51 protein-coding genes (2 of these 51 cut by a window edge) are annotated in these 57,671 nt (G+C 57.0%); 31 read left to right on the top strand and 20 right to left on the bottom strand.

All coding sequences use genetic code 11. The annotated features are described in order from the left end of the window. The 10 genes from rlmN to L3068_RS16675 all read left to right on the top strand — a co-directional run. Positions 1-35 carry the final stretch of a dual-specificity RNA methyltransferase RlmN gene (rlmN, locus tag L3068_RS16720; protein WP_014884812.1) on the top strand. 1,132 nt of this gene lie to the left of the window's left edge, so only the last 35 of its 1,167 coding nucleotides appear in the window; its start codon lies beyond the left edge, outside the window; the stop codon is at positions 33-35. 292 nt (positions 36-327) lie between these two features. Beyond that, a complete protein-coding gene (gene rodZ / locus L3068_RS16715) occupies positions 328-1,335 on the top strand; it encodes a cytoskeleton protein RodZ (protein WP_014884811.1) in 1,008 nt (335 codons plus the stop codon). 26 nt (positions 1,336-1,361) lie between these two features. Further along, a complete protein-coding gene (gene ispG, locus L3068_RS16710) occupies positions 1,362-2,480 on the top strand; it encodes a flavodoxin-dependent (E)-4-hydroxy-3-methylbut-2-enyl-diphosphate synthase (protein ID WP_023337626.1) in 1,119 nt (372 codons plus the stop codon). 80 nt (positions 2,481-2,560) lie between these two features. Beyond that, positions 2,561-3,835, top strand: coding sequence for a histidine--tRNA ligase (hisS, locus tag L3068_RS16705; protein WP_023337625.1), 1,275 nt, complete (start codon positions 2,561-2,563; stop codon positions 3,833-3,835). Between the two features lie 13 nt (positions 3,836-3,848). After that, entirely contained in the window at positions 3,849-4,469 is a 621-nt protein-coding gene (locus L3068_RS16700) for a YfgM family protein (RefSeq protein ID WP_014884808.1), read from the top strand. Between the two features lie 10 nt (positions 4,470-4,479). Then, positions 4,480-5,658 (top strand): outer membrane protein assembly factor BamB, encoded by a 1,179-nt coding sequence (bamB, locus tag L3068_RS16695; protein ID WP_014884807.1) that lies wholly within the window; start codon positions 4,480-4,482, stop codon positions 5,656-5,658. Between the two features lie 112 nt (positions 5,659-5,770). Beyond that, complete coding sequence (gene der, locus L3068_RS16690) at positions 5,771-7,243, top strand: ribosome biogenesis GTPase Der (protein ID WP_014884806.1); 1,473 nt, start codon at positions 5,771-5,773, stop codon at positions 7,241-7,243. Between the two features lie 299 nt (positions 7,244-7,542). Then, entirely contained in the window at positions 7,543-9,087 is a 1,545-nt protein-coding gene (locus tag L3068_RS16685; RefSeq protein WP_023331072.1) for a peptide MFS transporter, read from the top strand. Between the two features lie 58 nt (positions 9,088-9,145). Further along, a complete protein-coding gene (locus tag L3068_RS16680; protein ID WP_047026867.1) occupies positions 9,146-10,180 on the top strand; it encodes a Gfo/Idh/MocA family oxidoreductase in 1,035 nt (344 codons plus the stop codon). Positions 10,181-10,230: 50 nt separating this feature from the next. Next, positions 10,231-10,452, top strand: a complete 222-nt coding sequence (locus L3068_RS16675) for a zinc ribbon domain-containing protein (protein WP_014884803.1) — start codon at positions 10,231-10,233, stop codon at positions 10,450-10,452. On the opposite strand, the gene L3068_RS16670 is transcribed toward L3068_RS16675, so the two are convergent. From L3068_RS16670 to xseA, 3 genes are read right to left on the bottom strand one after another with little or no spacing between them, the layout of a single operon-like run. Beyond that, a complete protein-coding gene (locus L3068_RS16670; protein ID WP_014884802.1) occupies positions 10,449-10,799 on the bottom strand; it encodes a protealysin inhibitor emfourin in 351 nt (116 codons plus the stop codon). The two genes, L3068_RS16675 and L3068_RS16670, sit on opposite strands and share 4 nt — an antisense overlap. Continuing rightward, a complete protein-coding gene (locus L3068_RS16665; RefSeq protein WP_117580729.1) occupies positions 10,800-11,819 on the bottom strand; it encodes a M4 family metallopeptidase in 1,020 nt (339 codons plus the stop codon). It abuts the gene before it with no gap. A 58-nt stretch (positions 11,820-11,877) separates the two neighbouring features. After that, complete coding sequence (xseA, locus tag L3068_RS16660) at positions 11,878-13,251, bottom strand: exodeoxyribonuclease VII large subunit (RefSeq protein WP_063862013.1); 1,374 nt, start codon at positions 13,249-13,251, stop codon at positions 11,878-11,880. A gap of 159 nt (positions 13,252-13,410) precedes the next feature. Between xseA and guaB the strand changes: the two genes are divergently transcribed. Next, on the top strand, positions 13,411-14,877 hold the full coding sequence (gene guaB / locus L3068_RS16655) for an IMP dehydrogenase (protein WP_014884799.1): 1,467 nt from the start codon (positions 13,411-13,413) through the stop codon (positions 14,875-14,877). Between the two features lie 69 nt (positions 14,878-14,946). Continuing rightward, positions 14,947-16,524 (top strand): glutamine-hydrolyzing GMP synthase, encoded by a 1,578-nt coding sequence (gene guaA / locus L3068_RS16650; RefSeq protein WP_006811514.1) that lies wholly within the window; start codon positions 14,947-14,949, stop codon positions 16,522-16,524. 349 nt (positions 16,525-16,873) lie between these two features. Here guaA and L3068_RS16645 read toward each other — a convergent pair whose 3' ends face one another. Together L3068_RS16645 and L3068_RS16640 are read right to left on the bottom strand one after the other, a co-directional pair. After that, positions 16,874-17,572: an HNH endonuclease gene (locus tag L3068_RS16645; protein WP_099458936.1), complete on the bottom strand. Its 699-nt coding sequence runs from the start codon at positions 17,570-17,572 to the stop codon at positions 16,874-16,876. Between the two features lie 110 nt (positions 17,573-17,682). Continuing rightward, positions 17,683-18,513 (bottom strand): MurR/RpiR family transcriptional regulator, encoded by an 831-nt coding sequence (locus tag L3068_RS16640; protein ID WP_008502123.1) that lies wholly within the window; start codon positions 18,511-18,513, stop codon positions 17,683-17,685. A 292-nt stretch (positions 18,514-18,805) separates the two neighbouring features. Here L3068_RS16640 and L3068_RS16635 point away from each other — a divergent pair, with 292 nt between their 5' ends. The 10 genes from L3068_RS16635 (at position 18,806) to iolB (ending at position 31,935) form a co-directional block, all read left to right on the top strand. Continuing rightward, a complete protein-coding gene (locus L3068_RS16635) occupies positions 18,806-20,311 on the top strand; it encodes a CoA-acylating methylmalonate-semialdehyde dehydrogenase (protein ID WP_117580731.1) in 1,506 nt (501 codons plus the stop codon). A gap of 11 nt (positions 20,312-20,322) precedes the next feature. Then, a complete protein-coding gene (iolD, locus tag L3068_RS16630) occupies positions 20,323-22,248 on the top strand; it encodes a 3D-(3,5/4)-trihydroxycyclohexane-1,2-dione acylhydrolase (decyclizing) (protein WP_117580733.1) in 1,926 nt (641 codons plus the stop codon). Positions 22,249-22,550: 302 nt separating this feature from the next. Continuing rightward, entirely contained in the window at positions 22,551-23,537 is a 987-nt protein-coding gene (gene iolG / locus L3068_RS16625; RefSeq protein WP_023294280.1) for an inositol 2-dehydrogenase, read from the top strand. 31 nt (positions 23,538-23,568) lie between these two features. Then, positions 23,569-24,498 (top strand): sugar ABC transporter substrate-binding protein, encoded by a 930-nt coding sequence (locus L3068_RS16620; protein ID WP_008502118.1) that lies wholly within the window; start codon positions 23,569-23,571, stop codon positions 24,496-24,498. Positions 24,499-24,552: 54 nt separating this feature from the next. Next, complete coding sequence (locus L3068_RS16615) at positions 24,553-26,100, top strand: sugar ABC transporter ATP-binding protein (RefSeq protein WP_014884793.1); 1,548 nt, start codon at positions 24,553-24,555, stop codon at positions 26,098-26,100. Between the two features lie 11 nt (positions 26,101-26,111). Further along, complete coding sequence (locus L3068_RS16610) at positions 26,112-27,140, top strand: ABC transporter permease (protein ID WP_014884792.1); 1,029 nt, start codon at positions 26,112-26,114, stop codon at positions 27,138-27,140. An 8-nt stretch (positions 27,141-27,148) separates the two neighbouring features. After that, positions 27,149-28,282: a Gfo/Idh/MocA family protein gene (locus L3068_RS16605; protein ID WP_117580736.1), complete on the top strand. Its 1,134-nt coding sequence runs from the start codon at positions 27,149-27,151 to the stop codon at positions 28,280-28,282. Between the two features lie 12 nt (positions 28,283-28,294). After that, entirely contained in the window at positions 28,295-30,199 is a 1,905-nt protein-coding gene (locus tag L3068_RS16600; protein ID WP_023337601.1) for a bifunctional 5-dehydro-2-deoxygluconokinase/5-dehydro-2-deoxyphosphogluconate aldolase, read from the top strand. Positions 30,200-30,210: 11 nt separating this feature from the next. Then, on the top strand, positions 30,211-31,101 hold the full coding sequence (gene iolE / locus L3068_RS16595; protein ID WP_023337600.1) for a myo-inosose-2 dehydratase: 891 nt from the start codon (positions 30,211-30,213) through the stop codon (positions 31,099-31,101). 9 nt (positions 31,102-31,110) lie between these two features. After that, positions 31,111-31,935 (top strand): 5-deoxy-glucuronate isomerase, encoded by an 825-nt coding sequence (gene iolB, locus L3068_RS16590; RefSeq protein ID WP_023337599.1) that lies wholly within the window; start codon positions 31,111-31,113, stop codon positions 31,933-31,935. A 49-nt stretch (positions 31,936-31,984) separates the two neighbouring features. On the opposite strand, the gene L3068_RS16585 is transcribed toward iolB, so the two are convergent. The 3 genes from L3068_RS16585 to L3068_RS16575 are packed head-to-tail and all read right to left on the bottom strand — an operon-like array spanning position 31,985 to position 34,486. After that, positions 31,985-32,728: an alpha/beta fold hydrolase gene (locus tag L3068_RS16585; protein WP_023337598.1), complete on the bottom strand. Its 744-nt coding sequence runs from the start codon at positions 32,726-32,728 to the stop codon at positions 31,985-31,987. 11 nt (positions 32,729-32,739) lie between these two features. Further along, the gene (locus L3068_RS16580) at positions 32,740-33,207 is read right to left on the bottom strand and encodes a DUF6130 family protein (RefSeq protein ID WP_014884786.1); all 468 of its coding nucleotides are present in this window, start codon (positions 33,205-33,207) and stop codon (positions 32,740-32,742) included. 49 nt (positions 33,208-33,256) lie between these two features. Continuing rightward, positions 33,257-34,486 (bottom strand): MFS transporter, encoded by a 1,230-nt coding sequence (locus L3068_RS16575; RefSeq protein WP_023337597.1) that lies wholly within the window; start codon positions 34,484-34,486, stop codon positions 33,257-33,259. A 95-nt stretch (positions 34,487-34,581) separates the two neighbouring features. Between L3068_RS16575 and L3068_RS16570 the strand changes: the two genes are divergently transcribed. Next, positions 34,582-35,472, top strand: coding sequence for a LysR family transcriptional regulator (locus L3068_RS16570; RefSeq protein ID WP_023337596.1), 891 nt, complete (start codon positions 34,582-34,584; stop codon positions 35,470-35,472). Here L3068_RS16570 and L3068_RS16565 read toward each other — a convergent pair. Next, positions 35,469-35,657, bottom strand: a complete 189-nt coding sequence (locus L3068_RS16565) for a YfgG family protein (RefSeq protein WP_028014036.1) — start codon at positions 35,655-35,657, stop codon at positions 35,469-35,471. The two genes, L3068_RS16570 and L3068_RS16565, sit on opposite strands and share 4 nt — an antisense overlap. A gap of 353 nt (positions 35,658-36,010) precedes the next feature. On the opposite strand from L3068_RS16565, the gene L3068_RS16560 reads away from it, so the two are divergent. Next, positions 36,011-38,251: an EAL domain-containing protein gene (locus L3068_RS16560; RefSeq protein ID WP_023337594.1), complete on the top strand. Its 2,241-nt coding sequence runs from the start codon at positions 36,011-36,013 to the stop codon at positions 38,249-38,251. A gap of 4 nt (positions 38,252-38,255) precedes the next feature. Here the strand turns inward: L3068_RS16560 and ppx are convergent, their stop codons facing one another. From ppx to purM, 4 genes are all read right to left on the bottom strand, one after another. Then, complete coding sequence (ppx, locus tag L3068_RS16555) at positions 38,256-39,794, bottom strand: exopolyphosphatase (protein WP_014884781.1); 1,539 nt, start codon at positions 39,792-39,794, stop codon at positions 38,256-38,258. A gap of 3 nt (positions 39,795-39,797) precedes the next feature. Further along, entirely contained in the window at positions 39,798-41,858 is a 2,061-nt protein-coding gene (gene ppk1 / locus L3068_RS16550) for a polyphosphate kinase 1 (RefSeq protein ID WP_117580738.1), read from the bottom strand. A gap of 200 nt (positions 41,859-42,058) precedes the next feature. Continuing rightward, positions 42,059-42,700 carry a phosphoribosylglycinamide formyltransferase gene (gene purN / locus L3068_RS16545; protein WP_014884779.1) on the bottom strand — a complete coding sequence of 214 codons (642 nt, stop codon included), beginning with the start codon at positions 42,698-42,700 and terminating at the stop codon, positions 42,059-42,061. Next, the gene (purM, locus tag L3068_RS16540; RefSeq protein WP_023331057.1) at positions 42,697-43,734 is read right to left on the bottom strand and encodes a phosphoribosylformylglycinamidine cyclo-ligase; all 1,038 of its coding nucleotides are present in this window, start codon (positions 43,732-43,734) and stop codon (positions 42,697-42,699) included. Before purM ends, purN begins: the two co-directional genes overlap by 4 nt. A 266-nt stretch (positions 43,735-44,000) precedes the next feature. On the opposite strand from purM, the gene L3068_RS16535 reads away from it, so the two are divergent. The 4 genes from L3068_RS16535 to L3068_RS16520 all read left to right on the top strand — a co-directional run bounded on the left by L3068_RS16535 (position 44,001) and on the right by L3068_RS16520 (position 48,444). Further along, complete coding sequence (locus L3068_RS16535; RefSeq protein WP_014884777.1) at positions 44,001-45,431, top strand: 6-phospho-beta-glucosidase; 1,431 nt, start codon at positions 44,001-44,003, stop codon at positions 45,429-45,431. A gap of 216 nt (positions 45,432-45,647) precedes the next feature. Then, complete coding sequence (gene upp, locus L3068_RS16530) at positions 45,648-46,274, top strand: uracil phosphoribosyltransferase (protein ID WP_008501641.1); 627 nt, start codon at positions 45,648-45,650, stop codon at positions 46,272-46,274. A gap of 83 nt (positions 46,275-46,357) precedes the next feature. Beyond that, positions 46,358-47,647 carry a uracil permease gene (gene uraA, locus L3068_RS16525; RefSeq protein ID WP_023337593.1) on the top strand — a complete coding sequence of 430 codons (1,290 nt, stop codon included), beginning with the start codon at positions 46,358-46,360 and terminating at the stop codon, positions 47,645-47,647. 95 nt (positions 47,648-47,742) lie between these two features. Further along, a complete protein-coding gene (locus tag L3068_RS16520) occupies positions 47,743-48,444 on the top strand; it encodes a DnaA inactivator Hda (protein WP_213014348.1) in 702 nt (233 codons plus the stop codon). Positions 48,445-48,524: 80 nt separating this feature from the next. Here L3068_RS16520 and L3068_RS16515 read toward each other — a convergent pair whose 3' ends face one another. From L3068_RS16515 to celB, 3 genes are read right to left on the bottom strand one after another with little or no spacing between them, the layout of a single operon-like run. After that, entirely contained in the window at positions 48,525-49,943 is a 1,419-nt protein-coding gene (locus L3068_RS16515; RefSeq protein WP_023337592.1) for a leucyl aminopeptidase family protein, read from the bottom strand. Continuing rightward, on the bottom strand, positions 49,943-50,899 hold the full coding sequence (locus L3068_RS16510) for a glycosylasparaginase (protein WP_023337591.1): 957 nt from the start codon (positions 50,897-50,899) through the stop codon (positions 49,943-49,945). Before L3068_RS16510 ends, L3068_RS16515 begins: the two co-directional genes overlap by 1 nt. A gap of 3 nt (positions 50,900-50,902) precedes the next feature. Then, entirely contained in the window at positions 50,903-52,222 is a 1,320-nt protein-coding gene (gene celB / locus L3068_RS16505; protein ID WP_023337590.1) for a PTS cellobiose transporter subunit IIC, read from the bottom strand. Positions 52,223-52,368: 146 nt separating this feature from the next. On the opposite strand from celB, the gene L3068_RS16500 reads away from it, so the two are divergent. Continuing rightward, positions 52,369-53,193: a transcriptional regulator gene (locus tag L3068_RS16500; RefSeq protein ID WP_023337589.1), complete on the top strand. Its 825-nt coding sequence runs from the start codon at positions 52,369-52,371 to the stop codon at positions 53,191-53,193. On the opposite strand, the gene arsC is transcribed toward L3068_RS16500, so the two are convergent. Together arsC and bepA are read right to left on the bottom strand one after the other, a co-directional pair. Further along, positions 53,190-53,546, bottom strand: coding sequence for an arsenate reductase (glutaredoxin) (arsC, locus tag L3068_RS16495; protein WP_023337588.1), 357 nt, complete (start codon positions 53,544-53,546; stop codon positions 53,190-53,192). The two genes, L3068_RS16500 and arsC, sit on opposite strands and share 4 nt — an antisense overlap. A 13-nt stretch (positions 53,547-53,559) precedes the next feature. Next, complete coding sequence (gene bepA / locus L3068_RS16490) at positions 53,560-55,023, bottom strand: beta-barrel assembly-enhancing protease (RefSeq protein ID WP_023337587.1); 1,464 nt, start codon at positions 55,021-55,023, stop codon at positions 53,560-53,562. Positions 55,024-55,244: 221 nt separating this feature from the next. Here bepA and L3068_RS16485 point away from each other — a divergent pair, with 221 nt between their 5' ends. Continuing rightward, positions 55,245-56,309 (top strand): AI-2E family transporter, encoded by a 1,065-nt coding sequence (locus L3068_RS16485; RefSeq protein WP_023337586.1) that lies wholly within the window; start codon positions 55,245-55,247, stop codon positions 56,307-56,309. Positions 56,310-56,404: 95 nt separating this feature from the next. Here the strand turns inward: L3068_RS16485 and bcp are convergent, their stop codons facing one another. Further along, positions 56,405-56,875 (bottom strand): thioredoxin-dependent thiol peroxidase, encoded by a 471-nt coding sequence (bcp, locus tag L3068_RS16480; protein WP_014884768.1) that lies wholly within the window; start codon positions 56,873-56,875, stop codon positions 56,405-56,407. Next, on the bottom strand, positions 56,875-57,444 hold the full coding sequence (locus L3068_RS16475; protein ID WP_014884767.1) for a glycine cleavage system transcriptional repressor: 570 nt from the start codon (positions 57,442-57,444) through the stop codon (positions 56,875-56,877). Before L3068_RS16475 ends, bcp begins: the two co-directional genes overlap by 1 nt. Before the next feature lie 145 nt (positions 57,445-57,589). Between L3068_RS16475 and dapA the strand changes: the two genes are divergently transcribed. Next, positions 57,590-57,671, top strand: partial view of a 4-hydroxy-tetrahydrodipicolinate synthase gene (gene dapA / locus L3068_RS16470; RefSeq protein WP_014884766.1) — the 5' portion only. Its footprint extends 797 nt past the window's final position; only the first 82 of its 879 coding nucleotides appear in the window; its start codon is at positions 57,590-57,592; the stop codon falls past the right edge of the window.

Genomic DNA, 57,671 nt, shown 5'->3' with positions numbered 1-57,671 from the left:
TGCAGGGTGAGACGATTGCGGTCAAAGCTGTTTGATTATTATGCACTCACGGCGCATTATCTGCGCCGTGATGCATAATCTTACTGAATAATCAGTCAGATTCGTGAAGACTGATCAATAATTACGGTGCGTTTCATCCGACTTTCGGGCAGTATGTAACGACGTAACAACAGTTTAGCCGTTCGGGCAGGGCTGTACTGTCATCTCCGGGCTGACAGTCTTATACTGTCTGTTCAAGGTTAACTGACCTGAAGTTTCGCGGTGCGGGTGGCATTGTGACTCACCGGCACCTGAACCCTTTTTTTCACGTACCAGTAGTTGTAGCGAATGAATACTGAAGCCACTCACGACCAACATGAAGCACTCTCCACTGGCGTTCGTCTTCGCAACGCCCGTGAACAACTCGGACTCAGCCAGCAAGCCGTTGCAGAACGCTTGTGCCTGAAGGTTTCCACGGTTCGCGATATTGAAGAAGATAAGGCGCCTGCCGATCTGGCTTCAACATTTCTGCGCGGTTATATCCGCTCTTACGCAAAACTGGTGCACATCCCCGAAAACGAATTACTGCCAATGATGGAGAAGCAGGCACCGGTTCGCGCAGCGAAAGTGGCGCCGATGCAAACTTTCTCCCTGGGGAAACGTCGTAAAAAACGTGATGGCTGGCTGATGAGCTTTACCTGGCTGGTGCTGTTTGTGGTGATCGGCCTGACCGGCGCGTGGTGGTGGCAAAACCATAAGGCGCAGCAGGAAGAGATCACCACCATGGCCGATCAATCCTCTGCTGAACTCAATCAGGCAGGGAATGGTGGCGCTCAGAGCGTCCCGCTGAACACCGACGGTGCAGCCACCTCAAGCGAGCCGCAAACAACGGCTCCGGCAACCGATGCGGCGCAGGCTCCGGCAGCCACGGCTAACACCGCTGCGCCTCAGGCTCAGGATCAGAACGCGGTCGTTGCCCCTTCTCAGGCGAATGTTGATACTGCGGCGAACGCGCCTGCGGCGACTCAGCCAACGGACAATACCGCGGCATCCCTGCCTACCGACCCGGCGGCTACTGCCGCACCAGCAGCCGATCCAAACGCGCTGGTGATGAAATTCACTGCCGACTGCTGGCTGGAAGTCACTGACGCGACAGGTAAAAAACTGTTTAGCGGCCTGCAGCGGAAAGATGGCACGTTAAACCTAACGGGTCAGGCACCTTACAAACTTAAAATCGGCGCTCCGGCAGCGGTACAGATCCAGTATCAAGGAAAACCTGTCGACCTGAGCCGCTTTATCAGAACTAACCAGGTTGCACGTCTTACCGTTAATGCCGAACAATCAGCAGCACAGTAACAGACGGGCAACGCGGGAGATTTTTCATGCATAACCAGGCTCCGATTCAACGTAGAAAATCGAAACGGATTTACGTTGGGAATGTGCCAGTCGGCGATGGAGCACCCATCGCCGTTCAGTCGATGACCAACACGCGCACCACGGACGTGGAAGCAACGGTCAATCAAATCAAAGCATTAGAGCGTGTAGGCGCGGACATTGTTCGCGTCTCCGTGCCCACCATGGATGCCGCAGAGGCGTTCAAGCTGATCAAACAGCAGGTCAGCGTTCCGCTGGTAGCGGATATCCACTTCGACTACCGTATCGCGCTGAAAGTGGCCGAATACGGTGTTGATTGCCTGCGTATTAACCCGGGCAACATCGGTAACGAAGAGCGCATCCGCATGGTGGTGGACTGCGCCCGTGACAAAAATATCCCTATCCGTATCGGTGTCAACGCGGGATCGCTGGAAAAAGATCTGCAGGAAAAATACGGTGAACCCACGCCGCAGGCGCTGCTCGAATCCGCGATGCGCCATGTCGATCATCTCGATCGTCTTAACTTCGATCAGTTCAAAGTTAGCGTAAAAGCGTCCGATGTATTCCTCGCGGTGGAGTCGTACCGCCTGCTGGCAAAACAGATCGATCAGCCTCTGCATCTCGGGATCACCGAAGCGGGTGGCCTGCGTAGCGGTTCTGTCAAATCCGCGATCGGTCTGGGACTGCTGCTCTCTGAAGGGATCGGTGACACCCTGCGCGTTTCGCTGGCGGCCGATCCGGTAGAAGAGATCAAGGTCGGTTTCGATATCCTGAAATCACTGCGTATTCGTGCGCGTGGGATCAACTTCATTGCCTGCCCAACCTGCTCGCGTCAGGAATTTGATGTGATCGGTACGGTGAATGCCCTGGAGCAGCGTCTGGAAGATATCATCACCCCGATGGACGTCTCCATCATCGGTTGCGTGGTGAACGGTCCGGGTGAAGCGCTGGTGTCCACACTGGGCGTGACCGGCGGTAACAAGAAAAGTGGTCTCTATGAAGATGGCGTTCGTAAAGATCGTCTGGATAATAGTGACATGATCGACCAGCTCGAAGCTCGCATCCGCGCTAAAGCCGCGATGATGGACGAGACACAGCGTATCAGCGTTCAGCAGGTTGAAAAATAACGTGATGGGAAGCGTGCCGCTTCCCATGTATGATTGAACCCATTCTTTGGGTTTTTTTTGTATATAGAAAGAGAATAAACGTGGCAAAAAACATTCAAGCCATCCGCGGCATGAACGATTACCTGCCTGGCGAAACCGCCATCTGGCAGCGCATTGAAGGCACACTGAAGCAGGTGCTCGGCAGCTACGGTTACAGCGAAATCCGTTTGCCGATTGTAGAGCAGACCCCGTTATTCAAACGCGCGATCGGCGAAGTGACCGATGTGGTTGAAAAAGAGATGTACACCTTTGAGGACCGCAACGGCGACAGCCTGACTCTGCGTCCGGAAGGGACGGCGGGCTGCGTACGCGCCGGCATCGAACATGGTCTTCTGTACAATCAGGAGCAGCGCCTGTGGTATATCGGCCCGATGTTCCGCCACGAACGTCCGCAGAAAGGTCGTTATCGTCAGTTCAACCAGCTGGGTGTGGAAGTGTTTGGCCTGCAGGGTCCGGACATCGACGCCGAACTGATTATGCTGACGGCCCGCTGGTGGCGCGCGCTCGGTATTGCTGAGCACGTTTCGCTGGAGTTGAACTCTATCGGTTCTCTGGAAGCGCGTGCGAACTATCGCGATGCGCTGGTTGCATTCCTGGAACAGCATAAAGACAAGCTGGACGAAGACTGCAAACGCCGCATGTACAGCAACCCGCTGCGCGTGCTGGATTCCAAAAACCCCGATGTGCAGGCGCTGCTGAATGATGCACCTGCACTGGGTGACTATCTGGACGACGAGTCTCGCGAACACTTTACCGGCCTGTGCAAGCTGCTTGAAGCGGCGGGCATTGCCTACACCGTGAACCAGCGTCTGGTGCGCGGCCTGGACTACTACAACCGCACCGTGTTTGAGTGGGTGACCACCAGCCTCGGTTCACAAGGCACCGTGTGTGCCGGCGGTCGTTATGACGGTCTGGTTGAGCAACTGGGTGGCCGTGCGGCACCTGCCGTTGGCTTCGCGATGGGCCTTGAGCGACTTGTTTTGTTAGTTCAGGCTGTTAATCCGGAATTTAAAGCAGATTCCGTTGTCGATATATACCTGGTGGCCTCAGGCGCGGAAACGCAGTCTGCGGCGATGCAGCTTGCCGAACGCGTGCGCGATGCGCTGCCGGGCGTTAAGCTGATGACCAATCATGGCGGCGGCAACTTCAAAAAACAGTTTGCTCGTGCCGATAAGTGGGGCGCAAGTATTGCACTGGTGCTGGGTGAGTCCGAAGTGGCTAACGGCGAAGTGGTAGTTAAAGACCTGCGCTCTGGTGAGCAAACAACGGTAACGCAGGACGGCGTTGCGGCGCATTTGCGCACTCTATTGGGCTAAGGAGAAAGACTGCGTGGAAATTTACGAGAACGAACACGATCAGGTCGACGCGATTAAACGCTTCTTTGTTGAGAACGGCAAAGCGCTGGTTGTTGGGGTGATTTTAGGTGTGGGCGCGCTGATTGGCTGGCGTTACTGGAACAATCATCAGGCGGATACCGCGCGCGGCGCGTCTCTGACCTATGAAAATACCGTGAGTGCGATCCGTGCCGATCAGCCACAAACGCTGGTTGCGGCAGAGAAATTTGCTGCTGACAACAAAAACACCTACGGCGCGCTGGCTGCGCTGGAAGTGGCTCAGCAGTACGTTGATAAGAACGAACTGGATAAAGCTGTTGCTCAGTTGACTCAGGGTCTTGCTGCTGCCAGCGATGAAAACCTGAAAGCAGTGATTAATCTGCGCCTGGCACGTATTCAGGTTCAGCAGAAAAAAGCTGACGATGCGCTGAAAACGCTCGATACCGTTAAAGGCGAAGGTTTTGCTGCCATCGTTGCCGATCTGCGCGGTGAAGCGCTGCTGAGCAAAGGTGACAAAGCGGGCGCGCGTAAAGCGTGGCAAGCTGGCGTGGATAGCAAAGCTTCACCTGCGCTGAGCGAAATGATGCAGATGAAAATAAATAATTTGTCCGTCTGAGAGGGACCCGATGCAATTGCGTAAATTACTTCTGCCAGGACTGCTTTCTGTTACGTTATTGAGTGGTTGTTCACTGTTCAGTGGCGAAGAAGACGTTGTAAAAATGTCCCCACTGCCGACGGTTGAAAACCAGTTTACCCCTTCTACCGCGTGGGATGTCTCCGTTGGTAATGGTATTGGTGACTTTTATTCCAACCTTCATCCTGCCTTTGCGGACAGCGTTGTTTATGCCGCCGATCGTAAAGGTACCGTGAAAGCGGTCAATGCTGATGACGGAAAAGAAGTCTGGTCTGTTAACCTGGCGGAAAAAGATGGCTGGTTCTCCCGTAAACCTGCACTGCTGTCTGGCGGCCTGACGGTTGCCGGTGGTCATGTTTACGTGGGTAGCGAAAAGGCGCAGGTTTATGCCCTGAACACCAGCGACGGCTCCATTGCCTGGCAAACCACCGTGGCCGGTGAATCCCTGTCTCGCCCGGTCGTGAGCGACGGCCTGGTGCTGATTCATACCAGTAACGGCCAGCTGCAGGCGCTGAACGAAGCGGACGGTCTGGTGAAATGGACCGTTAACCTTGACATGCCTGCGCTCTCTCTGCGCGGTGAATCCGCGCCTGCTACCGCATTCGGTGCAGCAATTGTAGGCGGTGATAACGGTCGCGTGAGTGCCGTGCTGATGCAGCAGGGTCAGATGATATGGCAGCAGCGTATCTCTCAGGCTACAGGCTCAACGGAAATTGACCGTCTGAGCGACGTCGACACAACGCCGGTCATCGTAGACGGTGTGGTTTACGCGCTGGCCTATAACGGTAACCTCACCGCGCTGGATCTGCGCAGCGGCCAGATCATGTGGAAACGTGAACTGGGTTCTGTAAATGATTTCATCGTGGACGGTAACCGTATCTATATGGTTGACCAGAACGACCGTCTGCTGGCACTGAGCACTGAAGGCGGCGTGACCCTGTGGACGCAAAGCGATCTGCTGCACCGTCTGCTGACCGCGCCAGCACTGTACAACGGTAGCCTGGTGGTAGGCGACAGCGAAGGGTATATGCACTGGATTGATCCGGATAACGGCCGCTTTGTTGCACAGCAAAAAGTCGACAGCTCTGGTTTCCTGACCGATCCGGTTGTGGCTGACGGCAAACTGCTGATTCAGGCAAAAGACGGTACGCTGTACGCGATCACGCGTTAATTACCCGGCGGTTGTAGTATACTAAACGGCTCCTGTTCACTCAGGAGCCGTTTTGACATTTTTAAAAACGCCGCGAATGCGACGTTTATTTGAATTTTATGAGGCTTCAAACATGGTACCTGTGGTCGCGCTTGTCGGGCGCCCTAACGTTGGAAAATCCACTCTTTTTAACCGTTTAACACGCACCCGTGATGCGCTGGTTGCGGATTTCCCGGGGCTGACGCGTGACCGTAAGTACGGTCGTGCAGAGGTGGAAGGACGCGAGTTCATCTGTATTGATACCGGTGGTATTGACGGTACAGAGGACGGCGTTGAAACCCGCATGGCGGAACAGTCATTGCTGGCGATTGAAGAAGCGGACGTGGTGCTGTTTATGGTGGATGCGCGCGCTGGCCTGATGCCGGCAGACTCCGCCATCGCCAAACACCTGCGCTCGCGTGAAAAGCCCACTTTCCTGGTGGCGAACAAAACTGACGGTATCGATGCCGATCAGGCCGTTGCGGACTTCTGGTCTTTAGGCCTGGGTGAAATCTATCCCATTGCGGCATCGCACGGGCGCGGCGTGACCAGCCTGCTGGAAACCGTTCTGCTGCCATGGGTTGATGAAGTTAACCCGCCGGAAGAGGTGGACGAAGACGCTGAATACTGGGCGCAGTTTGAAGAGGGCGTTGAGGGCGAAGAAGAGCCTGAAGATGACTTCAATCCGCAGGATCTGCCAATCAAGCTGGCTATCGTGGGGCGTCCAAACGTAGGTAAGTCTACACTTACTAACCGTATTCTGGGTGAAGAGCGCGTGGTCGTTTACGACATGCCTGGCACCACGCGCGACAGCATCTACATCCCGATGCAGCGCGATGAACGTGAGTATGTCCTCATTGACACCGCCGGGGTACGTAAGCGCGGGAAAATCACCGATGTGGTGGAAAAATTCTCCGTTATCAAAACCCTGCAGGCGATTGAAGATGCCAACGTCGTTATGCTGGTCATTGATGCGCGTGAAGGAATCTCCGATCAGGATCTCTCTCTGCTCGGCTTTATCCTCAATAGTGGGCGCTCACTGGTTATCGTGGTCAACAAATGGGATGGCCTGAGCAATGAAGTGCGCGAGCAGGTGAAAGAGACCCTCGACTTCCGTCTGGGCTTTATCGACTTTGCGCGCGTGCACTTTATTTCTGCCCTGCACGGCAGCGGCGTCGGTAACCTGTTCGAATCCGTGCGTGAAGCCTATGACAGCTCCACCCGCCGTCAGAGCACCGCCATGCTGACCCGCATCATGAATATGGCTGCGGAAGACCATCAGCCGCCGCTGGTACGCGGTCGCCGCGTGAAGCTGAAATATGCTCACGCCGGGGGTTATAACCCGCCAATCGTGGTGATCCACGGCAACCAGGTGAAAGACCTGCCGGATTCCTACAAGCGCTATCTGATGAACTACTTCCGTAAATCGCTGGACGTGATGGGCACGCCTATCCGCATCCAGTTCAAGGAAGGGGAAAACCCGTTCGCTAACAAGCGCAACACCCTGACGCCGAACCAGATGCGTAAGCGTAAGCGTTTGATTAAGCACATTAAGAAAAGCAAATAAGCTTTGCTGAACTCACAAAAGCCCGCGCATGTTGCGGGCTTTTTTTTGCCCAATCATACCGCCGGTTTTCTCTGTGTGATGTCAATCACTATTCACTTTTAACCATGTTTAAAACTAAGAAAGTAGACAATCGTCGAATTTTCGTCTTAAAGTCCCGGGCCCGGTACTAGACAAAACTAGTTTCTGGTTATCAAATGGTTAACTAACTTTTCGCCGCATGTAAAAAATCGGTCAGATACGTAACTGGCCGGCGTACTTGCTGGTGTTTACAAGCACGACACATACCTTTCGGGAGAATTATGCAATCCTCTGTTAATCAAAAAGAGAGCCGAACGTTCTTCGGCCATCCGTATCCGCTCGGTTCACTGTTTTTCACCGAGATGTGGGAGCGTTTCTCGTTTTACGGCATTCGTCCGTTACTGATCCTGTTTATGGCCGCCACCGTCTATGACGGCGGGATGGGCCTGGCCCGTGAAAACGCCTCGGCGATTGTCGGTATCTTTGCCGGGACCATGTACCTGGCCGCGCTGCCGGGGGGCTGGCTGGCGGATAACTGGCTTGGGCAGCAGAGAGCCGTCTGGTACGGTTCAATTCTGATTGCGCTCGGCCACCTGTCGATTGCGCTGTCGGCCATCATGGGTGACAACCTGTTCTTTATCGGCCTGATGTTCATCGTGCTCGGCTCTGGCCTGTTCAAGACCTGTATCTCGGTCATGGTGGGGACTCTGTATAAAAAAGGCGATGCGCGTCGTGACGGCGGTTTCTCGCTGTTCTATATGGGCATCAACATGGGCTCGTTCATTGCCCCGCTGATTTCCGGCTGGCTGATTAAAACCCACGGCTGGCACTGGGGCTTTGGTATTGGCGGCATCGGGATGCTGGTGGCGCTGATTATCTTCCGCGTGTTTGCGGTTCCGGCGATGAAACGCTACGACAGCGAAGTCGGTCTGGATTCCACCTGGAACAGTCCGGTGGTGAAGCGTAATGGCGTGGGCATCTGGCTGCTGGTGCTGGCGGCAGGTGTGGCAACGCTCGTGACGCTGATTGCGCAGGGCGTGATTGTGATTAACCCGGTCGCGGTAGCCAGCGTGCTGGTCTACGTGATTGCGGCGTCTGTTGCCCTCTACTTTATTTATCTGTTTGTTTTTGCTGGCCTGAACCGTAAAGAACGCGCCAGACTGCTGGTGTGCTTTATTCTGCTGGTCTCAGCGGCGTTCTTCTGGTCTGCGTTTGAGCAGAAGCCAACCTCGTTCAACCTGTTTGCCAACGACTACACTAACCGCATGATCGGTGATTTTGAAATCCCGGCGGTTTGGTTCCAGTCGATTAACGCGCTGTTCATCATCCTGCTGGCCCCGGTGTTCAGCTGGGCATGGCCGAAGCTCGCGACGAAGAACATCCGCCCGAGCAGTATCACCAAATTCGTGATCGGTATTCTGTGTGCGGCAGCGGGCTTTGGCCTGATGATGCTGGCGGCACAGAATGTACTGAGCAACGGTGGGGCGGGGGTGTCGCCGTTCTGGCTGGTGGGCAGTATCCTGATGCTGACGCTGGGTGAACTGTGCCTGAGCCCGATCGGTCTGGCGACCATGACCCTGCTGGCGCCGGAAAGAATGCGCGGCCAGATGATGGGTCTGTGGTTCTGCGCCAGTGCCTTGGGTAACCTGGCGGCCGGCCTGATCGGCGGTCACGTGAAGGCCGACCAGCTGGACATGCTGCCGGATCTCTTCGCCCGCTGCTCCATCGCGCTGTTGATTTGTGCCGCGGTGCTGATCGTCCTCATTGTTCCGGTGCGTCGTATGCTGGAAAATGCGCAAACGAAACCGGCAGCTAGCGCCTCATAAACCTCAGCGTGCCGGGGCTGGCGTTACGCCCCGGCACGTTATTCCCTGAGGTGAAAATATGCAGTTAGGATTTGTTGGTCTTGGTGCGGTAGTGGAGACAGCGTATCTGCCCGCATTGCGTAACCTGTATGGCCGCCCGGTTCGTTGTTTCGGGTTTGATGTTCTCCCGGCAAAGCACCCTGAAGGCGTGACGCGCTGCGCCTCGCTTGCGGAACTGCTTGCCACCCCGCTTGATACCCTCTTTATCACTACCGCATCGCTGCACCATCTTGAGGTGCTTGAGCAGGCGATCGCCTCACCGATCTCCCGGATTGTGATAGAAAAACCGATTGTCGCCACGCTTCCCCAAATAGATAAGCTTAATGCGCTGCTGGCCACGCCCGGTGCGGCATCCCGCGTGCTGGCGCTCGACCACTGGATGGCGCGCATCGAAACGGTGAAGCGCTCGCTGGTCGATCATTTTTCTGACGTCGTCAGAATTGAAGGCTTTTTGCAGGAGCCAAGCGGGTATAACGCTGTCGGCGAACCCATCGCGCTTAATTTCTCCACCGGTGAACCGGATACCAGAACGCTTCGTCACCCTGATGGCGTGATTCTGGATATCGGTACGCATGTGCTGGCGATGCTGCGTGAAACGATGTGCTTTCTGGGGGGCGATGAGGAGATGACGCTACAGGTCGTTGCCGCTAAAGACCGTCTGGGCCGCGCTATTGCAAAAGGAGACCTGACCACGGCAGAAGGTGAAGCGCATCTTCAGGGAAGCATCAGCGGCGTACCGGTGGACATCTGGCTTAACAAATACGCAGGACCTGCGGGCGGGCAAAAAGGCTTGCGTCTGCATCTGCGTGACGGGCGCACCATCAGTCATGACCGGCGCGGCGCGGAAGATGTGCTGGAGGTCATTGAGGGGGATGATATCCAGCGCTGGTCTCTCCCCGGCACAATCTACGAGCACTGTCTTGCGGGACATATTCTTGGCGATAAAAGTCTGTTTGAGCGGGATCCGCAGGAGGTGAGCCGTACCACGCGCCGTCGGATCGAGGAAGTTGCGCTGCTGCTGACCTTGCAGCAACAGTTGCGTGGTCCGCACTGAACGCAACGTGGTAAAATTACCCCAGACCTGGATGCTTTGAAGGAGTCACCATGACGATTACCTGCCCGGATTGCCAGGCAACGCTGGAGCCCCAGAATGGGGTGGCGCACTGCGAGAACTGTAACAAAGACATTGCGCTTGAAGCCCGTTGCCCGGAGTGCCATCAGCCGCTCCAGGTTTTAAAAGCCTGTGGCGCGGTGGATTATTTCTGCCAGAACGGCCACGGCTTAATCTCTAAAAAGCGCGTGGAGTTTATTCCGGCAGAACGTTAATCACACACGCAGCCTTCGCCTTTCTGCCACAGTTCGACCAGCGACTCGGGTGCTTCCTGCTCGGGCACCAGCACGATGATATCGGCATAATGTGCCTGATTCTGCCCGGTCCAGATAATCTGGATGCGGAAATAGCGCTGGTCACCGCTGCCGGGTGACGTGGCTTGCCCGGGCGGCTGGCCGCGTGGAAACGCCTGCTCCAGGATGCTCACCAGGCGCTGGCGCTGGGCTTCATTGAGCGAGGACAGCGCGATGGTGCGCTGACCGCTCAGCTTAGGAATAAAAGCGACGCCGCCTTCCCGGGCCAGCTCAACTACGGCGTCATCCGTCAGTTCCGGAACCTGCATTTACAGCACTCCCACCTGTTCCCAGGCTTGTTTTATGGCCGCTCCGACGTCGCTACCGGAGCGTTTCTCTCCGTGCGCGATCGTTAGTTTTGCAAAGGCCTCAAAATCTGCATCCTGCGCCAGATTGCGATCGCAAACTGTGTCGTACCAGGCATAACCCGCTTTTTCCCATGCGTGACCGCCGATCGCCGTCGCGGCCAGATAAAACGCCCGGTTGGGGATACCGGAGTTCAGATGCACGCCGCCGTTATCCTCGCGCGTTTTAATGAAATCTTTCATGTGCGCGGGCTGCGGATCTTTGCCGAGCAGCGGGTCATCGTAGGCGGTGCCGGGTTCAGACATCGAGCGCAGCCCTTTGCCGTTAATTCCTGCGGCCAGCAGCCCTTCACCAATCAGCCAGTCTGCTTTATCGGTGGTTTGCTTCAGATGATACTGTTTCACCAGCGAGCCAAACACGTCAGAGAGAGACTCGTTTAGCGCGCCCGACTGTTCAAAATAGATCAGTCCGGCCTCGGTCTCGGTTACGCCGTGGCTCAGCTCGTGCGCCACCACGTCAATGGCAATCGTGAAGCGATTAAATATTTCCCCGTCGCCGTCGCCAAATACCATCTGCTGACCATTCCAGAAGGCGTTCTGATATTCCCGGCCGTAGTGAACGGTCCCGGTCAAAATAAGCCCTTTATTATCGAGTGAATCGCGCTGATATTCTTTCCAGAAGAAATCATGGGTAATCCCTAAATACGCGTAGGCTTCATCGACCGCGACATCGCCATTCGACGGCTGACCCTCATAACGCACCTGGGTACCCGGCAGCTCCTGGGTTTGCTTCGCATCGTAAATATCGCGCTCAAGCTGACCGGCTTTATTCACGTGCGGGGCGGCGGGCTTGCCCGGCATATGGGCCATTAACGTCTGCACGTGGGTTAAGGTCTGACGGGCGCAGCGCTGCTGCGGCTCGGAACCCGTTTCGATAATACGACGCAGAATATAAGGGGGAATAACGCTATAAAGATGGGTCATGCAGCTCTCCTTATTAAAAAAGGGAATAGCTGCAGTATAGTAAGTAACCGGCGAAGAATTATCCGGTTTTGCGCTGACGCGTCTTTTTCACCGGTTTAATTGATTTCACTTCGCTTTCTACCCAGCCGTCAGACAGGCGGGTGGTCAGCACATCCCCGGCTTTGACCTGTTTGGTTTGTTTCAGCACTTTCCCGTCCGTCGCGGTGGTGACGCTATAGCCGCGCGCCAGCGTGGAGAGGGGGCTGACCGCTTCAAGATGGGTCACCGCATTGCCAAAACGTTCGCGGGTGGTACTCAGCCGGGCGCGGAGAGTCTCCGCCAGACGAAACTCCAGCTGCTGAATCCGCGTTTGTGCGCGGTAAATTTTCGGCTGCGGATTTTGCTGGTTAAGGCGCTGCGTCACGCGCTGCTGGCGCGAAACCGCGCGTTTCAGCTGAGTATCCAGCGCGATATTCATGCGCTGGCGCAGACGATCCAGCACCGTCTGCTGACGCGCCAGGCGCAGCTGCGGGTGCTGCTGCTGCAGACGATGATGAAGCTGGGTAAAGCGACGGGTACGGTTGGCGAGGAAGTAGTCCATCGCCATTTCAAGGCGCTGCTGGCCGTTCTGGATCTGACGCAGCAGCTCCAGCTGGTTACGACTCACCACTTCTGCCGCCGCGGAAGGCGTAGGCGCACGTAAATCCGCGACAAAATCGGCTATCGTCACGTCCGTTTCATGCCCGACGGCACTCACGACCGGGATAAGGCTGGCAAAGATTGCCCGCGCCACGCGCTCGTCGTTAAAGCTCCACAGGTCTTCCAGCGAGCCGCCACCGCGCCCGACGATGAGTACGTCACACTCGTGGCGCGCGTTGGCCAGCGCAATGGCGCGCACAATCTGGCCCGGCGCATCGTCGCCCTGCACGGCGGTCGGGTAGATGATGACAGGCAGGGAAGGGTCGCGACGCTTGAGGACGTGTAAAATATCATGCAGTGCCGCACCGGTTTTTGAGGTGATAACCCCAACGCAGTGGGCAGGAGAGGGCAGCGGTTTTTTAAACTGCTGGTCGAAAAGCCCCTCGGCAGAAAGCGTTGCTTTTAACTGCTCATACTTCTGCTGCAACAGCCCTTCGCCCGCAGGCTGCATGCTCTCGACGATAATTTGATAATCACCGCGCGGTTCATACAGGGTAATATTGGCGCGAACCAGAACCTGCTGGCCGTGCTGCGGACGAAACGTCACGCGGCGGTTGCTGTTGCGGAACATCGCGCAGCGCACCTGGGCGGTGTCGTCTTTTAAGGTAAAGTACCAGTGGCCGGAAGAGGGCTGCGTGAAGTTAGAGATTTCACCGCTGATCCAGACCTGCCCCATTTCCTGCTCAAGCAGCAAACGCACCGTCTGATTCAGGCGGCTGACGGTATAAATTGAGGGGGATTGAGAGGATAACATGTGAGCGGGATCAAATTCTAAATCAGCAAGTTATTCAGTCGATAGTAACCTGCTGAGAGGCAATCGCAAGCATTTTTTTTAAAAAAGTGTAGATGCAATCGGTTACGCTCTGTATAATGCCACGGCAATATTTAACCACCCAGGTCAGAGATATTGCCCATGCTACGTATCGCTAAAGAAGCACTGACGTTTGACGACGTCCTCCTCGTTCCCGCTCATTCCACCGTTCTGCCGAATACTGCCGACCTCAGCACGCAGTTGACGAAAACCATTCGTCTGAACATTCCTATGCTCTCCGCGGCAATGGACACCGTGACTGAAGCGCGCCTGGCTATCGCCCTGGCACAGGAAGGCGGCATTGGCTTTATCCATAAAAACATGTCTATCGAGCGTCAGGCGGAAGAAGTTCGCCGCGTGAAGAAACATGAATCCGGCATTGTGTCTGACCCTCAGACCGTTCTGCCAACCACCACCCTGCACGAAGTGAAAGCCCTGACCGAACGTAACGGCTTCGCCGGTTACCCGGTTGTGACCGAAGATAACGAGCTGGTTGGCATCATCACCGGCCGTGACGTGCGCTTCGTGACTGACCTGAACCAGCCTGTCAGCGTCTACATGACGCCAAAAGAGCGTCTGGTGACCGTTCGCGAAGGTGAAACCCGCGACGTAGTGCTGGCGAAAATGCACGAAAAACGCGTTGAGAAAGCGCTGGTTGTCGATGCGAACTTCCATCTGCGCGGCATGATCACCGTGAAAGATTTCCAGAAAGCAGAACGTAAACCTAACGCCTGTAAAGACGAGCATGGCCGTCTGCGCGTGGGTGCAGCGGTTGGTGCCGGTGCCGGTAACGAAGAGCGTGTTGATGCGCTGGTGGCTGCGGGCGTTGACGTCCTGCTGATCGACTCCTCTCACGGCCACTCCGAAGGCGTTCTGCAGCGTATTCGTGACACCCGTGCTAAGTACCCGGACCTGCAGATCATCGGCGGCAACGTGGCAACAGGCGCAGGCGCTCGTGCGCTGGCTGATGCCGGCTGCAGCGCGGTGAAAGTAGGTATCGGTCCAGGCTCTATCTGTACTACCCGTATCGTCACCGGCGTGGGCGTTCCGCAGATCACCGCTGTGTCTGACGCGGTTGAAGCGCTGGAAGGCACCGGTATTCCGGTTATCGCTGACGGCGGTATCCGCTTCTCTGGCGACATCGCGAAAGCCATCGCCGCGGGCGCTGCTGCCGTGATGGTGGGCTCCATGCTGGCCGGTACCGAAGAATCCCCGGGTGAAATCGAACTCTACCAGGGCCGTTCTTACAAATCCTATCGTGGGATGGGCTCCCTGGGCGCGATGTCCAAAGGTTCCTCTGACCGTTACTTCCAGACCGATAACGCCGCTGACAAACTGGTGCCGGAAGGTATCGAAGGCCGCGTTGCTTATAAAGGCCGTCTGAAAGAGATCATTCACCAGCAGATGGGCGGCCTGCGCTCCTGTATGGGTCTGACCGGCTGTGGTACCATTGACCTGCTGCGTACCAAAGCGGAATTCGTACGCATCAGCGGTGCGGGTATCCAGGAGAGCCACGTTCACGACGTGACGATCACCAAAGAGTCCCCGAACTATCGTCTGGGCTCCTGATTTTTCTTCGCCCGACCTCGTGTCGGGCGATTTATTTAATCTGTTTCACTTGCCTCGGAATTAGCGTCAATGACGGAAAACATTCATAAACATCGCATCCTCATCCTCGATTTTGGTTCTCAGTACACTCAGCTGGTGGCGCGTCGCGTACGTGAACTGGGCGTTTACTGCGAACTGTGGGCGTGGGATGTCACGGAAGCACAGATTCGCGAATTCAATCCAAGCGGCATCATCCTGTCCGGCGGCCCGGAAAGCACCACCGAAGAGAACAGCCCGCGCGCGCCGCAGTACGTGTTCGAAGCAGGCGTGCCGGTATTCGGCGTCTGCTACGGTATGCAGACCATGGCCATGCAGCTGGGCGGCCACGTAGAAGGCTCTAACGAGCGTGAGTTCGGCTATGCACAGGTAGAAGTCGTCACCGACAGCGCACTGGTACGTGGTATCGAAGACTCCCTGACCGCTGACGGCAAACCGCTGCTGGACGTGTGGATGAGCCACGGCGACAAGGTCACCGCTATCCCGTCTGACTTCGTGACCGTTGCCAGCACCGAAAGCTGCCCGTTCGCGATCATGGCGAACGAAGAAAAGCGCTTCTACGGCGTGCAGTTCCACCCGGAAGTGACCCACACCCGTCAGGGTATGCGCATGCTGGAGCGCTTCGTGCGCGACATCTGCCAGTGTGAAGCGCTGTGGACCCCGGCAAAAATCATCGACGACGCCGTGGAGCGTATCCGCCAGCAGGTTGGTGATGACAAAGTGATCCTCGGCCTCTCCGGCGGCGTCGACTCCTCCGTGACCGCGATGCTGCTGCACCGTGCCATCGGCAAAAACCTGACCTGCGTCTTCGTGGACAACGGTCTGCTGCGTCTGAACGAAGCCCAGCAGGTGATGGACATGTTCGGTGACCACTTCGGTCTGAACATCGTTCATGTGGAAGGCGAGCAGCGCTTCCTGGACGCGCTGAAAGGCGAGAACGATCCGGAAGCCAAGCGTAAAATCATCGGCCGCGTATTCGTGGAAGTGTTCGACGAAGAAGCGCTGAAGCTGGAAGACGTTAAATGGCTGGCACAGGGCACTATCTATCCTGACGTGATTGAATCAGCTGCTTCAGCAACCGGTAAAGCACACGTCATCAAATCTCACCACAACGTGGGCGGCCTGCCGAAAGAGATGAAGATGGGTCTGGTTGAACCGCTGCGCGAGCTGTTCAAAGATGAAGTACGCAAGATCGGTCTGGAACTGGGTCTGCCGTACGACATGCTCTACCGTCACCCGTTCCCGGGCCCGGGGCTCGGCGTGCGCGTACTGGGTGAAGTGAAGAAAGAGTACTGCGACCTGCTGCGTCGCGCAGACGCGATCTTCATCGAAGAGCTGCACAAAGCTGACCTTTACAACAAGGTAAGCCAGGCGTTCACCGTGTTCCTGCCGGTTCGCTCTGTCGGCGTGATGGGTGATGGCCGTAAGTACGACTGGGTTGTCTCCCTGCGTGCGGTGGAAACCATCGACTTCATGACCGCGCACTGGGCGCACCTGCCGTATGACTTCTTAGGCCGCGTGTCTAACCGCATCATCAACGAAGTGAACGGTATTTCCCGCGTGGTGTATGACATCAGCGGTAAGCCACCGGCTACGATTGAATGGGAATAAGCAGATAACTCTTCCTGTGTTTTCATGAACAGGTAAAAGTGAATTTAACCCTCTTTTTTACAGAGGGTTTTTTATTGTCACCTCAAACCACCTCATAGGGAGATAGTGTTTGATTTCCTTTGGGAGTTCTGCTCTTTGTAAAACGGCTCTCACTCTGTGCTATGCCTTGGCAAAGGGACTGAAGGGCGTATTCGCCCCTCAGTCCTGCTCCGCGGAGATGACTGTGCTATTATCCCGTAAATTGACCAGCTAAACATCTACACGACTGTAAAATTTCCTGTCAAAATTCAAAAATACGAAGTTTAGAACTAATTTCGTCATTTTTTAATATATTTTATAAAGCGTACATTTAAGTAAAGCTTTCTACAAAGCCTTTTAACTCTTTCAAAGAATATGGGGGAATTCGAGTATGTGCAATTCGATGACATGTTGGGCACAGCGAAATAAGGTCATCTAAAATTGTTTTTCTTTTTCCTAAACTGATTGGATTTATGTGGTGACAATCTATAATGTATTTATTGTTTACGAAGTATCGTTTCTCACATGACTGACAAGTGTAGTTATCCTTTTTCTTCCGTGCTTCAGCTAATTTTTTATCTCTTGCACTTGTCATTCGACTTGAGTCTTTTCTATATCCCTCTTCGGCTTCAGTTGAGTCGGGATCTAAATATCTAGGATTTACCTGTCCTTCGTTTTTCAAATATATCCTTTCGAAGCCCCCATTGCCTTTTCCAACAAAAGAAGTCCAGTTTGTATTTGTTTTTAAGGCTAATTTCAGATTTTTTATGTAGATTCGATAGCGCGGATATTGCTTTCCTTTTCTTTCGGTATACTCTTCAGCTTTTTTTTCGACAAATTCACCAATGTAGATATGATTAAGGGTGCTTGTTTGGTGAAAAACAATTACATAATCATCGACCCTGTCTTTTGATACAACCCAACAACCAGTAGATGATAATCCCTTATGATCGATGAAAAAGTTGTGCCCCTTGGTTTTGACAGCAACAGCTGTACAACCTTTAGGCAAAATATCTAAATATGAATCCATTTTAAACTCCATATGAATTGTTCTTTCTGCATATTTATTTCTGATTAGTATTCGATTGGGGATAATATCCCTCTGATCTCACGCTTGCTCATACAGTTTTTGTTTATCCCTCACTTCCCTTCACCCAACCGATAAGCCAGTGCCACCACCAGCGACTGCACCAGGCACAGCGTCGCCGACTGGGACCGAAACGCGTCCACCTGTGCCTCTTTCACTACAAAGCAAAGATCGCTGAACGTCGCCAGCGGGCTGATCTGGCTGTCCGTAATCACAATCTGCCGCGCGCCGACGCTGGCGGCGGTTTCGCTGACCATCACCGTCTCTTCCGCATACGGCGAGAAGCTGATCGATACCACAATGTCGCGCGCCTTAATGCGGCTGATCTGCTCGCGCAGCATCCCACCCATACCGTCGAGCAGAATAGGGCGACACTCCAGGTGGCTCAGGGCATAGGTGAGGTAGGCCGCGACGCTAAAGGAGCGGCGCAGACCGGCGATGTAGATGGTGTCGGCGTCGGCCAGCAGCTGTACCGCGCGCTCCAGCATTTCCGGTTCGGCGCGGGCGGCCAGCTGCTGTAGCGCCTGGGCGTTTGAACGGGCGAACTCCTGCAGGATATCGAGCGGGGTTTCGGGCACGGCCTCGCTCTCCATTTCGCGGAACAGCCGGGCACGGTCGCTGTAGCTGGCGGTCTCCTCCACCAGGTTCATGCGAAACAGCTGTTTCATTTCGTTGAAGCCGGTGAAGTCAAAGGCGTTGGCGAAGCGGATCAGCGTCGAGGGCGGCACGTCGGCGCGCTCGGCAATCACGGCAACCGTATCAAAGGCCACGCTGTTCGTATTATCCAGCACATAGCGGGAGACCTGCTGCAGCCTCTTGCTCAGGCTATCGTAGCGATCGCGGATTTGCTGCTGCAGTTCGTTCAGGCTGGTTGCTGTCGTCATGTTATCCCCCAAATACAGTCCTGTGATTCTAAACGCAAAACCGCGTCTTTTAAATGTCGGCCATCCATCTGGCAGCAAAAATGAAACAGAAGCTTCAGTCATTCCCACGCCCGAAATGCCTTAATAGCGCACGCTGCGTCAGTATTGTTGGCTGTTAACATAAAAATCCATCCTTGATCACAATAATCATCATTTATTTTATTTCAACTTAAAATGGAATATTTGTTTCATATATAGTGTTCGGTACACAGTGTTCAGGTAACAGTCACGTATCAACAGCGAGAGGTTAAGGATGGAGACGGTAGCGAATTTTATTCACGGCGAATGTGTCACCGGTTCAGGCCAGCGCGTTCAGGCGATCTTCAACCCGGCCACCGGCAAGCAGATCCGCCAGGTGGTGATGAGTACGGCACAGGAAACGGAGCAGGCAATTGCCGCCGCGCAGCAGGCGTTTCCTGCGTGGGCGCGTCATGCTCCGCTTAAGCGCGCGCGCGTGATGTTCCGCTTCAAGGCGCTGCTGGAAGAGAACATGGATCGCCTGGCCCGTCTCATCAGCGAAGAGCACGGCAAGGTCTTCTCCGACGCGGTGGGCGAACTCACCCGTGGTCTGGAAGTGGTGGAATTTGCCTGCGGTATCCCGCATCTGCAAAAAGGTGAGCACTCAGCCAACGTCGGCACCGGCGTTGACAGCCACTCGCTGATGAAGCCGCTCGGGGTCTGCGTTGGGATCACGCCGTTTAACTTCCCGGCGATGGTGCCGATGTGGATGTTCCCGATTGCGCTGGCGACCGGAAACACCTTCGTGCTGAAACCGTCAGAAAAAGATCCCTCCCTGGCGCTCGCGCTGGCGCAGCTGCTGAAAGAGGCCGGCCTGCCGGACGGCGTGTTCAACGTGGTGCAGGGTGACAAAGAGTCCGTTGACGTGCTCCTGACCGACCCGCGCGTGCAGGCGGTGAGCTTTGTCGGCTCCACGCCGATTGCCGAATACATTTACCAGACCGCGTCCGCCCACGGAAAGCGCTGTCAGGCACTGGGTGGCGCGAAAAACCACTGTATTCTCATGCCGGATGCCGACATGGAAATGGCCGCCAACGCCATTATGGGCGCAGGCTTCGGTGCGGCGGGGGAGCGCTGCATGGCGCTCTCGGTGGTGCTGGCGGTGGGGGATAAAACCGCCGATGACCTCTGCGCCCGGCTGGAAAAACAGATTGCCGCCCTGCGCGTCGGGCCGGGTCTGGACCAGACGCCGGAAAACGAAATGGGGCCGCTTATCTCTTCGGCGCACCGCAGCAAGGTGCTGGGCTATATCGACAGCGGGGAAGCGCAGGGCGCGACACTTCGCGTGGACGGTCGCAGCTTCAGCGTGCAGGGACACGAGCAGGGCTATTTCGTCGGGCCGACGCTGTTTGATAACGTCACTCCGGAGATGACCATCTATAAAGAAGAGATTTTCGGCCCGGTGCTTTCTGTGGTGCGCGTAGCAGATTACGCCAGCGCGGTGGACCTGATTAACCGCCATGAATATGGTAATGGTTCGGCAATCTTCACCCGTGACGGCGGCTGCGCGCGTCGCTTCTGCGAAGAGGTGCAGGCGGGCATGGTCGGGGTCAATGTGCCGATCCCGGTGCCGATGGCATTCCACAGTTTCGGTGGCTGGAAGCGCTCTATCTTTGGTGCGCTCAACGTCCACGGCAACGACGGTGTGCGTTTCTACACCCGAATGAAAACCATCACCGCACGCTGGCCGGAAATGCAGCAGGAGACAGGCGCTGCGTTCTCCATGCCAACGCTGGGCTGACAGGAGGCGTTATGCAAACCGAACGTATGACTATGGCCCAGGCGCTGGTCCGATTCCTTAATCAACAATACGTCAGCGTGGATGGCGACGAAATGCCCTTCGTGGAGGGCGTGGCGACTATTTTCGGGCACGGTAACGTACTCGGCATCGGCCAGGCGCTGGAACAAGATCCGGGCCATTTGCAGGTGATGCAGGGCTGCAACGAGCAGGGCATTGCCCATATGGCGACGGGATTCGCCAAACAGCACCGCCGTCAGCGCATTTTCGCCGTCACCTCCTCCGTCGGGCCGGGCGCCGCCAATATGGTGACCGCGGCGGCAACCGCTACGGCGAACCGCATTCCGCTGTTATTGCTGCCGGGCGATATCTACGCCAGCCGCCAGCCGGACCCGGTGCTGCAGCAGATCGAGCAGTATCACGATCTCAGCATCAGCACCAACGACTGCTTTCGTCCGGTCTCTCGCTACTGGGACCGTATCAACCGTCCCGAGCAGCTGATGAGCGCCATGCTAAGCGCGATGCGAACGCTTACTGACCCCGCCAATACCGGGGCGGTGACCCTCTGCCTGCCGCAGGACGTGCAGGGGGAAGCCTGGGATTATCCCCTGAGCTTCTTCGCGCGCCGCGTGCACCACATCGAACGTCGTCCGCCTGACCCGCAGCGTCTGGCGCAGGCGCGGGCGCTGATCGCCCGCAAGCGTCGTCCGCTGGTGGTGTGCGGCGGCGGCGTGCGCTATTCCGGCGCGCATGAGGCGTTTCGCGAATTTGTCGAGACGCTGCAGCTGCCGTTTGCCGAAACCCAGGCCGGGAAGGGGGCGCTGGTAAGTGACCACCCACTTAACCTGGGTGGCGTTGGGGTGACGGGGGGACTGGCGGCCAACCAGCTCGCGCCCCAGGCGGATTTAGTGATTGGCATCGGCACGCGCCTCACGGACTTTACCACCGGCTCCAAGGCGCTCTTTTCCCATCCGGACGTCGAATTTCTGCTGCTGAACGTGGCGGAGTTCGACGCCCTGAAGCTGGACGCCACCGCACTGATCGCCGATGCCCAAACCGGGCTTCAGGCTTTAACCCACGCGCTCAGGGATTATCGCAGTAGCTGGGGAGACGCGATCGCCGAGGCGAAATCCGCGTGGCGCGACGAGTGCCGTCGCCTGTGGGATCGCCAGTGGCATCCTGCTGATGCGCCCGAAGTGGCGGGGCACCTGGATAGCCAGCTGGTGGAATACGGCGAAACGCTCAACACTCGCCTGACCCAGACGCGGGTGCTGGGGCTGATCAACCAGCATATTGAAGATAACGCCATCGTGGTGGGGGCGGCCGGATCGCTGCCGGGCGATTTACAGCGGCTCTGGCAGGTGAAAACGCCGGATAGCTATCACCTGGAATACGGATACTCCTGCATGGGCTACGAGATTGCGGCGGCCATCGGTGCGAAGCTCGCCAGACCCGACCAGCCGGTGTACGCCATGGTGGGGGATGGCTCGTACATGATGCTGCACTCCGAGCTGCAAACCGCGGTGCAGGAGGGGATTAAGGTCACCGTTCTGCTGTTTGATAACGCCAGCTTTGGCTGCATTAACAATCTGCAGATGGGGCACGGCATGGGGAGCTTTGGCACCGAAAACCGCCATCGCAACCCGGAAACCGGACGGCTGGACGGGCCGCTGGTGAAGGTCGATTTTGCCCAAAACGCGGAAAGCTACGGCTGCCGCGCGTGGCGGGTGAACGATGAGCAAAGCCTGCTGGCGGCGCTGGAGGCGTCACGCGCGCATCCGGGCCCGACGCTGCTGGACATCAAGGTGCTCCCGAAGACCATGACCCATGACTACGCCTCGTGGTGGCGAACCGGCGACGCGCAGGTGGCGGCGTCTTCTGCCGTGCGTGAAGCCGCTCTGCAAACGCAGGCGCAGGTGAAAAAAGCCCGCCAGTATTAAGTTTTCCCGCCGTAACGAAATTTTCATTTCATTTTTTTGTTTCCCCTCACCCTAACCCTCTCCCTCAGGGAGAGGGGACGAATCGGTGCGGTTTTTACTCCCTCTCCCTGAGGGAGAGGGCTGGGGTGAGGGGGAAATGGCTGTTCTCCTATGTTGTGAGATTGATAACAAAATTTATCTCATTCATCTCAAAAGTGTTAACCCGCACTCAAAAACATAATTTTCACTATTTATAAAAATGAAATAAATGTTTTATTTATAGGGTCGTTAGTTCACAGCATTCACCAACACCGGGAGCCGTTATGTTTAACATTGCTTTACTGGGCGCTGGCCGAATTGGCCAGGTACATGCAGCTAACATCGCCAGCCACGGCGCGACCACGCTCTGGTCCGTGGTTGACCCGAATCAAGAATTTGCCACCCGTCTCGCCACGCAGTATCAGGCCCGTCAGCAGAGCCTGGATGAAGCGATGACCGACCCTAACGTTCACGCCGTGCTGATTGCATCCGCGACCGACACCCATGCCGATCTGATTGAAATGGCCGCCCGCCATGGCAAAGCCATCTTTTGCGAAAAGCCGGTACACCTCGACCTTGCCCGCGTGCGCGACTGCCTGAAAGTGGTCAAAGAGTACGACGTGCCGCTGTTTATCGGCTTTAACCGCCGCTTTGACCCGCAGTTCCGCCGGGTGAAAACCGACGCCCAGGCCGGGCGCATCGGCAAGCCGGAATCGCTGCTGATTATCTCCCGCGACCCGTCTCCGCCGCCTGCAGAGTACGTGCGTGTCTCCGGCGGCATGTTCCGCGATATGACCATTCACGACTTTGATATGGCGCGCTTCATCATGGGCGAAGAGCCGGTGTCGGTCTATGCCCAGGGCAGTAACCTGGTCGATCCGGCGATTGGCGAGGCGGGGGATATCGACACCGCATTTATCGTTCTGAAATATGCCTCCGGCGCGATGGCGACCATCGTCAACAGCCGCCGCTCATCTTACGGATACGACCAGCGCCTGGAGCTGCACGGCTCCGAAGGGCTGCTGTGCGCGGGCAATATTCTGGAAAACCAGGTGCAGCACTACGGCAAACAGGGCTGCACCAGCGCGCTGCCGGAACACTTCTTCCTGCAGCGCTACAAATCCGCTTACGCCGCGGAATGGGAACACTTTGTTGCGGTCCTGCGCGGCGAAGCGGTGCCTGACTGCAGCGGTGATGATGGTGAACGTGCGCTGTACCTCGCGGATAAAGCGCTGGAGTCGCTGCGTAGCCAGCGCGAGATCGTCCTCTAAACACAACCACCCTACACAGAGAGACATAATAATGAAAAAACTGATCGTAGCCGCCCTCATCGCCATGACGTCCGGGGCTGCCCTCGCCGAAAACGAGCAAATTGTTTTCAGTACGCCAAACCTGGCCATGCCGTTTGAAGTACACATGCAGCGCACGGCGGTGAAAGCCGCAAAAGAGATGGGCGTGAAGCTTCAGGTGCTGGACGGGCAGGGCAGTTCACCGAAACAGGTGGCTGACCTGGAAAATGCCATCACCCGTGGGGCGCAGGGCTTTATCGTCTCCCCGAATGACGTAAACGCCGTCTCCAGCGCGGTAGATGAAATTCAGGATGCGAAGCTGCCGGTGGTGACCCTTGACCGCTCCGTCGACAGCCAGAAAAAAGTGCCGCACTTCGGGGCTAACAACTACAAAGGCGGCCAGGCGATTGGCGACTTCGTGAAAACCAAATTCCCCGACGGGGCGGAGATTATTCTGCTGACCGGTCAGCCGGGCTCCTCCTCCAATATTGAACGCACCAAAGGGATCCGCGACAGCCTGAAGGCGGGTGGGGATAAGTACAAGATCGTCGCCGATCAGACCGGAAACTGGATGCGTTCGGAAGGGATGCGCATCGTGGAAAGCGTTCTGCCTTCTCTGCCGAAGCGCCCGCAGGTGATCCTCTCCGCTAACGACGATATGGCGCTGGGCGCGATTGAAGCGCTGCAGAGCCAGGGCGTGAAGCCGGGCGAAATTCTGGTCACCGGTTTTGATGCGGTACCGGAAGCGCTGGCCCGCGTGCGCGACGGCTGGCTGGCGGTAACGGCGGATCAGCGTCCGGGCTTTGCGGTGCAGACGGCGATGAGCCAGCTGGTGGCCAACGTGCGCGAGAAGAAAGCCATCACCGGGGCCGACTACCCGCCGACGCTGATCACCAAAGAGAATCTGCAGCAGGCAGAACGTATCGGTGAGGCCGGTAACTGACGTATCCGCAGCCGCCGCGCGAGCGGCGGCGCACTCTAAAGGAGGAGCAGACCGATGTCGCAACCCTTACTGAAAGTGACCGACCTGGCCAAAAGTTTTTCCGGCGTCTGGGCGCTGAGCAGCGCTCAGCTGACCGTCGGCGCGGGGGAGATCCATGCCCTGCTGGGGGAAAACGGAGCGGGAAAATCCACGCTGCTGAAGGCGCTCGCGGGCGCGCAGCCGCAAACCCGGGGGGATATCTGGTTTAACGGCGAAATGCTGCCGGTGGATGATTCCCCCGTTGAGCGGCAAAACAAGGGCATTATCACCATCTATCAGGAATTTAACCTGCTGCCCAATATGACCGTCGCGGAAAACATGTTTCTCGGGCGCGAACCGCGCAAACGTAACCTGATCGTCGACGAAAAAGCGGTTAACCAGGAGGCGCAGGTCATTCTCGATTACCTGCAGCTGAACGTTGCGCCAACCACGCCGGTGGCCCGCCTGAGCGTCGCCCAGCAGCAGATGGTGGAGATTGCCCGGGCGCTGACCCTCAACGCCAGGCTGATTATCATGGATGAACCTTCTGCCGCGCTGAGCGACAGCGAGGTGGAAAGCCTGCACCGCGTGGTGCGTGAGCTGAAAAACCGCGGGGTGAGCATTATTTACGTTACCCACCGTCTGCATGAAGTTTTCCAGCTCTGCGACCGCTTCACCGTTTTCCAGGACGGCCGTTTCACCGGTACCGGTGCGGTGGCGGAAACCAACGTTGAGCAGCTGATCCGCCTGATGGTCGGGCGCGACGTGGCCTTTAATCGTCGTCCGGCCAGCGAAACGCATCATGAAGACAAACCCGTCCGCCTGGCGGTGAAGGGGCTGAGCCGCGAGAAGCCGCCGCTCGATCCCCACGGCATTGCCCTGCACGACATCAGCTTCCACGTCCACGCCGGGGAAGTGTTAGGGATTGCTGGCCTGGTGGGCGCGGGGCGTACCGAAGTGGCGCGCTGTCTGTTCGGCGCAGATGCCTTTACCTCCGGCAGCTTTGAGCTGGACGGCGTGCCGTACCAGCCGCGCGACCCGCTCTACGCCCTCGATCAGGGCGTGGCGCTGGTACCGGAAGACCGTAAAAAAGAGGGGGCGGTGCTGGGGCTGTCGATTCGCGACAACCTGTCGCTCTCCTGCCTCTCCTCGCTGCTGCAGTGGCGCTGGTTCGTGAATACCCGCAAAGAGGACGACCTGATTGAGTCCTACCGCCAGGCGCTGCAGATCAAAATGGTCAACAGCGCGCAGGAGGTGCGCAAGCTCTCCGGCGGTAACCAGCAAAAGGTGATCCTCGCGCGCTGCATGGCGCTCAATCCCCGGGTGCTGATTGTCGATGAGCCGACGCGCGGTATCGACGTGGGCACCAAATCGGAAGTGCACCAGGTGCTGTTTGAGATGGCGAAAAAGGGCGTGGCGGTGATCGTGATCTCCTCCGATCTGCCTGAAGTGATGGCGGTATCTGACCGGATCATCACCCTCAGTGAAGGGCGGGTGACCGGCGAGATCCACGGTGACGACGCTAACGAAGAACGGCTGATGACGATGATGGCCATCAACCACAACGCCCTGAACGCGGCATAACGGAGTTTCTCATGACGCAGATGATTTCTAAAACGCAGGCCCCGGTCAAACGCGCCGGACGCATCGATCCCATCGCCTTCTTCGAGCGATTCGGAGTGCTGATTTTCATGATCCTGCTGCTGATCTTCTTCCAGTCGCAGAACAGCAACTTTTTCTCTGAACGCAATATTTTCAACATTTTAACCGAAGTCTCCATCTACGGGATCATGGCCGTGGGGATGACTTTCGTCATCCTGACCGCCGGGATCGACCTTTCCGTCGGCTCCATTCTGGCGGTGTGCGCCATGACTGCGGCGTACGTGATCAAGGGCGACAACTTCACCACCGTCGACCCGAACGCCTGGGGTGGCATGAGCTGGCTGATTGGGCTGGGGATTTGTCTGGCGATGGGCACGGCAATTGGCTTCCTGCATGGTCTGGGCGTCACCCGCCTGCGCCTGCCGCCGTTTATTGTCACCCTCGGCGGGATGACCATCTGGCGTGGCCTGACGCTGGTGATTAACGACGGCGCGCCGATTGCCGGTTTCGACCCGGGTTACCGCTGGTGGGGGCGCGGGGAGTTGCTCGGCATCTCCATTCCCATCTGGATATTCGCCCTCGTCGCCCTCGGGGGGTATCTGGCGCTGCATAAAACCCGCTGGGGCCGTTTCGTCTACGCCATTGGCGGAAACCCGGAGGCGGCACGCCTGGCGGGGGTGAACGTCAAGCGCGTGCTGGTCAGCGTCTACGTGCTGATTGGCTGTCTGGCGGGGCTGGCGGGCTTCATTCTGAGCGCGCGTCTGGGAAGCGCCGAGGCGGTAGCCGGGATCTCCTTTGAGCTGCGCGTCATCGCCTCGGTGGTGATCGGCGGTACCTCGCTGATGGGCGGTTACGGGCGTATTGGCGGCACCATTATCGGCTCCATCATCATGGGCATTCTGATTAACGGCCTGGTGCTGATGAACGTCTCAGCCTACTACCAGCAAATTATCACCGGATTAATTATCGTTCTGGCGGTGGCGTTTGACACCTACGCCAAGAGCCGTCGCGGCGCACTGTGAGGATCATGATGAAAGAGGTTCGTATTGGATTGATTGGCACCGGGTATATCGGCAAGGCGCACGCCATCGCCTATGCCCAGGCCCCGACGGTGTTCAACCTGCGCGGCAGGCTGGTGCGCGAGATGGTGGCGGAAGTTACGCCGGAACTGGCGGCAGCGCGGGCGCAGGCGTTTGGCTTCAACCGCTCCACCGGGAACTGGCGGGCGCTGGTGGCCGACCCGGCCATTGACGTGGTGGATATTTGCTCTCCCAACCATCTGCATAAAGAGATGGCGCTGGAGGCGATCCGTCACGGCAAACACGTTTACTCCGAAAAGCCGCTGGCGCTCAACGCCCATGACGCGCGTGAAATGGTCGACGCCGCAAAGCGGGCAGGGGTGAAAACGCTGGTGGGGTTCAACTACATGAAAAACCCGACCGCGCAGCTGGCGAAGGAGATTATTGCGCGCGGCGAGATTGGCGAGGTGATCCACTTCTACGGCACTCACAACGAAGATTATATGGCCGACCCGCTCTCGCCCATTCACTGGCACTGCTTCAAAGAGACCGCAGGCCTGGGGGCGCTGGGTGACCTCGCGGCGCATATCGTCAATATGGCCCAGTACCTGGTGGGAGATATCGAGCAGGTCTGCGGCGACCTGAAGATCGTGGTCCCGGCACGTCCGGCGAAGGCGGGTTCGGCAGAAATGATTGCCGTCGAAAACGAGGATCAGGCCCACGCGATGGTGCGTTTTGCGGGCGGGGCGCAGGGCGTCATTGAAACCTCCCGCGTCGCCTGCGGCCGCAAGATGGGGCTGTCGTATGTCATCACCGGGACGAAAGGTGCCATCAGTTTCACTCAGGAGCGCATGGCCGAGCTGAAGCTCTATCTGCATGACGACCCGGTGAACCGTCAGGGGTTCCGCACGCTGCTCGTCGGCCCGGCTCACCCGGACTACGGTGCGTTCTGCATGGGTGCAGGCCATGGGATTGGCTTTAACGATCAAAAAACGGTGGAGGTGCGTGACCTGGTGGACGGGATTGCCGCCGACGCGCCGATGTGGCCGGACTTCGAAGAGGGCTGGAAGGTGTCTCGCGTGCTGGACGCGATAGCACTCTCACACCTGGAAGGCCGCTGGCTGAACGTGAACGACATTGTCTGAAGAGGGTTCAACGTGGAAAAGCAGTTTGATGTGATATGCATGGGCCGCGTGGCGGTAGACCTCTACAGTCAGCAAATTGGCGCCCGTCTGGAAGATGTGTCGAGCTTCGCCAAATATCTTGGCGGGTCGTCCGGCAACGTGGCGTACGGCACCGCGCGACAGGGGTTACGCTCGTCGATGCTGGCGCGCGTCGGCGATGAACATATGGGCCGCTTCCTGCGGGAAGAGTTAAACCAGGTGGGCTGCGATACCAGCCATCTGATTACCGACAAAGAACGCCTCACGGCGCTGGTGCTGCTCGGCATTAAAGACCGGGACACTTTTCCTCTGATTTTTTATCGCGATAACTGCGCGGATATGGCGATTACCGCCAGCGATGTGGACGAAAGTTACATTGCCTCCGCACGGTGTCTTGCCATCACCGGGACTCACCTTTCTCATCCCCAGACCCGCGAGGCGGTGCTGACGGCGCTGGGCTATGCCCGCCGCCACGGCGTGCGCACGGTGCTGGATATCGACTACCGTCCGGTGCTGTGGGGGCTGACCTCCTTAGGTGACGGGGAAACGCGCTTTATCGCCGCCGATAAGGTCACCCGCGAGCTGCAGGAGGTGCTGCACCTCTTCGACGTGATTGTCGGTACCGAGGAGGAGTTCCACATTGCGGGCGGCAGCACCGATACCCTGCAGGCGCTGGGGCAGGTGCGTGGCGTGAGTCAGGCTACGCTGGTCTGCAAACGCGGCGCGCTGGGCTGTTCGGTCTATACCGATGCCATTCCGCCTCGTCTGGACGACGGCCTGACGGTGACCGGCGTGCGCGTCGAGGTGCTGAATGTCCTCGGCGCAGGGGACGCGTTTATGTCCGGCCTGCTGCGCGGTTACCTGAACGACGAAGGCTGGGAGCAGGCGTGCCGCTATGCCAATGCCTGCGGTGCGCTGGTGGTCTCTCGCCACGGCTGCGCTCCGGCGATGCCGAGCAAAACAGAGCTGGATGATTATCTTTCTCGCGCCGCACGTGTTCCGCGCCCGGATCTTGACCCGCGTCTTAACCATCTCCACCGGGTGACGACCCGCCGTCGCGAATGGCCGGAGCTGTGCGTGATGGCTTTCGACCATCGCAGCCAGCTGGAAGAGATGGCGCTGCAGTGCGGTGCGTCGATCGGGCGCATTCCGGCACTGAAGCAACTGATCCTCCAGGCCAGCCGCGAGGCGGCAAACCGCGCCGGGCTGGAGGGTAAAGCCGGTCTGCTGTGCGACGGCACCTTTGGTCAGGATGCGCTAAACGCTATCACCGGAGAAGGGTGGTGGATTGGTCGTCCCATCGAGCTGCCGGGCTCCCGGCCGCTGGAGATGGAGCACGGTAACATCGGCACCCAGCTCATCAGCTGGCCGCAGGAGCACGTGGTGAAATGTCTGGTCTTTTTCCATCCGGAAGATGCCCACGGCCTGCGCCTTGAGCAGGAGCAGAAAATCGCCGAGGTGTACCACGCCTGCTGCCAGTCCGGGCATGAACTGCTGCTGGAGGTGATATTGCCCGCCAGCATGCCGCGCAGCGACGCGCTCTACCTGCGCGCCATCTCCCGTTTCTACAACCTGGGGATTTACCCTGACTGGTGGAAACTGCCGCCGCTCTCAGCCAGCGGCTGGACGGCACTGAACGAGATTATCGAACGTCGGGACCCGCACTGCCGCGGGGTGGTGATCCTCGGTCTGGATGCCCCGGCAGAGCAGCTGCGTGCCGACTTCAAAGCCGCCGCAGGGCAGACGCTGGTTAAAGGCTTCGCCGTGGGGCGCACGCTGTTTGGCGACGCCTCCCGCGCGTGGCTGAAACACGATATTGACGATGCGCAGCTGGTGGCACGCATCCGGGACAACTACCTGCAGCTTATCGCCTGGTGGCGCGAGCGCGGACACGCATAATGGAGACGACAATGAGTGTACAACTGGGCATTAACCCGCTGACGTGGACGAACGACGATCTGCCTTCCCTCGGCGCGGAGACGTCGCTGGAGACCTGCCTGAGCGAAGGCAAAGAGGCCGGTTTTGCCGGTTTCGAACTGGGCAATAAATTCCCGCGCGAGGCGCGCCTGCTCGGCCCGATTTTACAGCGCCACGACCTGCAGCTGGTCTCCGGCTGGTACTCTGGCCGCCTGCTGGAGCGCAGCGTGGAGGAGGAGATCGCCGCCGTGCAGCCCCACCTGATGCTGCTGCGCGAGCTGGGGGCGAAGGTGCTGGTCTTTGCGGAAGTGAGCGGCTGTATTCACGGCGAGCAGCAGACCCCGGTGCATCTGCGCCCGCGCTTCCCGCAGGAACGCTGGAAGGAGTACGGGGAGAAGCTCAGCGAATTTGCCCGCTATACGCAGCAGCAGGGGGTGCAGATTGCCTACCATCACCATATGGGCACGGTGATTGAGTCCGCCGACGACGTGGACAACCTGATGACCCACACCGGTGAGGAAGTGGGGTTACTGCTGGATACCGGCCATCTGACCTTTGCCGGAGCCGACCCGCTGGCGGTGGCGCAGCGATGGGCGTCGCGCATCAACCACGTTCACTGCAAAGACGTGCGTGCCGACGTGCTGGCGGACGTTAAAAACCGTAAAACCAGCTTCCTCGATGCGGTGCTAAGCGGCGTATTTACCGTACCGGGTGACGGCTGCGTCGATTACCCGCCGATCATGCGGCTGCTGAAAGCGCAGGATTATCACGGCTGGCTGGTGGTCGAGGCGGAGCAGGATCCGGCGGTAGCCCATCCGCTGACCTATGCCCGTCTGGGGTATAACAACCTGAGCCGCCTGGCGCACGACGCCGGGCTTATCTGAGGAGGTGACATGTCACGTCTGTTATCACGCTGGCAACAGCCGAATGCTGAGGGGCGCACCCAGTCCGTTACGCCGGAAAGTGCGGGTTGGGGATATGTCGGTTTTGAGGCATATGAATTGCAGGAGGGGCAGGTGCTGACGCTGCCCGCCATCAACGAAGAGCGCTGCCTGGTGCTGGTCGCCGGACGCGCCTCCATCAGAACGCCCTCCGCGCAGTTTAACGATATTGGCGAGCGGATGAGCCCGTTTGAGCGCATTAAGCCGTGGGCGGTGTACGTCACCCCGCAGGAGACGGTGCAGGTGACGGCGCTGACGACGCTGGAGCTGGCCGTCTGTGCTGCGCCGGGCAAAGGCACATACCCGACGCGGCTGATTGCGCCGCAGGACATCGACGGCGAGGCGCGCGGCAAGGGGCAAAACCAGCGCTATGTGCATAACATTCTGCCGGAAGGTAAATCTGCCGACAGCCTGCTGGTAGTGGAGGTCTGGACCAACGAAGGGTGTACCAGTTCCTACCCGAGCCACAAGCACGACACGGATAACCCGCCGCAGGAGACGTACCTGGAGGAGACCTACTACCATCGTCTTAATCCGCAGCAGGGGTTTTGCATGCAGCGCGTCTACACCGACGACAGAACGCTGGACGAGTGCATTGCGGTCTACGACCGTGATGTGGTCATGGTGCCGAAGGGATATCACCCGGTGGCGACGATGGCCGGGTACGACAGCTATTATCTCAACGTGATGGCCGGCCCGGTACGCAAATGGATGTTTACCTGGGAAAAAGACCACGCGTGGATTAATCAGGATTATCCCGCCACAGGCAAGCACTGAAGCGGGTTTTTTGCCGGGTGGCGCTGCGCTTACCCGGCCTGTGAAACGCTTACCTTGCTTCTAACGCCTGCTCAATCGTTCGGGCGATGGCCTCTGGCTGGCTCACCATCGACACGTGACTCGCCGCGACCCCGGTGGTTTTCGCGTGGATCGTCTTCGCCATCGCGCGCTCAAGCGCGGGGTTAATCATCCTGTCATTCTCACTCACCACATACCAGCTCGGCTTATTGTGCCACGCGGCGTGAGTGACCTTTTCGCCAAATGCATCGGCTTTAATTGGCCCCTGCGTGGCGGCGATGGTCAGTTGTTCAGCCGGTTTCACATCCGGTGCGAAATCCTTCCTGACGGCTTCGGTCGGCAGGTATAAGTCGCCGTCAGCCGTTTTAGCGATGCCTGCACTTCCGGGCGGGGCCGGGAAGGTATTCGCCAGCTCTGCCGTCGACTGGCCGGAATCCGGCGCGAACGCCGCCACGTAAACCAGCGATTTAACCCGTGCATCGTTGCCCGCTTCGCTAATCACGGTGCCACCCCAGGAATGACCGACCAGCACGACGTCCCCCTTAGCACGGGCGATGGCGCGCTGGGTGGCCGCAACGTCATCTTTTAGCGACGTAAGCGGGAGCTGAACGGCGATGACCTCGGTATGGTGTTTTTGCAGCCGGGTAATCACCTTATTCCAGCTGCTGCCGTCGGCAAACGCGCCATGTACCAGCACGACGCTGGTTTTATTCTCCGCAAAAGCGCTGGCCGAAAGCGCCAGCAGGCCTGCTGTCAGTACAGACAGTGCTTTCATCTTCAGACTCCTTAAAAATGGTGGATCGCCGCGTGGGGCGGCACGGTGAATTCGATGGTTTTGTGATCGAGGGGCTTATGCGTCGGATCGGCCAGAATAATCGTCACCTTGTGCTTACCGGCGGGCAGACCCACCAGAATCACCGGCTCTCCGCTGGCGTCAGCCCAGTGCCACGGCGCGTCATCTACCACGACGTGGATGTGGCCGATGCGAGGTGTGACTTTCAGCGCGTCGGGCCCAAATACAGGTTCAATGCGCAGGTTTTCGGCCCGGTACTGAATAAACACCGCGCCTTTGCTCAGCGGCCCGGCAAGCGGTGGATCGACTATCAGCTTTGCGGGCGGCTGTGGCTGTGCCAACGGCGCAACGGCGGCTGGGCCATTAACATCGGCGGCGCTGAGGTTGCCCAGCGGTGTGGCCTGGACATGCGCTACAGATGCCAGGGCGAGTACGGGTAAAAGTACATATCGACGAATCATCGGTCTCTCTCCTCCGGTTATGAATGACGACAGGGAAAGAAAACCATTTTTATGTATCGGTGATATTTGCCTGAGGCGGTGTTTTGTACCCGTTTGTCTGCGTGGTGCGCTGGATACAGTGCGTTACAGTTTGCCTGCCGGGACGGCGCACAATCGCTATCGCCAGCCCGGCAATCACCAGCGTCAGCCCCGTTGATACCCACATTGTTCCGGCGATCCCCAGCGTTTTGTTTAACCATGCACAGGCAAACGGTGAAGCCGCTGCTGTGAGCTGGCCAGGAATAAGCAGCATACCGGTGCGGCGGGCATAGCTCTCCACGCTAAACAGTTCCAGCGGCAGGTTCGCTTTGACTATCGTCATTAGCCCGTTGATGGCACCAAAACCCAGCACAAACCCGGCGGCACACCAGGCAAACCGGGTGCTGCTTAGCCCAATCAGAAAGCAGAGCGGCATGGCAAGGGCGGTGAAAAGGGTCAGTTTGAACGGCGTTAAGCGGGCACCCGCCAGCACCTCCAGCGAGCGAGCCCCCGTCTGACCTATCCCCCACAGGATGCCGATCGTGACCGGCAGGCCGAAGCTGGCGATAAACTCTGGCAGATGGGTAGACGTACCGCTGGAGACAAAGGTGAAAAGGGCGATGAAGGCTGCATAAAGCCAGCCGTTTCGTCGTTCGTTGCGCAGAGTTGGCGCGGTGACCTTTGTCGTCACCGTTAGCCGCTGCCGGGGAAGCGAGCGGATCAGCGCCGCGCTCAGCAGGCCAAAGAGGGCATAAACCCTTAGCGCCTCTTGCCAGCTCATAAGGTGGAGCAGGCCATCACCCAGCGGCCAGAAGACGGCGGATGCCAGCCCGCCCGCCAGCGTGACGCGTGAGATTGTTCTTCGCGCCTGCTGACCGTAGAGGTTCACCAGCGCGGCGAACAGCGCATCGTACAGCGACAGGCGCATCCCGATGCCGGTGATCAGCCAGACGCAATACCAACCAAATAACGTCTGGGTATATGCCATACCCGCGCAGCCTGCGGCGATGAGCAACGTGCCACTCATCACCACCCTCTGGCCGCCAAAGCGTTCCAGCAGGTGGGCGACGAAAGGGGAGGCCGCCGCCATCACCAGCATTGCCAGCGTCAGGCCGAGGTAAATCTGTGGTGATGACCACCCCCGATCGGCTGATATCGCCAGCGCGAAGGTACCGGGCATATAAAACGAGATCCCCCAGTTGATGAGTTGATGACATCCGGCAGTGAGGGCGAGTCGACGAGGCAGGGCAGGAGTTTCCATTGTTTCATTCCGTTATGCAGTTGTCCCCAGCATAGCGAGCGAGGTATTGTGCAAACAGGTCTGCAACCTTATGCGCGGTATAAGAGAAACTTTGAATGACGACGCTTAATCTGGGCTATCTCGCGACGTTCCGGCTGGTGATCCAGCGCGGCAGTTTTTCCGCTGCGGCGGATCTGATGGGCATTTCCCAGCCCGCTGTCAGCATGCAGGTACGTCAGCTGGAGCAGTTTTTGCAAACGCGCCTGGTGGAACGTACCGGGCGAGGCATTAAGGCGACGGCCGCCGGAGAGGCCCTGCTGGCCCACGGGGAACGCATTCAGCAGGTGGTGGATGAAACCCTCCAGTCCGTGGGTGCGTTCAGACACGATGTTAGCGGGACCATTACGCTTGGCACGGGGGCGACGGCCTGTATCCATCTTTTGCCGCCGTTACTGGAGCAACTGCGCCGTGACTATCCGCTCCTGCGGGTGGGCGTGACCACGGGTAACACGCTCGACATCGTCCGGGCTATCGAAGAGAACCGTCTCGATATGGGGCTGGTGACGCTGCCGGTCAGCGGCAAAGCGCTGGACGTCATGCCGGTGATGGACGAGGAGTTTGTCTTTATTGCTTCGCAGGCGCAGCAGGACGCTTTCAGGCACTTAACCCCGGAGGTGCTCCATGCTCAGTCGCTGATCGCCTTTGAGTCAGGCAGTAGTACCCGGACGCTCATTGATGGCTGGTTTGCTGCCAGCAGATTAACGATCGCACCGGTGATGCAGCTTGGCAGCATTGAGGCGATTAAGCGTATGGTTCGCGTGGGGCTGGGCTACAGTATCGTTCCAGGAATGGCGGTAGCGCATGAGGCTGACCGTGAAGGGCTGTGCGTGATGTCGCTGACGCCCATGCTGCAGCGACAGCTGGCTATCGTAATGCGGCAGGATAAGATCCTTAGCAAAGGGATAGCAGGAATTATTCGGCTGGTGCAAAACCATCCGGCGGGCTAGCGATCAGCGGCGTCGACGTTCAGGCTGGACTGCTGCGACTGGATCTTGTCCTGATGGTGATACCAGGCGCCAATGGAAGAGTAAACGAAGCGGCCAAAGAAAAACAGAAAGCTGATGAGCAGTATGATGCGGGTCATTCGGGTGTTAAAACGGTGTCGTTTGCGCATACGCGTGGCCTGACTCACTCTCTTTTTCCTGGGCATGCCCTTTTGGGCGATGGGGATATTAAGGCACAGCGGAAAGACAGGGTCAATTCCGCAATGTGTAAATAACCGTCAGTGTTTACATTAATTATTGTTATTGAAATTGATTGTTGCATTTACCATATTGATAATATGAGGAAAATTATTTCAAAAAAAACGCATGTAAGGCTTATTTGCATAAAATAGTTTGATTTAAGTCAACGGATTCCCGGCTCTGGTATTTAAAATCCCTCCTCCACACTGTTCGCCCTGCACATCACCGGGGCGGCGTCAGGTCAGGTTGGATGCCTGTCTTTATTTTCCCTCTGGAGTAAAAGGGGTTTAACCGGGCATCTATGAACATTTTCGCTTTTCTTAAAAACAATAAAAACCGCTGGTGGGCATTGCCGCTTATTTTGCCGGTGGGGTTACTGCCCGTGCTGAGCGTGGCGAATACGTTCACGCAGCTGGGCGACGGCATTGCGGCGCTCTATTATTTACCGCTCTCTTTTTTGCTTTCGCTGATGATGTTTTTTGGTCTGGAAGCCCTGCCCGGTATTGTACTGGCGCTGTTTATTCGCTATTACCCGTCGGTCGGGCTGTTCGAAACCGTCGCCGGTGTGTTCCATTTTATCGTCCCGTTAGTGCTCAGCTGGGGCGGCTATCGGGTTTTTGCGCCCAGACGAAATATGACGGCCTATGGCGATGTGCGGCTGATGGCGCAGCGTATGTTCTGGCAGGCCTTCTGCCCTGCGACGCTGTTTCTGGTGCTGTTCCAGTTTGCGGTGTATCTCGGCATATATGAGAGTCGTCAGAGCCTGGCGGGGCTGAACCCTTTTAATATTCGCACGCTGATTAACTATCAGGCCCTGCTGGTCAGCGGGCTGACGGGCGTGCCGCTATGTTATCTGCTGATCCGCCTGATTCGCCATCCGCGTTATCTCAACAGTCTCATCTCGCAGATCCGTAGCCAGATAGACGCAAAAGTGACGCCCGCTGAGTTTCTGATTTGGGCTGTTGCGCTCGGCGGGCTGATTTCGCTGCTGCTGCTCCCGATGAATGAAAACAGTTCCATTTTCACCACCAACTATACCCTGTCGTTGCTGATGCCGGTGATGCTCTGGGGGGCGATGCGCTTTGGCTATAAGCTGATTTCGCTTATCTGGACGCCGATACTGCTGGTGTCTATCCACTATTTTTACCGCTATATCCCAATGAACCAGGGATACGACATTCAGCTGGCGATCACCTCTTCCAGTTACCTGGTCTTTTCGTTCGTGGTGATTTACATGTCGATGCTGGCGACCCGGCAGCGCGCGGTGAACAAGCGTGCCCGCAGGCTGGCGTTACTCGACCCGGTTATGCATATGCCTAACCTGCGGGCGCTGTCGCGCGATCTGGCGAAAAACCCGTGGTCGGCGCTCTGTTTAGTGCGTATTCCTGAGCTGGAGATTCTGGGGCGTAACTATGGCGTGTTGCTGCGCATTCAGTACAAACAGCGGCTGGCGCAATGGATTAATGCCAGGCTCCAGTCCAACGAAAAGGTTTATCACCTCACGGGCTGTGACCTGGCGATTCGCCTTAACGCGGAATCGCACCAGCAGCGGATTGAAACTCTGGACGAGCATATCAAACAGTTCCGCTTTCTCTGGGATGGCATACCGTTGCAGCCGCAGGTGGGCGTGAGCTACTGCTATGTACGTTCGCCCGTCAACCACCTCTATCTGGTGCTGGGCGAGCTGGGGGTAGTGGCTGACCTGTCGCTCTCCTCTAACCACCCGGAAAACCTTCAGCAACGTGGTGCCGTCCACCTGCAGCGTAGCCTGAAGGATAAAGTCGCGGTGATGAGTCGCCTGCAGCGTGCGCTGGATAACAACGAATTCACGCTGCTGGTTCAGCCCGTGCGCGGCCTGCGGGGGGACAGCTATCACGAAGTGCTGCTGCGCATGACCGATGCAAACGGGCTGTTAATCTCGCCTGAACAATTCCTGCCCGTTGCCCAGGAGTTTGGACTCTCTTCGCGGGTGGATTTGTGGGTACTGGACCACACGCTGCGCTTCCTTGCAGCGCACCGCGAGAAACTGCCCGGCCAGCGCTTTGCCATTAATCTGGCCCCTTCAACGGTGTGTCGGGTGCAGTTCCCGCTCGAGGTGAGTCGTCTGCTGACCCACTATGCCATCGAGCCGTGGCAGCTGATCTTTGAAGTGACGGAGTGCAGCACCTTCTGCAACGCGGAACAGGCGCTACACATCCTCAGGCAGTTGCAGAAAATGGGGGTACGCATTGCGATTGATGATTTCGGTACCGGTTATGCGAGCTATGCGCGGCTGAAAAGCGTGGATGCCGACATTCTCAAGATTGACGGCAGCTTCATCCGTAATATCGTCAACAACAGTCTGGACTATCAGATTGTGGCGTCTATCTGCCATCTGGCACGCATGAAGAAGATGCTGGTGGTGGCGGAGTATGTCGAGACCGAAGAGATACGTAGCGCGGTTCACGCGCTAGGCATCGATTATGTGCAGGGTTATCTGATTGGCAAGCCGGTTGCGCTTGAGTCACTGGCGGAAACTGAGGCGTCCACCACGGACGCCTGAGTCATCATGCGGCGACGTCGGCGCTCTCTTCCTTGATTTTGAGCATCCAGCCGGTGACCGCTTCCCAGTACTGCTGCTCTTTTTCCAGATCCAGCAGGACCAGCGCGTTCTGGCTGAACCAGTCGTGCGGGAAGCTCAGCGTCCAGTGGTGATCGTCGGTTGTCAGCTTCAGCGTCGGCGGCGTCGTGGTGGCCTGACGCTGGTTATTGAGCAGCACGCCCAGACGCAGCAGCTGGATGAGCGGCAGGAACTGCTTCTTCTTGAACAGCGTGAAGCGCGGCAGATCGTCGAGCTTGATGGCCTTGCGGTGATAACGCACCAGCGTCGCCATCATGGTTTGCTGCTCCTGGTTAAAGCCAGGCAGATCGCTGTTTTGCAGAATATAGGCCGAATGGCGGTGCATCCCGCTGTGATTAATGTTCAGCCCCACCTCGTGCAGCATCGCGGCCCATTTCAGCAGGGCGGCAAGCTGCGGGTGCGCGAGCTTAGGATTCTGTTCTTCCCACTGTTCGTACATCTGGACCGTTGTTTCCAGCACGCGCTTCGCCTGCTCGCGGTCGATGTTGTACTGGTTGGCCAGGCTTTGCGCGGTGCGGCTGCGAATGTCCTGATGGCGGAAGCGGCCTTCCATCTCATACAGCACGCCTTCACGCAGCGCACCGTCGGAGAGACGCAGCTCCTTAATGGCAAGCGCATCAAACACGCCGCAGAGGATAGCCAGACCCGGTACAAATACCGCCTTACGTTCGTCAGAAAGACCCGGCAGGCTTAGGGCGTCAAAACTTTTATGCTTCAGCACTTCTTCGGTCAGCAGGGTCAGGCGTTCAGGCGTGATAAACCCGTCTTTTTCACCCATCGCCAGCAGGACTTCATGCGCCGCCTTGATGGTACCCGACGCGCCCAGCGCCACGTTCCAGCCCTGAATACGGTACTGCCAGGCCAGATTTTCCAGCTTCTGGACCGCGGCCATACGCGCCCGCTGGAAGTTTTCACGGGTGATGGCGCCGCCCGGGAAATACATCTGCGCGAAGCTGACGCAGCCCATACGGCGGCTTTCCACCAGACGCGGCTCAAAGTCTTCGCCGATCACCAGTTCCGTAGAACCCCCACCAATGTCGATAACCAGCTTGCGCCCTTTTTCCGGCTGGGTGTGCTCGACACCCATGAAAATCAGACGCGCTTCCTCGTTACCGGAGATGATCTCAATCGGGTAGGGGATCACTTTTTCGGCTCGCTTGAGGAACTCCGGGGCGTTCAGCGCCTGGCGCAGCGTGTGGGTCCCCACAATGCAAACGCTGGAAGGCGAGAAGCCCTGCAGGCGCTCAGCAAACAGGGACAGGCAGTTTAAGCCGCGCTCCATCGCCTCTTCGCTCAGCATGCTGCGTTCATCAAGACCATCCGCCAGGTGTACGCGCTGCTTCAGACGACCGATGATCTGCAGCGCGCCATCCACCTCACGGGCGATGACCATGTGGAAACTGTTAGAGCCAAGATCGACCGCGGCGAATTCCTGCGGGCGTGGGGTCTTATCATTTATCGGCATAGGTTAATCGGGTTGCTCGAGTGATTTGATATAGTCGTAAATCGCCAGTTGCGACCGCACTTTGCGACGATTGCCGCGCGGTACATAGCGGTTACTGAGTTCTTTGTCGATATAGCGCGCTTTCACCGTATCGCTGAACAGGATCTCGATAATGTCGAGGATACGCTGTTTCAGGCGCGGATCCAGCAGCGGGGTCGCGACTTCAATTCGATAGTCAATATTGCGCGTCATCCAGTCTGCCGAAGAGAGATAGACCTGTTTATCACCCGCATTATCGAAAATATAGACCCGATCGTGTTCCAGGTAGCGATCAACAATGCTGATAACGCGAATATTGTCGCTGATGCCTTCCAGTTCCGGGATCAGCGAGCACATGCCGCGGATCAGCAGGTTAACCGGCACGCCGGAGCTGGACGCCGCATACAGACGGTCCACCAGACCTTTATCGACCAGGTTGTTAAGCTTCAGCGTGATGCCAGATGACAAACCTTTCTGGGCATTGGCGATCTCTTTATCGATCATATCGTACAGCAGGCGGCGCGAGTTCTGCGGCGAGACCAGCAGATAGTCAAAGCTCACCGGGCGGTACGGATTCTCGATAAAGTTAAACACACGGCGCACTTCGTTAGTGATGCGGGCGTCGGCGGTGAGCAGCGAGTAGTCGGTGTAAATCCGCGCCGTTTTCTCGTTGAAGTTCCCGGTTCCGATGTGGGCATAACGCACCACGTCTTCGCCCTCTTTACGGGAGATCAGGAACAGCTTGGCGTGAATTTTCAGCCCAGGCGCGGAGAAGATGACGTGCACACCCGCTTCCGTCAGGCGGCGCGCCCAGTGAATGTTGGCTTCTTCATCGAAACGTGCCTGCAGCTCTACTACCACGGTCACTTTTTTGCCGTTGTGCGCCGCATGGATCATCGCGTCGATGATGCGGGAATCTTTTGCCACGCGGTAGATGTTGATTTTGATCGCCAGCACGCTCGGGTCGAAAGAGGCCTGACGCAGCAGTTCAAGCACGTGTTCAAACGTGTGGTACGGATAGTAGAGCAGGACGTCACGTTCGCGAATGGCGTCAAACCCGTTGCGGAATTTATCAAACCAGAGATGGCGCAGGCGCGGCAGCGGCTTGTTCACCAGGTTGGCTTTGCCAACGTTCGGGAAGCCAATAAAGTCTTTAAAGTTGTGGTAACGGCCACCGGGTACGATGGAGTCATAGCGCGAAATGGTCAGTTTCTCGCGCAGCATCTCCACCATGGCGTCCGGCATATCGCGCTGGTAAACAAAGCGGACCGGCTCGGCCGTCAGGCGCTGTTTCAGGCTGGAGGACATCAGCTCCATCAGGCTGGCTTCCATCTCGTGGACCAGGTCGTATTCGGCGTCACGGGTCATCTTCATCGAGTAGGCGTTTAGCGCATCGTAGTCGAAGAAGCCTTTGAAGATGTCGTCCAGACAGTAACGCAGGATGTTATCCAGCAGGATCATTGGCTTGCGTCTGCGCGGGGTTTCCGGCGGCAGGTTCACAAAGCGCGGCACCTTGTCAGACGGGATCTCCAGCAGCGCGTAGCTGATGGACCCACCGCGAATAATTTCCACGGCCAGATAGGTGTAGTCATCCTTCAGGAACTGCACCAGGTCGGTTTCGCGGTTAATCAGAATCGGGGTAATGTGCTGGCGGAGATAATGTTTGAAGTAGTGGCGCAGCCAGTTTTGTTGGTTAACGGAAAGCTGACGTTCGTTAATCAGGAAGATTTGATTGCGTGCCATCTCCAGCAGCAGTTCGTTATACAGGCCGTCAAACTCCTGATCGGCTTTCAACACGCGGGACTGGATTTTACCCAGCAGATGACGCGAGTGAGAATTTAAGCCCTGTTCTTCGCTGATGATGATCCGTCTTTTCAGCTCGGCAAAGCGAACCTTGTAGAACTCATCCAGGTTGTTGGAATAAATGCCCAAAAAACGCATGCGTTCGATCAGCGGGTTACTTTTGTCGGCCGCTTCCTGGAGTACACGTTCGTTAAATGCTAACCAGCTTAGCTCTTTCTCGATATATAACTTTTCCTGACCCATTACAGCTCACACTCCAGTTCAATCACAGGACGTGGTAAATCCGTCTCGTCCTTATTATGGCGAGCATTTCCACGATATGTCCAACAGTGCCAGAAAAGTATGACAGTTATTTTTTTTATTGGGGATTTTAGAGAGTTGGGGGAGGCAATATCGGGTAAGGCAATAAGTCGGGTAAGCGTAGCGCCACCCGACATAACAAACTACTCTTCGGCCGCATAACCCTGAGGCGGAAGCTTAACGCCGTCCAGCCAGGCTGCACCGTCGCGCATTTCAAGACGCCCGTCAACAAACCAGCTGACCACCAGCGGGTAGATGGCGTGTTCCTGGGTTTGCACGCGCTCGGTCACGTCGTCTTCGTTGTCGCCATCAAAGACCGGGACTTTCGCCTGCAGGATCACCGGGCCACCGTCCAGTTCGTCGGTGACGAAATGCACAGAGGTACCGTGCTCCTCATCGCCATTTTCCAGCACCTGACGGTGGGTGTGCAGGCCGGGATATTTTGGCAGCAGGGAAGGGTGGATATTCAGCAGTCGCCCGGCGAAGTGTTCGACAAACGCCGGGCTCAGAATACGCATATAGCCCGCCAGTACGACCACGTCCGGTGCATAGGCATCAATCTCGTTAACCAGTTCGCGGTCGAAGGCTTCACGCCCGGCGAACTGGCTGGCTTCCAGCGCGTGCGCGGGAATGCTCTCTTGCCGCGCGCGCTCAAGGCCGAACGCGTCGGCCTTGTTGCTGAATACTGCCCGAATGGTGCCGTTAATTTTCTTCTGTTTGCAGGCGTCTATGATGGCCTGCAAATTACTTCCGTTGCCGGAAATGAGCACCACGATGTTTTTCATTCAATGACCACACGCTCTTCGGAATCGGAGGCTTTAATCGTACCGATTTTCCACGCGTTTTCACCTTTCTCGGTCAATAGCTTAACCGCTTTATCGGCTTCGCTTGCTGGCAGGGCGATAACCATGCCCACGCCGCAGTTAAAGGTGCGGTACATTTCGTGAGAACTCACGTTGCCTGCGGTCTGCAGCCAGTTAAAGACTGCCGGCCACTGCCATGAGGATTCGTCGATCACCGCCTGGGTGTTATCCGGCAGGACGCGCGGAATGTTTTCCCAGAAGCCGCCGCCGGTCAGGTGGGCAATGGCGTGAACGTCAACGTTCTCGATAAGCTCCAGCACGTTTTTCACGTAGATGCGGGTCGGGGCCAGCAGATGGTCAGCCAGCGGTTTACCTTCAAGCTCAGTGGTTTGTGGGTCGCAACCGCTGACTTCGAGAATTTTACGCACCAGAGAGTAGCCGTTGGAGTGTGGGCCGCTGGAAGCCAGCGCAATCAGCACATCACCATCAGCCACTTTGCTGCCGTCGATAATTTCTGATTTTTCTACTACACCGACGCAGAAGCCTGCGACGTCATAATCTTCGCCGTGATACATGCCAGGCATTTCCGCGGTTTCACCGCCCACCAGCGCGCAGCCGGACTGCAGACAGCCTTCGGCGATACCGTTAATGACGCTGGCTGCGGTATCCACATCCAGTTTGCCGGTCGCGTAGTAATCGAGGAAGAACAGGGGTTCTGCACCCTGAACCACCAGGTCATTCACGCACATCGCAACCAGATCGATACCGATCGTGTCGTGACGTTTTAAATCCATCGCCAGGCGCAGTTTGGTGCCTACGCCGTCAGTTCCCGAGACCAGAACAGGTTCACGATATTTTTGCGGCAGCGCGCACAGTGCGCCGAATCCACCCAGACCCCCCATCACTTCCGGGCGGCGGGTTTTTTTCACCACACCTTTGATTCGGTCAACCAGCGCATTACCTGCGTCAATATCAACACCGGCATCTTTGTAGCTGAGAGAAGTTTTGTTGGTCACGGCTCAAGTCCCCACGCGATTGCATAGCTAGTAAGAAAAATCGGCGCAATTCTAACAGTCCAGGCAAACGTTTGCGAGCCTATTCTCGGTGGAGGGATCTTTTTTTCTCTCTGGCCATTGCGGGGCAACAAACTTGACTCTGTTCACGAAAATGAAACCGGTTTCGGTGATCTGCTTGCAACGGATAACCCCTTTGCACATCATCGAACTGAAACCGGTTTCTGTAATTGTTTTTGCAGAAAATAACGCAGAATGAGGGAAAGCGAATGTCAGGATTTAAAGCAGATTTTCTGTGGGGTGGTGCCGTTGCGGCGCATCAGCTGGAAGGCGGCTGGAAAGAGGGCGGCAAGGGCGTAAGCGTTGCCGACGTCATGACGGCGGGTGCGCATGGCGTACCGCGTGAAATCACCAACGGCGTGCTGGAAGGGAAGAATTACCCTAACCATGAAGCCATTGATTTCTACCATCGTTATAAAGAAGACATCAGACTCTTTGCCGAGATGGGGTTCAAATGTTTCCGTACCTCCATCGCCTGGACGCGTATCTTCCCGAAAGGCGATGAGCGGGAGCCTAATGAGGCTGGCCTGAAATTCTATGACGATCTGTTCGACGAATGCCTGAAGTACGGCATCGAACCGGTTATTACGCTTTCTCACTTCGAGATGCCTTTCCACCTGGTGACGGAATACGGCGGCTGGCGCAACCGTAAGCTGATCGACTTTTTCGTTCGTTTTGCAAAAGTGGTCTTCCAGCGCTATCAGCATAAAGTGAAATACTGGATGACCTTCAATGAGATCAACAACCAGGCTAACTTCCACGAAGATTTTGCGCCGTTCACCAACTCCGGGTTGAAGTATGCGCCGGGTGAAGACCGTGAGCCGGTCATGTTCCAGGCCGCGCACTACGAGCTGGTGGCCAGCGCCCTGGCGGTGAAGGCGGGACGCGAAATTAATCCGTCGCTGCAGATCGGCTGCATGATTGCTATGTGTCCTATCTATCCGCTGACCTGCGCGCCGGACGATATGATGATGGCGATGAATGCGATGCACCGTCGCTACTGGTTTACCGACGTGCACGTCCGCGGTAAGTACCCGCAGCATCTGCTCAACTACTTTGAACGTCGCGGGTTCGCGCTGGATATTACCGATGAGGATAAAGCAGCGCTGCGCCAGGGTTGCGTTGATTATATCGGCTTCAGCTATTACATGTCCTTTGCCACCAAGGCGACGGCGGACAACCCGCAGCTTGATTACGACGAGAGCAAGAGCCTGGTCTCTAACCCGTATGTGCAGAAATCCGACTGGGGCTGGCAGATTGACCCGGTTGGGCTGCGCTACTCCCTGAACTGGTTCTGGGATCACTACCAGTTGCCGCTGTTCATTGTTGAAAACGGCTTTGGCGCGATTGACGTGCAGGAGAGTGACGGCACGGTAAACGATCGGTACCGCATTGATTACCTTTCTGCGCACATCCGCGAGATGAAAAAAGCGGTGGTGGAAGATGGCGTAGATCTGATGGGCTACACCCCGTGGGGCTGTATCGACCTTGTGTCTGCCGGCACCGGTGAAATGAAAAAACGCTACGGCTTTATCTTTGTCGATAAAGACAATGAAGGGAACGGCACGCTGAACCGCAGCAAGAAAAAGTCCTTCGACTGGTATAAGCAGGTGATTGCGAGCAACGGCGAGCAGCTATAATTGCCCGGTGGCGCTGCGCTTACCGGGCCTACGGGATTTGTAGGCCGGGTAAGCGTTAGCGCCACCCGGCAGAACCCCGCACCCAAGCCGGAGCCCAGCCTCCGGCTTTTTTGTCTTTGATTGACATATGTCAAGCAAGATGGGTATGGCGCAATCCGAAAAAAGCGGTATAATCCCGCGATTTTTTTGCGGATGCCACCTCAGAGGAGAAAGAGAATGAAGATTGTGGAAGTGAAACACCCACTCGTTAAACACAAGTTGGGCCTGATGCGTGAGCATGACATCAGCACGAAGCGTTTTCGCGAACTGGCTTCTGAAGTGGGCAGCCTGCTGACCTACGAAGCAACCTCTGATCTGGAAACGGAAAAAGTCACCATCGAAGGCTGGAACGGCCCGGTGCAGGTTGAGCAGATCAAAGGGAAGAAAATTACCGTCGTGCCTATCCTGCGTGCCGGTCTGGGTATGATGGAAGGCGTGCTAGAGCACGTACCAAGCGCGCGCATCAGCGTGGTCGGTATCTACCGTAATGAAGAGACGCTGGAGCCGGTTCCTTACTTCCAGAAGCTGGTGTCCAACATCGACGAACGTATGGCGCTGGTGGTTGACCCTATGCTGGCGACCGGCGGTTCAATGATCGCCACCATTGACCTGCTGAAAAAAGCGGGCTGCAGCAGCATTAAGGTGCTGGTACTCGTTGCGGCACCGGAAGGGATCGCGGCGCTGGAAAAAGCGCACCCGGACGTTGAGCTGTACACCGCCTCTATCGACCAGGGTCTTAACGAGCACGGATACATCATCCCGGGGCTCGGCGATGCCGGCGATAAGATCTTTGGTACGAAATAATCGAATAACGATAAAAAAGCCGACTTTGATAGTCGGCTTTTTTTTGAATAAAACACCAACAACAAAACTCAGAGGAAAACACTATGACGCGCCGTGCTATCGGGGTGAGTGAAAGACCGCCGCTTTTACAGACTATCCCGCTTAGTTTGCAGCACCTGTTCGCCATGTTTGGCGCAACCGTGCTGGTGCCAATCCTGTTTCACATTAACCCGGCTACCGTGCTGCTGTTCAACGGCATCGGTACGCTGATGTACCTCTTTATCTGTAAAGGCAAAATCCCGGCGTATCTCGGGTCGAGCTTCGCCTTTATCTCTCCGGTGCTATTGCTGCTGCCGCTGGGTTATGAAGTGGCGCTGGGCGGCTTTATCATGTGTGGCGTACTGTTCTGCCTGGTCTCCTTCATTGTGAAGAAAGCCGGTACCGGCTGGCTGGACGTGATGTTCCCCCCTGCGGCGATGGGCGCAATCGTTGCCGTCATCGGTCTCGAACTGGCGGGCGTGGCGGCGAATATGGCCGGTCTGCTGCCTGCGGACGGGCAATCGCCGGATTCTAAAACCATCATTATCTCGATGGTGACGCTGGGCGTGACGGTGTTTGGCTCCGTGCTGTTCCGCGGCTTTATGGCGATTATCCCGATCCTGATCGGCGTGCTGGCGGGCTATGCGCTCTCCTTCGTGATGGGCGTGGTGGATACCACACCGATTGCCGAGGCGCACTGGTTCGCGCTGCCAACCTTCTACACCCCGCGCTTCGAGTGGTTTGCTATCTTCACCATTCTGCCCGCCGCACTGGTCGTGATTGCGGAGCACGTCGGCCACCTGGTGGTAACGGCGAACATCGTGAAGCGTGATTTAATCCGCGACCCGGGTCTGCACCGCTCCATGTTTGCGAACGGTTTCTCCACCATCATCTCCGGTTTCTTCGGATCCACGCCAAACACCACGTACGGTGAGAACATCGGCGTGATGGCAATCACCCGCGTCTACAGCACCTGGGTTATTGGCGGCGCGGCGATTATTGCCATTCTGCTCTCCTGCGTGGGTAAGCTGGCGGCAGCGATTCAGATCATCCCGGTGCCGGTCATGGGCGGCGTCTCGCTGCTGCTGTACGGGGTAATCGGTGCCTCCGGGATTCGCGTGCTGATTGAATCGAAAGTGGATTACAGCAAAGCGCAGAACCTGATCCTCACCTCGGTCATTCTGATTATCGGCGTGAGCGGTGCGAAGGTGCACATCGGTGCGGCCGAGCTGAAAGGCATGGCGCTGGCGACCATCGTCGGCGTGGGCCTGAGCCTGATTTTCAAGCTGATCTCGGTGATCCGCCCGGAAGAGGTGGTCCTGGACGCTGACGAAAGCGAAAAAGCGCCACATTGATCCTTTAACCGGGTGGACGATCCGCCCGGTTCTCTCCTTGCAGGTTCCGTGTTAAACTCCGTTCCGATTTTACGTAAGATCTGGTTGAGGTACTTCTGAACGGACCGGCACAGCTCTCTCTGCCACTCTATCTCCCTGACGATGAAACTTTTGCGAGTTTCTGGCCGGGTGATAACCCCTCTTTACTGGCTGCACTGCAAAACGTGCTGCGCCAGGAGCACAGCGGATACATCTATATCTGGTCACGCGAAGGCGCGGGGCGCAGCCACCTGTTGCATGCCGCCTGCGCGGAGCTTTCGGCGCGCGGTGATGCGGTAGGCTATGTGCCGCTGGATAAACGTACCTGGTTCGTGCCTGACGTGCTGGAGGGAATGGAACATCTCTCCCTGGTCTGCATCGATAATATCGAATGCGTGGCGGGGGATGAGCCGTGGGAAATGGCGATCTTTAACCTCTATAACCGCATTCTGGAGTCGGGCAAAACCCGACTGCTGATCACCGGCGATCGTCCACCGCGCCAGCTCAATCTTGGGTTGCCGGATCTTGCGTCACGTCTGGACTGGGGGCAAATCTACAAGCTCCAGCCGCTGTCGGATGAAGATAAGCTTCAGGCATTACAGCTGCGCGCAAAGCAGCGTGGCTTTGAGCTGCCGGAAGACGTGGGCCGTTTCCTGCTCAAGCGCCTGGACAGGGAAATGCGCACCCTGTTCGATACGCTCGATCAGCTCGATCGCGCTTCCATTACCGCCCAGCGCAAGCTGACCATTCCGTTTGTGAAAGATATCCTTAAGCTTTGAGTGTTTTCGCCCGGTGGCGCTACGCTTACCGGGCCTACAAGTGCTCTTTGTAGTCCGGGTAAGGCGTAGCCGCCACCCGGCTAAAGATCCTCCAACAGATGCTCTACCAGAAGTGGAATCGGCCGTCCTGATGCCACGCTCCGTCCACCTTCACGCCACAGCGCCGTGCCGCTGATATCCAGATGCGCCCACGGAATGGTTGGCGGGCAGAAGTGATGCAGCAACCACGCCGCCGAGGCGCTTATCGCCGCATTGTTGGTTGGCGTGTTGCACAGATCGGCGATGGCGCTGTCGGTCTGCTTTTTCAACCGCGCATCCAGCGGCAGGGACCACACTTCGTCGCCACTCTGTTTCCCTGCCTGCGTCAGCGCACTGCGCAGCGGTTCATCCTGCGTCATTAGCCCGCTTAGCTCATACCCCAGCGCCTTCACGACTGCACCGGTTAAGGTCGCCATATCAATAATATAGCGCGTCTGCGGATGCCGCTGGCTGGCCCAGGCGATGGCATCCGCCAGCACCAGTCGACCTTCAGCATCGGTATTGTTGATTTCAACCGTGGTGCCGTTGCAGGCTGTTGCCACCGTGCCGGGCTGCATCGCATTGGGGCCGATGGCATTTTCTGCCAGTGCCAGCACGCCCATGATGCGTACGGGTAATCCCAGCTCTGCCACGGTGAGCATCAGCCCCAGCACGTTAGCCGCCCCGCACATGTCATATTTCATGGTGTACATGCCCGCACCTTCTTTCAGCCACAGACCGCCGGTATCAAAGGTGATGCCTTTTCCCACATAGCAGCGCACCGGGCCGTCGTGAGTGCCATCATAATGCATCGCCAGCAGACGTGGCGGGCAGGTGGCTCCTTTGCCGACGGCGTGCAGTAGACCCAGGCCGTGCTCAACAATCTCTTTTTCGTTGAGCACTTCGCAGCGCAGGGCGGGGAAGAGGGCGCAGAGCTTTAGTGCCTCTTCTACCACAAACTGCGGCGTACACCGGTCAGAGGGGATATCCGCCAGACGTCGTGCCGCGACCATGCCGTGCGCGATAGCCTGCTGCTGGCGGAAAACCCCCTCCAGCTTCGCCTGTTGTTCCGGCAGGCAGAGGGCGATGATATGCGCAATACGGACGTCATCGTCGGTTTTCTTTAGCTGCAAATCGCTCAGCCGGTGCGCCTGATTAAAGAGAAAACGCAGCACTTGCGCCAGCACGACGTCGTCGATATTTGTCACGTCCAGCATCACATCGGGACTCACGGGTGAGGCCAGCAGCGGGCGCAGCGCCGTGAGCAATCCTTCTGTCAGGCTATCGTGCCAGAGCGCATCGGGGAGCAGCGTGATCCGGGCAAAAGGGGCGCAGCCAAAGCGGGCGTCAGCGATGCCGCTGGACTCGCGCATTTCCGCGATAAGCGCAGTTTGCGGCAAATGCGCACAGGCGGTGCGGGCGATGAAATGGCTTTGCGGCTTTGCGTCGGAAAGTGCGGTAATGAGTTGATATGTAATCATCATGACTCCTCAATCGGGGCGCGGATCCGCGCGGCATAGGCCTGCATCCATTCATCGTCTACCGCGTGATAATGCGTTTTTTCCCGCAGACGCTCTGTGCGATAAACGGTGAGAGGCTGTCGAGCCGTCGCCACCACAAACGAAAAGGTTTTGATATTCGTCGCGGCGCCGAACTCGCCCTTGTTATTCATGCACACCACGGAGAGATCGCCCGCGCGACCGAAGCGCGACATCAGCTTATCTTCCAGCTCGAACACCACTGAATCTGCGGCCTGCTGCGGCGACATACCTTGCGCCATCCGGCGAACGATTTCGTAGCTGGTGCAGCCTTTCATCAGATCTTCACCGACGCCCGTGGCGGTAGCGGCACCGGTTTCGCTGTCGCAGTAAAAGCCGGAGCCGATAATAGGGGAATCCCCAATGCGGCCGCGTTTTTTCATAAACAGGCCGCTGGTGGAGGTGGCGACGCTCATGGAACCCTGCTTATCAAGACCGATAATGCCGACGGTATCGTGTCCGTCGTACGGGCTTAAGCCTTTATCCAGCGTCTCGCGGCAGCGCTTGCGGTAGTGCTGCATGGCGCGCTCCGTGAGCATGGTTTTGTCGGCAAAGCCCTGGCTCAGTGCCCATTCACGTGCGCCCTGGCCGACCAGCAGGCTGTTGTAGCGCTGGCGGCTCAGCGCGTGCGCCACGCGCACCGGATTGGCGATATCCACCAGATTTCCTACGGCACCGAACGCCAGCGAGTCGCCGTCCATGTACGCCGCATCCAGCTCGACTTCGCCGTTTTCGGTAGGCAGCCCGCCATAGCCGACGGATTTATACAGCGGGAAGTCTTCCACGGCAGCGACGGCATCCACCACCGCTGCTGAGACCGGTTTTCCCGCCGCCAGGGCAGATGCAGATTCCGTTACGCCTTCAAGCGCCATTCGCCAGGTTGCGATAATTCCCCACATGCTTTACTCCTGTTTTGCAAGGGTGGTGTCAGTTTGCGTGACCGTGCTCAGCTCCGCAGCACGGTACTGTTTGTCCACGATACGCATGAAAGGCAGGTACAACATGGCGCCAATCAGCAGGTTGATAAGCTGCATCACGCTGCCGCTCAGGTGCCCGGTAACGATAAAACCGCTGATGACCGGTGGCAGCGTCCAGGGGATAAACACCCCGGTGGTGACGGCGACCGCGCCAATTTTCATCGCCGCATACTGCACGGTAACCAGCACCAGCGGCACCAGGTTGAACGGAATAAGCATGATCGGGTTCATGATCACCGGCAGGCCAAACAGGATCGGCTCGTTAATGTTAAACACCGACGCCCCCGCGCCGAGGCGCGCCACTTCGCGCATGTTTTTACTGCGGGCGAAAATCAGCATCGCAATCACCAGCGACAGCGTGGCGCCCGCTCCCCCCATCCAGATCATGTCAAAAAACTGTTCAGTAATAATGTGCGGCGGCGTCGTGCCCGCCTGAATGGCGGCGATGTTATCGGTCTGGTTTTCCATCCACAGCGGACGAATGATGCCGTTGATCATCGAGCCGGAGTTAATCCCCACTGACCACAGAATAGTGATGCTGAATACGGTCATCAGCGCGCCAAAGTAAGAGGTGCCGTAGTGGCGTACCGGCGTGGCGACCACCTCGTAAATGAACTGATGGATGGTGTTGTAGTGGGTATTTTCGAAGATGATGCGGATACCCAGCACCAGTATCATGACCAGCAGGGCCGGGATCAGCGCTGCGAAGGACTCCTGCACCGCAGGCGGCACGCCGTCCGGCATTTTAATGACCAGATTTTTGCGCTTCAGCCAGCAGAACAGTTCCGTCCACAGCAGCGAACCGATCATCGCCACAAACAGCCCCTTGCTGCCAATCCACTCTACCGGTATGACGGTAATGCCGCCGTTTTCCGCCACTTTGATAAACGGCGTCAGGATTAAAAATGCGACCAATGCCAGGATGCCGCAGGAGATACGGTCCTCGCCATAGTGTTCGGCCAGGCGGAAGGCGACCAGGAAGCTGATAAACAGCGACATGGTGGAGAAGACCGCATTGAAAGGAATTTCGATAATCGCGCTCCAGCTCTCACCAAAGGCCTGAGACATAAACTGCTGATAGGTTTGATTCGGGAACGACGAGATGACGAGCAGAATGGAGCCGACGATGATAAATGGCATGAATGAAACGTAGGCACCACGAATGGCCCCGAGATGGCGCTGCTGGGCCGTTTTCGCCGCCAGCGGCATCAGTTTTGCTTCAAGAAATCCCAGAACATTGTTCATTGTGAACTCCGTACAAGATTGAGGGGTGTTGTTTATGTTATGTCTGTGGATTATCAGTGAAGCGCGGTGAGCGAAAGGTGAAATCGGTCACAAAGCAATCGCTTGTATAATATAAATCTCATAAGATTGGTTTCAGGAGGATTGGAATGGAAATCAAACTGCACGCCAATGCCACCACCACGCCGCGCATCCGCCGCTACCTTCAGCAGTCTGATAAAAGCGACAGGGAACTGGCCGTTGAGCTGGGGATCTCGGTCACTACCGTCAGGCGCTGGCGCAACCGCGATCGGGTTTCGGATAACCACACTACGCCAAAAGTGATACACAAAGCGCTGAGACAAGAGCAGGTTGCACTGGTTAATGCCCTGCGCGACATATCAGGTGCGCCATTAGATGAATTGCTGCAGATAGTTAACGATATCCTGGGCATCCCCGTCTCACGGGCAACGCTGAGTCGCTATCTCAAACCGGCACCCGCGAAACAAAAAGGGGCTTCGTTGCAGGGAAAAAAGGCGCTGAAAGCTGGCATCAGGCCGCATACGCTGCTGCTGTATCATCAGCCTTTGTCGCTGCATATGGATGATGGGGGCGAACAACACCTGCTGTGGGCGCGCGAACCGGTGAGCGGCTGGTGTTATGCCCGGCTCTATGCGGGTCTTTCGCCGCAGTTGCTCACTACCTGGACGCGCGCGCTGCTGGAGGCCTGTCCTGCTGATGTACAAACTCTTGAGACTTTTGGTTTTGAACCGACACTACCTGCACAAGACGTTGTTGTTAACGCTCATCCACACAAGCACAATGCGCTGCAGGTGGCGCTACCGCTCCGGGATATTATTCCGCGAGTGAATGATGAACCGGCTGGAGAGGTTGTTATCACGCTATGCGAGTTTTATAACCGGGGTAAAACGCAGAAAAAGCTGGGAGAAAGTACGCCGCAGGCGTTTCTGGAAGCGCTGCGGCGTAAGGACTAGAGGATGTCGAGGACATCTTCCGGCGGACGGCCGATGCGTGCTTTACCGTTTGCCACCACAATCGGTCGCTCAATCAGCTTTGGATTGTCAACCATCGCCTGAATCAGCTGGTCTTCGCTGAGGTACGTGTCGTCCAGATTCAGTGACTTATACAGATCCTCTTTCTGGCGCATCAGTTCGCGCGCGCTGCCCATTCCCAGCATGTGCAGCAGCTGACGAAGCGTCTGCGCGTCCGGCGGTGTGTCGAGATACAACACCACGTCAGGGTCGATACCGTTAGACTTCAGCAGGCTGAGCGTGTCGCGGCTCTTGGAGCAGCGAGGGTTATGATAAATTTTTACCGCGTCTGTCATGATTTCTCCTTGATTACATCTTCTCGTACGGCTTAAAGCGTTGTTGCAGACTACGCAGCTGGTCGATACGCGCGTCGTAGCGGGCCTGTTGCAGGCTGCCGAGTTTGACCTGCGAGCTGGCACTGCTCAACAAGGAAATCGCCTGATCGAGGCGACCCGCCAGTGCCAGGCCTTCAGCACGCGCGGCCAGCTCCTGATCGCGGTTACCCAATTGCCCCTGGGCCTGGGCGAGCAATTCCCAGCCGTTCTGGTCATCTTTATTGTTAAAGGTATAGCGGTTCAGGATGGTCACAGCCTCCGCTGGCTGACCGCCCTGTAGATAAGCGTTAGCAAGGTTAAGCTGTAGCACCGGGTTGGTGCGTATGTCTTTCGCCCCTTTCAGGCGGTTAATCGCATCGGTGGTTTTCTTCTGCCCCAGATCGATATCCGTCGAGAGATCGAGATACCACGGGTTATTCGGATCTGCGGCCAGCAGGGGCTGCAGCGCTTTACGCGCGTCGTCGTATTTGCTGGCTTCCATCGCCTGTAATGCCTGGCCATACTGCGCGGCGTTTTTTTCACGCACGTTGCCTTTCGCCAGGGTGTCCAGCAGATCGCTGGTCAGCTGGTTACGCCCGGAGTTGTACATGCCGAGCGTTCGCACTTTCGCCATATAGAAGTCCTGAGACGACTGCACGACGACCGGGCGCATCTGGTTGGCACGGTTACGGGCATCCGACAAACGGCTTTCCGGTAACGGGTGGGTAAGTAAAATTTCCGGGGGACGGGAAGAGTAACGTGCCTGATCGAGCAGTTTTTCCAGGAAGGTCGGCATGGCCTGCGGGTCAAAGCCCGAACGCTGTAAAACCTGAATGCCGATACGGTCCGCTTCCTGTTCGTTTTGCTGGGTGAAGCTGATCATCCCCTGACGCGTTCCGGCCAGCGTACCGGTCAGTGCCGCCATCCCCGCCTGTGGGCTGGCCATTGCGAGCAGAATAGAACCCAGCGCTCCCACCCAGGTGAGCGGGGCATTGCGCTTCTGGTCTTCCATTGCACGCGCCAGGTGGCGCTGGGTGACGTGTGAAATTTCGTGCGCCATCACCGAAGCCAGCTGGCTTTCGTTGTCAGAGTAGCGAAATAACGCCGAATGCAGCACCACGTTCCCGCCAAAGAAGGCGAAGGCGTTAATTTCGTCGTTATTGATTAAATAGAAATGGAAGGGCGTTTTGACCGAGTCGGCGTGCGCCACCAGACGCATCCCCAGCCCGTTAATATACTGTACCAGCAAAGGATCGTTAATCAGCGGGGCGCTGCCGCGCAGCTGGCGAACATAGTAATCGCCCATTTGCATCTCTTGCCCGATAGAGAGCGTGCTTCCTGCTGTGGTGCCCATGTCCGGCAATGAGTCGGACGAGTCAGCGAAAGCGGGCAACACCTGACCGACCGTCACTGCGGCAATCAGTGTTGCAACCAGTGTTTTTCTCAACTGCCTGAACATAACCACTGTCCTGTATGTTGGATGTGCTAATTTGACCGATGAACCGCCATATCGTTCATCTCTGCTGCCCTGCGAGTGTAGCTGTGTTACAGCATGAAGAAAATCCCATTCATCAGGCTTTTGCGGATTGTGACAGGGATACAAAAAGCGAAAGTCTTTTTTGTGACAGTTAGATACAATTCACCGTCTCACTCCCGCCATTCGATTCAGGGAAGGGTTGTATGCTCGAAATGTTAATGCAGTGGTACCGGCGTCGGTTCAGTGACCCGGAAGCCATTGCTTTGTTGGTTATTCTGGTTGCCGGGTTCGGTATTCTGTTCTTCTTCAGCGGCCTTCTCGCGCCTCTGCTGGTGGCGATTGTGCTGGCGTATCTGCTGGAGTGGCCAACGGCGCGCCTGGAACATATCGGTTGTTCTCGTCGCTGGGCGGCAAGCATCGTCCTGGTGCTGTTTGTCGGCATTCTGCTGTTGATGGCCTTCGTGGTGATGCCCGTGGCCTGGCAGCAGGGGATCTACCTGATCCGCGACATGCCCGGCATGTTGAATAAGCTCTCAGATTTCGCCGCCACCCTGCCGCGCCGTTATCCCGCGTTAATGGACGCCGGTATCATCGACGCGATGGCGGAAAACATGCGTGCCCGCATCATGACGATGGGCGACTCGGTGGTGAAATATTCGCTGGCCTCACTGGTGGGGCTGCTCACTCTGGCCGTTTACCTCGTGCTCGTGCCGCTGATGGTTTTCTTCCTGGTCAAAGATAAAGACCAGATGCTTAACGCCGTGCGGCGTATTTTGCCGCGCAACCGCGGGCTGGCGGGGCAGGTCTGGGAAGAGATGAACCAGCAGATCACTAACTACATTCGCGGCAAGGTGCTGGAGATGATGTTGGTGGGGGTAGCAACCTGGATTGGTTTCGTGATCTTCGGCCTCAACTACTCGCTGCTGCTGGCCGTGCTGGTGGGATTCTCGGTCCTGATTCCGTATATCGGCGCGTTTGTGGTCACCATTCCGGTGGTGGGCGTCGCGCTGTTCCAGTTTGGTCTGGGGACGGAGTTCTGGAGCTGCTTCGCGGTGTACCTGATTATTCAGGGGCTTGACGGGAACCTGCTGGTACCGGTGCTGTTCTCCGAAGCGGTAAACCTGCATCCGCTGGTGATTATCTTATCCGTGGTAATTTTCGGCGGGCTGTGGGGGTTCTGGGGCGTATTCTTTGCGATTCCGCTGGCCACGCTGATTAAAGCGGTGGTGCACGCTTGGCCGGATGTACCGGCGGTGGAAGAGAAGTAGATTTTGTGCGGGCTGATGCCCTCACCCCAACCCTCTCCCACGGGAGAGGGAGCAAACATTAAAAAAGGCAACTGACGTTGCCTTTTTGCTGTTGATCAGGCGTTTGCTTTCAGCCAGTTCAACACCACGTCGTGGTGATTACTGGTTTTGAAGTCGTCAAACACATGTTCAACTTTACCGTCAGCGTCAATCAGGAAGCTGATGCGGTGAATGCCGTCATAGGTTTTACCCATAAACGTTTTCTCACCCCAGACGCCAAACTGCTCGCAAACCTGGTGGTCTTCGTCGGAAAGGAGCGTGAAGTTCAGCAGCTCTTTTTCCGCAAATCGTGACAGCTTTTCTGGTTTATCGGTGCTGATACCCAGCACTTCCACACCGACTTTTTTCAAGTCGTCCATGTTATCGCGTAAGCCGCAGGCCTGTACGGTGCAGCCGGGGGTCATGGCTTTCGGGTAGAAATAGACCAGAACACGCTGTCCCTGGAAGTCGGTCAAATTTACTTGCTCACCGTCTTGATCCGGTAAGCTAAATTTCGGTGCGATGTCACCGGCTTTCAGTGGATTCATTACTCAACTCCATCCTGTTCGTGCTGCGAATAATTGACGACGCTTATACTGCCCTGCGCGTTTAATTCTGTACAGAGGGCTTTGAACGCTTGCTCGATATTTGACGCATCCTGTGAGGCAGGGCTGTGTGCAGTGATTTGAATAAAGAGCGTGGGAACGGTGCTCTCGTCGCCCGGTTGCGTGCGGGAAACGAGCTCGGCAATGTTCATCTGATGGCTGTCGAACAGCGCGGTAAAACGCTCGATCAGATGCGGGGAATCAGTGACTTCAACCTGCACCCAGACGGTAGCGGGCATGGCCGGGCGCGGGCGCGCGGTAGTGCGTTTCATCACGATCAGCAAATCCAGCTCCGCGCCTTTCAGCGGCAGGGTGGATTCAATAAGGGTAATGGCATTCCATGTTCCGGACAGCAGCATGATAAACGTGAACTCTTCGCCGAGCATTGCCAGACGGCTGTCTTCGATATTACAGCCGCAGCTGCTCACGTGACGGGTGATGGTGTTCACGATACCCGGCCTGTCGGCACCCAGCGCAGTGATAACCAGGTAATGTTGTGATGAGGTTGTCAAACCTGTTCTTCCTTTGCATGGTTAAGTCTTCCTAAGGAAAGCATAAAAAAAACATGCATACAACCGCCTGAGGGCCTCAGGTCGCTTGCTTTTATTACAGTTCCAAACGTACCATTGAGGCTCTTGTTCGCACAGAGGATGGCTCATGTTCACGGGAAGTATTGTCGCGCTTGTAACACCGATGGATGAAAAAGGTAACGTCTGCCGGTCTAGCATGAAGAAGCTGA

Origin of the sequence: Enterobacter cloacae complex sp. ECL414 (assembly GCF_021869685.1) — a bacterium.
GTDB lineage: Bacteria > Pseudomonadota > Gammaproteobacteria > Enterobacterales > Enterobacteriaceae > Enterobacter > Enterobacter kobei.
Note: the sequence above shows the minus strand (reverse complement) of the source record. Positions and strands in the feature narration are given on the sequence as shown.

Coding starts and splice junctions, on each gene's coding strand:
- rodZ (WP_014884811.1), top strand. CDS start 328: ATGAATACTGAAGCCACTCACGACCAACATGAAGCACTCTCCACTGGC.
- ispG (WP_023337626.1), top strand. CDS start 1,362: ATGCATAACCAGGCTCCGATTCAACGTAGAAAATCGAAACGGATTTAC.
- bamB (WP_014884807.1), top strand. CDS start 4,480: ATGCAATTGCGTAAATTACTTCTGCCAGGACTGCTTTCTGTTACGTTA.
- der (WP_014884806.1), top strand. CDS start 5,771: ATGGTACCTGTGGTCGCGCTTGTCGGGCGCCCTAACGTTGGAAAATCC.
- L3068_RS16685 (WP_023331072.1), top strand. CDS start 7,543: ATGCAATCCTCTGTTAATCAAAAAGAGAGCCGAACGTTCTTCGGCCAT.
- L3068_RS16680 (WP_047026867.1), top strand. CDS start 9,146: ATGCAGTTAGGATTTGTTGGTCTTGGTGCGGTAGTGGAGACAGCGTAT.
- L3068_RS16675 (WP_014884803.1), top strand. CDS start 10,231: ATGACGATTACCTGCCCGGATTGCCAGGCAACGCTGGAGCCCCAGAAT.
- L3068_RS16670 (WP_014884802.1), bottom strand. CDS start 10,799: ATGCAGGTTCCGGAACTGACGGATGACGCCGTAGTTGAGCTGGCCCGG.
- L3068_RS16665 (WP_117580729.1), bottom strand. CDS start 11,819: ATGACCCATCTTTATAGCGTTATTCCCCCTTATATTCTGCGTCGTATT.
- xseA (WP_063862013.1), bottom strand. CDS start 13,251: ATGTTATCCTCTCAATCCCCCTCAATTTATACCGTCAGCCGCCTGAAT.
- guaB (WP_014884799.1), top strand. CDS start 13,411: ATGCTACGTATCGCTAAAGAAGCACTGACGTTTGACGACGTCCTCCTC.
- guaA (WP_006811514.1), top strand. CDS start 14,947: ATGACGGAAAACATTCATAAACATCGCATCCTCATCCTCGATTTTGGT.
- L3068_RS16645 (WP_099458936.1), bottom strand. CDS start 17,572: ATGGATTCATATTTAGATATTTTGCCTAAAGGTTGTACAGCTGTTGCT.
- L3068_RS16640 (WP_008502123.1), bottom strand. CDS start 18,513: ATGACGACAGCAACCAGCCTGAACGAACTGCAGCAGCAAATCCGCGAT.
- L3068_RS16635 (WP_117580731.1), top strand. CDS start 18,806: ATGGAGACGGTAGCGAATTTTATTCACGGCGAATGTGTCACCGGTTCA.
- iolD (WP_117580733.1), top strand. CDS start 20,323: ATGCAAACCGAACGTATGACTATGGCCCAGGCGCTGGTCCGATTCCTT.
- iolG (WP_023294280.1), top strand. CDS start 22,551: ATGTTTAACATTGCTTTACTGGGCGCTGGCCGAATTGGCCAGGTACAT.
- L3068_RS16620 (WP_008502118.1), top strand. CDS start 23,569: ATGAAAAAACTGATCGTAGCCGCCCTCATCGCCATGACGTCCGGGGCT.
- L3068_RS16615 (WP_014884793.1), top strand. CDS start 24,553: ATGTCGCAACCCTTACTGAAAGTGACCGACCTGGCCAAAAGTTTTTCC.
- L3068_RS16610 (WP_014884792.1), top strand. CDS start 26,112: ATGACGCAGATGATTTCTAAAACGCAGGCCCCGGTCAAACGCGCCGGA.
- L3068_RS16605 (WP_117580736.1), top strand. CDS start 27,149: ATGAAAGAGGTTCGTATTGGATTGATTGGCACCGGGTATATCGGCAAG.
- iolE (WP_023337600.1), top strand. CDS start 30,211: ATGAGTGTACAACTGGGCATTAACCCGCTGACGTGGACGAACGACGAT.
- iolB (WP_023337599.1), top strand. CDS start 31,111: ATGTCACGTCTGTTATCACGCTGGCAACAGCCGAATGCTGAGGGGCGC.
- L3068_RS16585 (WP_023337598.1), bottom strand. CDS start 32,728: ATGAAAGCACTGTCTGTACTGACAGCAGGCCTGCTGGCGCTTTCGGCC.
- L3068_RS16580 (WP_014884786.1), bottom strand. CDS start 33,207: ATGATTCGTCGATATGTACTTTTACCCGTACTCGCCCTGGCATCTGTA.
- L3068_RS16575 (WP_023337597.1), bottom strand. CDS start 34,486: ATGGAAACTCCTGCCCTGCCTCGTCGACTCGCCCTCACTGCCGGATGT.
- L3068_RS16570 (WP_023337596.1), top strand. CDS start 34,582: ATGACGACGCTTAATCTGGGCTATCTCGCGACGTTCCGGCTGGTGATC.
- L3068_RS16560 (WP_023337594.1), top strand. CDS start 36,011: ATGAACATTTTCGCTTTTCTTAAAAACAATAAAAACCGCTGGTGGGCA.
- ppx (WP_014884781.1), bottom strand. CDS start 39,794: ATGCCGATAAATGATAAGACCCCACGCCCGCAGGAATTCGCCGCGGTC.
- ppk1 (WP_117580738.1), bottom strand. CDS start 41,858: ATGGGTCAGGAAAAGTTATATATCGAGAAAGAGCTAAGCTGGTTAGCA.
- purN (WP_014884779.1), bottom strand. CDS start 42,700: ATGAAAAACATCGTGGTGCTCATTTCCGGCAACGGAAGTAATTTGCAG.
- L3068_RS16535 (WP_014884777.1), top strand. CDS start 44,001: ATGTCAGGATTTAAAGCAGATTTTCTGTGGGGTGGTGCCGTTGCGGCG.
- upp (WP_008501641.1), top strand. CDS start 45,648: ATGAAGATTGTGGAAGTGAAACACCCACTCGTTAAACACAAGTTGGGC.
- uraA (WP_023337593.1), top strand. CDS start 46,358: ATGACGCGCCGTGCTATCGGGGTGAGTGAAAGACCGCCGCTTTTACAG.
- L3068_RS16515 (WP_023337592.1), bottom strand. CDS start 49,943: ATGATTACATATCAACTCATTACCGCACTTTCCGACGCAAAGCCGCAA.
- L3068_RS16510 (WP_023337591.1), bottom strand. CDS start 50,899: ATGTGGGGAATTATCGCAACCTGGCGAATGGCGCTTGAAGGCGTAACG.
- celB (WP_023337590.1), bottom strand. CDS start 52,222: ATGAACAATGTTCTGGGATTTCTTGAAGCAAAACTGATGCCGCTGGCG.
- L3068_RS16500 (WP_023337589.1), top strand. CDS start 52,369: ATGGAAATCAAACTGCACGCCAATGCCACCACCACGCCGCGCATCCGC.
- arsC (WP_023337588.1), bottom strand. CDS start 53,546: ATGACAGACGCGGTAAAAATTTATCATAACCCTCGCTGCTCCAAGAGC.
- bepA (WP_023337587.1), bottom strand. CDS start 55,023: ATGTTCAGGCAGTTGAGAAAAACACTGGTTGCAACACTGATTGCCGCA.
- L3068_RS16485 (WP_023337586.1), top strand. CDS start 55,245: ATGCTCGAAATGTTAATGCAGTGGTACCGGCGTCGGTTCAGTGACCCG.
- bcp (WP_014884768.1), bottom strand. CDS start 56,875: ATGAATCCACTGAAAGCCGGTGACATCGCACCGAAATTTAGCTTACCG.